This window comes from Cupriavidus sp. 05N38, from assembly GCF_056397345.1.
Window position 1 is genome coordinate 1 of record NZ_JBFTNF010000004.1, and the last position, 57,671, is coordinate 57,671.

Annotated in this window: 44 protein-coding genes and 2 pseudogenes (1 of these 46 running past the window's edge); 32 read left to right on the forward strand and 14 right to left on the reverse strand. The window is 67.4% G+C overall.

Going from position 1 to position 57,671, the window contains the following annotated elements; genetic code table 11:
• The first annotated feature begins 196 nt into the window (after window positions 1-196).
• From cpaB to AC1DK4_RS04860, 11 genes are all read left to right on the forward strand, one after another.
• A complete protein-coding gene (cpaB, locus tag AC1DK4_RS04810) occupies window positions 197-1,048 on the forward strand; it encodes a Flp pilus assembly protein CpaB (protein WP_477131418.1) in 852 nt (283 codons plus the stop codon).
• A 66-nt stretch (window positions 1,049-1,114) separates the two neighbouring features.
• Entirely contained in the window at window positions 1,115-3,010 is a 1,896-nt protein-coding gene (locus tag AC1DK4_RS04815) for a type II and III secretion system protein family protein (RefSeq protein ID WP_477131419.1), read from the forward strand.
• Window positions 3,011-3,024: 14 nt separating this feature from the next.
• A complete protein-coding gene (locus AC1DK4_RS04820; RefSeq protein ID WP_441612582.1) occupies window positions 3,025-3,354 on the forward strand; it encodes a hypothetical protein in 330 nt (109 codons plus the stop codon).
• Between the two features lie 76 nt (window positions 3,355-3,430).
• Window positions 3,431-4,642, forward strand: coding sequence for a CpaE/TadZ family protein (locus tag AC1DK4_RS04825; protein WP_441612583.1), 1,212 nt, complete (start codon window positions 3,431-3,433; stop codon window positions 4,640-4,642).
• A 64-nt stretch (window positions 4,643-4,706) separates the two neighbouring features.
• Window positions 4,707-6,062, forward strand: a complete 1,356-nt coding sequence (locus tag AC1DK4_RS04830) for a TadA family conjugal transfer-associated ATPase (RefSeq protein ID WP_441612584.1) — start codon at window positions 4,707-4,709, stop codon at window positions 6,060-6,062.
• A gap of 30 nt (window positions 6,063-6,092) precedes the next feature.
• Window positions 6,093-7,067 carry a type II secretion system F family protein gene (locus tag AC1DK4_RS04835; protein ID WP_477131420.1) on the forward strand — a complete coding sequence of 325 codons (975 nt, stop codon included), beginning with the start codon at window positions 6,093-6,095 and terminating at the stop codon, window positions 7,065-7,067.
• A gap of 32 nt (window positions 7,068-7,099) precedes the next feature.
• Complete coding sequence (locus tag AC1DK4_RS04840; protein WP_441612586.1) at window positions 7,100-8,056, forward strand: type II secretion system F family protein; 957 nt, start codon at window positions 7,100-7,102, stop codon at window positions 8,054-8,056.
• A gap of 91 nt (window positions 8,057-8,147) precedes the next feature.
• Complete coding sequence (locus tag AC1DK4_RS04845) at window positions 8,148-8,627, forward strand: TadE/TadG family type IV pilus assembly protein (protein ID WP_441612587.1); 480 nt, start codon at window positions 8,148-8,150, stop codon at window positions 8,625-8,627.
• The gene (locus tag AC1DK4_RS04850; RefSeq protein WP_441612588.1) at window positions 8,627-9,265 is read left to right on the forward strand and encodes a TadE family protein; all 639 of its coding nucleotides are present in this window, start codon (window positions 8,627-8,629) and stop codon (window positions 9,263-9,265) included. Before AC1DK4_RS04845 ends, AC1DK4_RS04850 begins: the two co-directional genes overlap by 1 nt.
• A 33-nt stretch (window positions 9,266-9,298) precedes the next feature.
• Window positions 9,299-10,762, forward strand: a complete 1,464-nt coding sequence (locus AC1DK4_RS04855) for a vWA domain-containing protein (RefSeq protein WP_441612589.1) — start codon at window positions 9,299-9,301, stop codon at window positions 10,760-10,762.
• Between the two features lie 99 nt (window positions 10,763-10,861).
• Window positions 10,862-11,650 carry a metallophosphoesterase gene (locus tag AC1DK4_RS04860; RefSeq protein ID WP_441612590.1) on the forward strand — a complete coding sequence of 263 codons (789 nt, stop codon included), beginning with the start codon at window positions 10,862-10,864 and terminating at the stop codon, window positions 11,648-11,650.
• Between the two features lie 126 nt (window positions 11,651-11,776).
• On the opposite strand, the gene groL is transcribed toward AC1DK4_RS04860, so the two are convergent.
• Window positions 11,777-13,420, reverse strand: coding sequence for a chaperonin GroEL (groL, locus tag AC1DK4_RS04865; RefSeq protein WP_441612591.1), 1,644 nt, complete (start codon window positions 13,418-13,420; stop codon window positions 11,777-11,779).
• A 39-nt stretch (window positions 13,421-13,459) separates the two neighbouring features.
• Window positions 13,460-13,750: a co-chaperone GroES gene (gene groES, locus AC1DK4_RS04870; protein WP_477131421.1), complete on the reverse strand. Its 291-nt coding sequence runs from the start codon at window positions 13,748-13,750 to the stop codon at window positions 13,460-13,462.
• A 765-nt stretch (window positions 13,751-14,515) separates the two neighbouring features.
• On the opposite strand from groES, the pseudogene AC1DK4_RS04875 reads away from it, so the two are divergent.
• The 3 genes and pseudogenes from AC1DK4_RS04875 to AC1DK4_RS04885 form a co-directional block, all read left to right on the forward strand.
• A pseudogene (locus tag AC1DK4_RS04875) lies at window positions 14,516-14,807 on the forward strand (GntR family transcriptional regulator); the annotation flags it as partial.
• 87 nt (window positions 14,808-14,894) lie between these two features.
• Window positions 14,895-15,077: pseudogene (locus AC1DK4_RS04880) on the forward strand (hypothetical protein); the annotation flags it as partial.
• The gene (locus tag AC1DK4_RS04885; protein ID WP_441612592.1) at window positions 15,074-15,994 is read left to right on the forward strand and encodes a bestrophin family protein; all 921 of its coding nucleotides are present in this window, start codon (window positions 15,074-15,076) and stop codon (window positions 15,992-15,994) included. The pseudogene AC1DK4_RS04880 and the gene AC1DK4_RS04885, both read left to right, overlap by 4 nt.
• 28 nt (window positions 15,995-16,022) lie before the next feature.
• Here AC1DK4_RS04885 and AC1DK4_RS04890 read toward each other — a convergent pair whose 3' ends face one another.
• Together AC1DK4_RS04890 and AC1DK4_RS04895 are read right to left on the reverse strand one after the other, a co-directional pair.
• A complete protein-coding gene (locus tag AC1DK4_RS04890) occupies window positions 16,023-17,081 on the reverse strand; it encodes a Dyp-type peroxidase (protein ID WP_441612593.1) in 1,059 nt (352 codons plus the stop codon).
• A gap of 197 nt (window positions 17,082-17,278) precedes the next feature.
• Window positions 17,279-18,085 carry a family 1 encapsulin nanocompartment shell protein gene (locus tag AC1DK4_RS04895; RefSeq protein WP_441612594.1) on the reverse strand — a complete coding sequence of 269 codons (807 nt, stop codon included), beginning with the start codon at window positions 18,083-18,085 and terminating at the stop codon, window positions 17,279-17,281.
• 715 nt (window positions 18,086-18,800) lie between these two features.
• Here AC1DK4_RS04895 and AC1DK4_RS04900 point away from each other — a divergent pair.
• Both AC1DK4_RS04900 and AC1DK4_RS04905 read left to right on the forward strand, forming a co-directional pair.
• Window positions 18,801-21,593 (forward strand): ATP-dependent Clp protease ATP-binding subunit, encoded by a 2,793-nt coding sequence (locus AC1DK4_RS04900; RefSeq protein ID WP_441612595.1) that lies wholly within the window; start codon window positions 18,801-18,803, stop codon window positions 21,591-21,593.
• 69 nt (window positions 21,594-21,662) lie between these two features.
• The gene (locus tag AC1DK4_RS04905; protein ID WP_477131422.1) at window positions 21,663-23,939 is read left to right on the forward strand and encodes an FdhF/YdeP family oxidoreductase; all 2,277 of its coding nucleotides are present in this window, start codon (window positions 21,663-21,665) and stop codon (window positions 23,937-23,939) included.
• Window positions 23,940-24,076: 137 nt separating this feature from the next.
• On the opposite strand, the gene AC1DK4_RS04910 is transcribed toward AC1DK4_RS04905, so the two are convergent.
• Window positions 24,077-24,658 (reverse strand): LOG family protein, encoded by a 582-nt coding sequence (locus AC1DK4_RS04910; RefSeq protein ID WP_441612597.1) that lies wholly within the window; start codon window positions 24,656-24,658, stop codon window positions 24,077-24,079.
• Window positions 24,659-25,070: 412 nt separating this feature from the next.
• Here AC1DK4_RS04910 and pdxR point away from each other — a divergent pair, with 412 nt between their 5' ends.
• The 5 genes from pdxR to AC1DK4_RS04935 all read left to right on the forward strand — a co-directional run bounded on the left by pdxR (window position 25,071) and on the right by AC1DK4_RS04935 (window position 30,947).
• Window positions 25,071-26,516, forward strand: coding sequence for a MocR-like pyridoxine biosynthesis transcription factor PdxR (gene pdxR, locus AC1DK4_RS04915; RefSeq protein WP_441612598.1), 1,446 nt, complete (start codon window positions 25,071-25,073; stop codon window positions 26,514-26,516).
• Window positions 26,517-26,638: 122 nt separating this feature from the next.
• Window positions 26,639-27,094 (forward strand): carboxymuconolactone decarboxylase family protein, encoded by a 456-nt coding sequence (locus AC1DK4_RS04920; RefSeq protein WP_441612599.1) that lies wholly within the window; start codon window positions 26,639-26,641, stop codon window positions 27,092-27,094.
• A 427-nt stretch (window positions 27,095-27,521) separates the two neighbouring features.
• Window positions 27,522-28,526 carry a zinc-dependent alcohol dehydrogenase family protein gene (locus tag AC1DK4_RS04925; protein WP_441612600.1) on the forward strand — a complete coding sequence of 335 codons (1,005 nt, stop codon included), beginning with the start codon at window positions 27,522-27,524 and terminating at the stop codon, window positions 28,524-28,526.
• 1,059 nt (window positions 28,527-29,585) lie between these two features.
• A complete protein-coding gene (locus AC1DK4_RS04930; protein WP_441612734.1) occupies window positions 29,586-29,909 on the forward strand; it encodes a hypothetical protein in 324 nt (107 codons plus the stop codon).
• An 87-nt stretch (window positions 29,910-29,996) separates the two neighbouring features.
• Window positions 29,997-30,947, forward strand: coding sequence for a GGDEF domain-containing protein (locus AC1DK4_RS04935; protein ID WP_441612601.1), 951 nt, complete (start codon window positions 29,997-29,999; stop codon window positions 30,945-30,947).
• A 47-nt stretch (window positions 30,948-30,994) separates the two neighbouring features.
• Here AC1DK4_RS04935 and AC1DK4_RS04940 read toward each other — a convergent pair whose 3' ends face one another.
• From AC1DK4_RS04940 to AC1DK4_RS04950, 3 genes are all read right to left on the reverse strand, one after another.
• Window positions 30,995-31,849, reverse strand: a complete 855-nt coding sequence (locus tag AC1DK4_RS04940; protein WP_477131423.1) for a LysR family transcriptional regulator — start codon at window positions 31,847-31,849, stop codon at window positions 30,995-30,997.
• Window positions 31,850-31,884: 35 nt separating this feature from the next.
• Window positions 31,885-32,493, reverse strand: a complete 609-nt coding sequence (locus AC1DK4_RS04945; protein ID WP_441612603.1) for a 2OG-Fe(II) oxygenase — start codon at window positions 32,491-32,493, stop codon at window positions 31,885-31,887.
• Window positions 32,494-32,615: 122 nt separating this feature from the next.
• Window positions 32,616-32,900, reverse strand: coding sequence for an ArsR/SmtB family transcription factor (locus tag AC1DK4_RS04950; protein WP_441612605.1), 285 nt, complete (start codon window positions 32,898-32,900; stop codon window positions 32,616-32,618).
• 615 nt (window positions 32,901-33,515) lie between these two features.
• Here AC1DK4_RS04950 and AC1DK4_RS04955 point away from each other — a divergent pair.
• Genes AC1DK4_RS04955 through AC1DK4_RS04965 form a run of 3 tightly spaced genes read left to right on the forward strand, consistent with a single transcriptional unit; the run spans window position 33,516 to window position 39,538 of the window.
• Window positions 33,516-35,063: an efflux transporter outer membrane subunit gene (locus AC1DK4_RS04955; protein ID WP_441612606.1), complete on the forward strand. Its 1,548-nt coding sequence runs from the start codon at window positions 33,516-33,518 to the stop codon at window positions 35,061-35,063.
• A gap of 33 nt (window positions 35,064-35,096) precedes the next feature.
• Window positions 35,097-36,344, forward strand: a complete 1,248-nt coding sequence (locus tag AC1DK4_RS04960) for an efflux RND transporter periplasmic adaptor subunit (RefSeq protein ID WP_477131424.1) — start codon at window positions 35,097-35,099, stop codon at window positions 36,342-36,344.
• Entirely contained in the window at window positions 36,341-39,538 is a 3,198-nt protein-coding gene (locus AC1DK4_RS04965; protein ID WP_441643349.1) for an efflux RND transporter permease subunit, read from the forward strand. Before AC1DK4_RS04960 ends, AC1DK4_RS04965 begins: the two co-directional genes overlap by 4 nt.
• Window positions 39,539-39,628: 90 nt before the next feature.
• On the opposite strand, the gene AC1DK4_RS04970 is transcribed toward AC1DK4_RS04965, so the two are convergent.
• Entirely contained in the window at window positions 39,629-40,045 is a 417-nt protein-coding gene (locus AC1DK4_RS04970) for a cupredoxin domain-containing protein (protein ID WP_441612609.1), read from the reverse strand.
• 45 nt (window positions 40,046-40,090) lie between these two features.
• Window positions 40,091-40,975: a metallophosphoesterase family protein gene (locus AC1DK4_RS04975; RefSeq protein WP_441612610.1), complete on the reverse strand. Its 885-nt coding sequence runs from the start codon at window positions 40,973-40,975 to the stop codon at window positions 40,091-40,093.
• Between the two features lie 204 nt (window positions 40,976-41,179).
• Between AC1DK4_RS04975 and AC1DK4_RS04980 the strand changes: the two genes are divergently transcribed.
• Both AC1DK4_RS04980 and AC1DK4_RS04985 read left to right on the forward strand, forming a co-directional pair.
• Window positions 41,180-41,821 (forward strand): RNA polymerase sigma factor, encoded by a 642-nt coding sequence (locus AC1DK4_RS04980; protein ID WP_441612611.1) that lies wholly within the window; start codon window positions 41,180-41,182, stop codon window positions 41,819-41,821.
• Window positions 41,808-42,662 (forward strand): anti-sigma factor family protein, encoded by an 855-nt coding sequence (locus AC1DK4_RS04985; protein WP_477131425.1) that lies wholly within the window; start codon window positions 41,808-41,810, stop codon window positions 42,660-42,662. Before AC1DK4_RS04980 ends, AC1DK4_RS04985 begins: the two co-directional genes overlap by 14 nt.
• A gap of 24 nt (window positions 42,663-42,686) precedes the next feature.
• Here AC1DK4_RS04985 and AC1DK4_RS04990 read toward each other — a convergent pair whose 3' ends face one another.
• Window positions 42,687-44,945 (reverse strand): xanthine dehydrogenase family protein molybdopterin-binding subunit, encoded by a 2,259-nt coding sequence (locus AC1DK4_RS04990; RefSeq protein ID WP_441612613.1) that lies wholly within the window; start codon window positions 44,943-44,945, stop codon window positions 42,687-42,689.
• 13 nt (window positions 44,946-44,958) lie between these two features.
• Window positions 44,959-45,417: a (2Fe-2S)-binding protein gene (locus AC1DK4_RS04995; RefSeq protein ID WP_441612614.1), complete on the reverse strand. Its 459-nt coding sequence runs from the start codon at window positions 45,415-45,417 to the stop codon at window positions 44,959-44,961.
• A gap of 334 nt (window positions 45,418-45,751) precedes the next feature.
• Here AC1DK4_RS04995 and AC1DK4_RS05000 point away from each other — a divergent pair, with 334 nt between their 5' ends.
• On the forward strand, window positions 45,752-46,825 hold the full coding sequence (locus AC1DK4_RS05000; RefSeq protein WP_441612730.1) for an acyltransferase family protein: 1,074 nt from the start codon (window positions 45,752-45,754) through the stop codon (window positions 46,823-46,825).
• 94 nt (window positions 46,826-46,919) lie between these two features.
• On the opposite strand, the gene AC1DK4_RS05005 is transcribed toward AC1DK4_RS05000, so the two are convergent.
• Window positions 46,920-47,114 (reverse strand): hypothetical protein, encoded by a 195-nt coding sequence (locus tag AC1DK4_RS05005; RefSeq protein WP_441612615.1) that lies wholly within the window; start codon window positions 47,112-47,114, stop codon window positions 46,920-46,922.
• A 241-nt stretch (window positions 47,115-47,355) separates the two neighbouring features.
• On the reverse strand, window positions 47,356-47,673 hold the full coding sequence (locus AC1DK4_RS05010) for a hypothetical protein (protein ID WP_441612616.1): 318 nt from the start codon (window positions 47,671-47,673) through the stop codon (window positions 47,356-47,358).
• A 561-nt stretch (window positions 47,674-48,234) separates the two neighbouring features.
• Here AC1DK4_RS05010 and AC1DK4_RS05015 point away from each other — a divergent pair.
• The 5 genes from AC1DK4_RS05015 to AC1DK4_RS05035 all read left to right on the forward strand — a co-directional run.
• Window positions 48,235-51,627, forward strand: a complete 3,393-nt coding sequence (locus AC1DK4_RS05015; protein ID WP_441612617.1) for a diguanylate cyclase — start codon at window positions 48,235-48,237, stop codon at window positions 51,625-51,627.
• Between the two features lie 549 nt (window positions 51,628-52,176).
• Window positions 52,177-53,487: a dicarboxylate/amino acid:cation symporter gene (locus tag AC1DK4_RS05020; protein WP_441612618.1), complete on the forward strand. Its 1,311-nt coding sequence runs from the start codon at window positions 52,177-52,179 to the stop codon at window positions 53,485-53,487.
• A gap of 190 nt (window positions 53,488-53,677) precedes the next feature.
• Window positions 53,678-55,618, forward strand: coding sequence for a sensor histidine kinase (locus AC1DK4_RS05025; protein WP_441612619.1), 1,941 nt, complete (start codon window positions 53,678-53,680; stop codon window positions 55,616-55,618).
• Window positions 55,608-56,930 (forward strand): sigma-54-dependent transcriptional regulator, encoded by a 1,323-nt coding sequence (locus tag AC1DK4_RS05030; RefSeq protein ID WP_477131426.1) that lies wholly within the window; start codon window positions 55,608-55,610, stop codon window positions 56,928-56,930. Before AC1DK4_RS05025 ends, AC1DK4_RS05030 begins: the two co-directional genes overlap by 11 nt.
• A 352-nt stretch (window positions 56,931-57,282) precedes the next feature.
• A protein-coding gene (locus AC1DK4_RS05035; protein ID WP_441612621.1) for an LbetaH domain-containing protein crosses the window boundary here: on the forward strand, window positions 57,283-57,671 show its 5' portion. Its footprint extends 172 nt past the window's final position; only the first 389 of its 561 coding nucleotides appear in the window; the start codon lies at window positions 57,283-57,285; its stop codon lies off the right edge, out of view.

The following is a 57,671-nucleotide window of genomic DNA, read 5'->3' on the forward strand; positions in this document are numbered from 1 at the left end:
CCGCGGGCCACGCCCAGGGCTACCGGCGCAGCCACGCGGACGCACACCGCCTGGGGCATCGCCGCGGCATCACCGCATTCGACTGAACGCCGCCGCGCGCGGCGCCGATGAACCGAGTCTGGCGTGACAGCCAGGGGGGGCGTTCGTGYCTCGCCGGCGCCGCCGTTGCCTGGATCCACACTGGGGGGACCGTCAAATGAGAAACGTACGTGCAATCGTGATGCTGCTGGTGGCGGCACTGGCCGGGCTGGCGGCGGTCGTGCTGGCCTCGCGCTGGATGATCGAGCAGAGCTCGGGCAGCGTCACCAAGGTGTTAGTGGCCGGTACCGACATCAACCTCGGGCAGCGGCTCGCGCCCGAGTTCGTCAAGGTCGTCGACTGGCCGCGCGAGAGCCTGCCGCCCGGCGCGCTGACCGACCAGAAGCTGATCGACGGGCGCGTGACCAAGGCCAGCGTGATGCGCGGCGAGCCCATCYTCGAATCCAAGCTCACGCCGGTCGGCACGCGCGGCGGCCTCTCCGCCGTGATCGCCGAAGGCAAGCGCGCCATCACCGTGCGCGTCAACGACGTGGTGGGCGTGGCCGGCTTCGCGCTGCCGGGCAGCTTCGTCGACATCATCGTCAACACACAGAAAGACCAGGCCAAGAACGAAGGCGCCTCGCAGACCGAGCAGTCGATCTCCAAGATCGTGCTCGAGAAGATCCTCGTGCTCGCCATCGCGCAGGAGGTCAACCGCGACGAGACCAAACCCAAGGTGGTCAACGCCGTGACGCTGGAAGTCTCTCCCGACGAAGCCGAGAAGCTCGACCTCGCACGCAGCGTGGGCACGCTCTCGCTGGTGCTGCGCAACCAGATCGATCCGCGCCCGGTGGAAACCGCCGGCGCCACCAAGCGCAGCCTGCTCAACGAACCGGTGCTCAAGGCCGCGGTGACGGCCGCGCCGGTGGCCAAGGTGGTGCAGGTCGTGCAGCGCATCGCCGAGAAGAAGGTCTCGCGCAACTGCGTGGGCGTGATCAGCGGGATGCAGCAAAACCAAGAATGCTTCTAATGCGCGCACGCTGAGCAAGCCAGATGCCGGCCCCAGCCAATGGGGTCAACAAACCGGGGAAATCAAATGGATCGACACCATACCCAGGAGGGCAGCCCGCGCAGCCGTGCGCCGCGCAACGGCCCCTCACGCCTGAACCTAACCGCGCTCGCCGTGCTGTCCATGACCTGCGTCTGGCTGGCCAGTGAACAGGCACAGGCCGCCGATGCCGCAGGCACCGCCGGCAACACTGGCAATGCTGGCAACGCAGCGAATGCGGCCAATGCGGCGAACGCAGCCGCCCAGGCCGCGCCACAGGCAATGAAGCTGGCCGCCAACGGCCCGATCCAGCTCACGATCGGCGCGGCCAGCGTGCCACCGCCGCCCGCCGACGCCAGCATCAGCCGCGGCCCGAACTGCTCTGGCGCCACGCGCGATCCGCAACAGGTGACGGTGCCGGTCGGCAAGTCGCGCATGCTGCAGTTGCCCGAGGCCGTGCGCACGCGCACGCTGGGCAACCCAGGCGTGGTCCAGGCCATGCTGGTGTCGCCGCAGACGCTCTACCTGCTCGGCCTGGATATCGGCACGACCAACATGATCGTGCAGGGCAAGAGTGGCAACTGCACCGTGATCGACGTCACGGTGGGCGCCGACCCCGGCGGCCTGCAGACCAGCCTGCACGAGCTCGTGCCCGAGGCCCGCAAGGTGCGCGTATCGTCGGCGGCCGACAGCCTGGTGCTGACCGGCAACGTGCCGGACTCCACCGTGGCGCAGATGGTGATCGACATCGCCAACGCGTTCGTGATCCGCCAGACGCGCAGCCCGATGTCGGCGCCCCCGCAAGGCTTCGGCGCGCCCGGCCAGCCCATGCTCGCCATGAACGGCATGCCCATGGGCGGCATGGGGATGGGCATGGTCGGCGCTGGCGGCGCCGGCGGGCAGCCGCTGCGCAGCCAGCGCATCATCAACATGATGAGCGTCGACGCGCCCCAGCAGGTGATGCTGGAAGTGAAGGTCGCCGAAGTCTCCAAGACGCTGATCGACCAGCTCGGCGCCGCGGCCAACCTCAACGGCGCCTTCGGCAGCTGGACCTTCGGCCTGCTGGCCAACTTCCTCTCGGGCGGCGCGGGCGTGCTCTCCGGTGTCAAGAACAATAACCTGCCCTTCAACTTCCAGGTCGATGCACAAAAAGGCGACAGCCTGGTCAAGGTGCTGGCCGAGCCCAACCTGATGGCCATCAGCGGGCAGGAAGCCAGCTTCCTCGCCGGCGGCAAGGTGTTTATCCYGGTACCGCAGGCTTCGAGCGCGGGCGGCACCACCATCACGCTGCAGGAAGAAACCTTCGGCGTGGGACTGCGCTTCACGCCGACGGTACTCGCCAACGGCCGCATCAACCTGAAGGTGGCGCCCGAGGTGTCCGAGCTGTCGCCGACCGGCGTCGCGCTGACCGCGCCCAACCTGAGCGGCACCACCATCCTGCCTTTGATCACGACCCGGCGCGCATCCACCACGCTGCAGGTCATGGACGGGCAGAGCTTCGCCATCGGCGGCCTGATCAAGAGCAACGTGACGGGTAGCCTGAAAGCACTGCCGGGCGCGGGCGAGCTGCCCATCCTTGGCAACCTGTTCCGCAGCACCAACTTCCAGCAGGACAAGAGCGAGCTGCTGTTCGTGGTGACGCCGCGCCTGGTCAAGCCGTTGCCGGCCAACTACCCGATGCCGACCGACTCCTTCGGCAAGCCGACGCCGGGCGAGGTCTTCATCAACGGCAACATGGAAGGTCATCCCGACGTGAACCTGCTGCCGGCCGCGCCAGCCAACCCGCAGCCCGCGCCGGTCGGCGCTCCGGCCGCACCGATGGCCCCGGCCCCGGCCGCGCCCACCACGAGACAGGAGCCGATGGCCGGTCCGCGCGACAGCGCCGCCGCCCTGCCCGCACCCACCATCGCCGGTACGGCGACTAGCGCGGACTCCGCGCAATGAACAGGGGACACATCATGGACTTCCGCCATAGCCTTGCCCGCGTCGCGCGGTTCGCCCTCGCCAGCGCCGCCGCGTGCGCGGCAGCTGGCCTGGCCGGCTGCATGACCACCACGCCGGTGTACGACGCCCACTTCGGCGAAGCGGTGCGCATCGTGCGCGCCATGCAGACGCTCAACCCGGATGCATCGCTGAACACCGACCCGGTCACCGGCGTCGACGCCCGCAGCGCCACCTACGCGATGGACCGCTACAACCAGTCGTACCGCAACCCGCCCACCGACGCGAACGCGTACGCGATCGGGGTCGGCTCGGGCTCGTCGTCGGCGATGTCCTCGGCGCCATGACCGGAAGGCGGTGCGCGGCGGCTCCGGAAGCGCCGCCGCGCACCGGCAGCTTCAACTGAAACTGGGAGAAATGGAGATGGCAAAGCTTATTCTGGTCTCGGGCGACGAGACGCGTGCGCGGCAGATGTCCTCGATGGCCGGACAGGCCGCCACGCAACGCCAGCTGCAACTGGTCTGCGCCGACCCGGAGAAGGCGCTCGGCATGGCCGGGCTGATCCATCCCTCCGACTTCCTGGTGCTGCAGGCCGACGACTTCAGCCCCGACATCCTCGAGCGGCTGCGCCAGCGCTTCCCCGAGCCGGGCGACGTGCCCTGCATCCTGGTCGCGCCGTCGCCGTCGGCCGAGCTGCTGATGCGGGCCATGCGCATGGGCATCCGCAGCGTGCTGCACTGGCCGCTGGACCCGCGCGAGTTCAACGACGAGCTCGAGCGGCTCGCGGTCAAGCCGCTCACCGGCAGCAGCCTTGAGGCGCGCACCTTCACCTTCGCCGCCTGCAAGGGCGGCAGCGGCACCACGTTCGTCGCCGCCAACTTTGGCTACGCGCTGGCCGCGCGGCGCCACAAGCGCGTGCTGCTGGTGGACCTGGTCCAGCAGTTCGGCGACGCTGCCTTCCTGGTCACCGACAAGGCGCCGCCGGCCACGCTGGCCGATATCTGCCAGCAGGTGGACCGGCTGGACCTGGCCTTGCTCGACGCCTGCATCACGCACGCGCATCCGAACTTCGATGTGATCGCCGGGGCCGGCGACCCGGTCAAGGCGGGCGACATCAAGTCCGCCCATCTCGAGAACATCCTGGACCTGGTGCGTCCGGCCTACGACGTGATCATCTTCGACATCGGGCAGGACATCAACCCTTCGTCGATCATGGTGCTGGATCACAGCGACACGATCTACCCCGTGATGCAGCTCAGCCTGCCCTACCTGCGCGCCGGGCGCAGCCTGATGGACATCTTCCGCTCGCTGGGCTATCCGGCCGAGCGCATGCACCTGGTGGTCAACGCCTTCGACAAGCATTCGCCGGTGAGCGTACGCACGCTCGAGGAAACCCTGGGCGCCAAGGTAGCGCATGTGCTGCCGGCGGATGCCCGAGCCGCGCGCGACGCGAGCAACCAGGGCCTGCCCGTGCTGCAACTGGGCGAGCACAGCGCGATCTCGCGCGCGCTGGTGCAGATGGTCGAGACCGTCTACCCGAATGCGCCGAGGCAGCACGAGGGCCTGCTGCGCAAGCTGCTCGGCCATGGCAAGGACCGCGGCGCGCAGGGCGTGCCGGTGGAACGGCACGCCTGAGCGCCGGCAAAGGGACTAGTCCGCGAATCGGATACCGGCGCGCGACGCGCCACGGAGAATCGACATGTCACTGCGTGAACAACTCTATGAAAAGGCCGGCGAGACCGTGGCCGAGCGCGTCGGCCCGGCCACCACCACCGCCAACGCCGCCTACCAGCAGCTCAAGATGGAGATCCACGAAGCCATCATCGAACGCGTGGAACTGGAAAAGCTGCAACGGCTCTCGCCCGAGCAGGTCCGCCGCGAACTGGCGTTGCTGGTGGAGCGCATCATCGACGAGCGCAACATACCGATCAACGAGACCGAGCGCAAGCGGCTGGTGTCGGACGTGCGCGACGAGATGCTGGGCTTCGGCCCGCTCGAGCCGCTGCTCACCGACCCCACCGTCTCCGACATCCTGGTCAACACGTTCAAGCAGGTCTATGTGGAGCGCCGCGGCAAGCTGGAGCTGACCGACGTGACCTTCCGCGACGATGCCCACCTGATGAAGGTCATCGACAAGATGGTGTCGCGCGTGGGCCGGCGCATCGACGAATCGAGCCCGATGGTGGATGCGCGCCTGCCCGACGGCTCGCGCGTCAACGCCATCATCCCGCCGTCCGCGGTGGACGGCCCCCTGCTCTCCATCCGGCGCTTCTCCGTGAACCCGCTGATGGTCAAGGACCTGGTGGAGCTACAGACGCTCACACCGCCGATGGCGCAGCTGATCGAAGCCATGGTCAAGGCCAAGCTCAATATCCTGATCTCGGGCGGCACCGGCAGCGGCAAGACCACCATGCTCAACATCCTGTCGGGCTTTATCCCGGCGAGCGAGCGCATCGTCACGATCGAGGACGCGGCCGAACTCCAGATGCGGCAGAACCATGTGCTGCGCCTCGAAACGCGCCCGCCCAACATCGAAGGCCGGGGCGAGATCACGCAGCGCGCGCTGGTAAAGAACGCGCTGCGGATGCGCCCGGACCGCATCATCCTGGGCGAAGTCCGCGGCGCCGAGGCGCTCGACATGCTGCACGCGATGAACACCGGCCACGAAGGCTCGCTCGCCACCATCCACGCCAACAGCCCGCGCGACGCGCTGACCCGGCTCGAGAACATGATCAGCATGGCCGGCCTGTCGCTGCCGCCGCGCACCATGCGCCAGCAGATCGTGTCGGCACTGACCGTGATCCTGCAGGTCTCGCGCCTGACCGACGGCCGCCGCAAGCTGATGAGCGTGCAGGAGATCACCGGCATGGAGAGCGATGTCGTCAACATGCAGGAGATCTTCACCTTCAAGCGTTCCGGCGTCGACGCCGAGGGCCGCGTGAAGGGCCACTTCTGCGCCACCGGCGTGCGCCCGCACTTCTGCGAGCGGCTGCAGGCGTTCGGCGTGACCGTGCCGGAACGGCTGTTCGAGCCATCCATGCGCTTCGAGGTATGAACCGCGCACGCCCTGCGCAGGAGACCAGCCATGAACCCGACTCTCGCGGCCTTCGCCMTCTCGCTGTTCATCGCCATCGTGCTGTTGCTGGTGCTGGGCTACCAGTGGTGGCAGCACAAGCACAGCGCCGGCGCGCGGCGCCTGGGGCGCCGCCTGCAGGCGGTGGCCCACGCGACCTGGGACGAGCACACCGCGTCCATCATGAAGGAGCGTGCCCTCTCCGGCTCGGCCAGGTTCGCCAGCCTGCTGCGCAAGCTGCCGCGCATCCACGCGCTGGACAAACTGCTGATGCAGTCGGGCCTGTACTGGAACGTGTCGACGTTCCTGGGCTTCACGTTCCTTCCGGCGGCCGCGATCTTCGCCTTCGGCATGCTGCTGGGGCTGCCCCCCATCGCGGTGGCGGCCGCCGCGCTGTGCGCGCTCGCGACGCCGCTCTGGTTTGTGCTCCGGCGCCGCAGCCGCCGCCTCCAGCTGATCGAAGCGCAGCTTCCGGAAGGCGCCGACCTGATCAGCCGCGCGCTGCGCGCCGGGCACTCTTTCTCGAGCGCGCTGGACATGGCTGGCAACGAACTGCCGGAGCCGCTCGGCGCCGAGTTCCGCATGACGTTCGACGAACTCAACTTCGGCGCGTCGATGCATGACGCGCTCACCAACATGGCCGACCGCGCGCCACTGCCCGACCTGCGCTACCTCGTCATCGCGGTGCTGATCCAGCGCGAGTCCGGCGGCAACCTGGCGGAGATCCTCGGCAACGTCAGCCGCATCATCCGCGAGCGCATGAAGCTGCTCGGGCACGTGCGGGTGCTGTCTGCCGAAGGACGCTTCTCCGGGATCATCCTCTCGGTGCTGCCGTTCGCCGTGGCCGGCGCCATGTACGTGCTCAATCCCACCTTCCTCGACCCGCTCGCGAGCGATCCGGTCGGGCCCTGGATCGTGGGATACGCGGTGCTGCTGATGCTGCTGGGCCTGCTGTGGATGCGCAAGATCGTCCGCATCCACATGTAGGACGCCGCCACGGCCAAGATGAAGGGGGAATCATGAGAATCGAGCAAATACTGATCCTGGTCTTCGCGTTCCTGGTGGCCTTCGGCGTGACGCTGGGCGCCATGATGACATTCCAGGCCGATGCGCTGCGCCGGCGCATCACCCAGGTCACCAAGTCGGCCGTGCCCGAGGACGAGGTGCCGTCGGTGCTGCAGGACGACTGGATGCGCAAGCTGGAGCGCCTGTCCCAGCCGCTGGCCAGGCTCGCGCTGCCCAAGGAGGGCTGGGAAGGCTCGGCCATCCGCACGCGCTTCATGAACGCCGGCTGGCGCAGCCCTTCCGCCGTGGCGGTCTACTTCGCCGCCAAGACCGCGCTGGCCATGCTGTTTCCGCTGGCGGTGCTGCTGGCCACGCAGGGGGTGATCAGCGAGGACAACCCGCGCCTGCTGCCGGCCGCGCTGCTGGCCGCCGCCATTGCCGGCTTCTACCTGCCCGACCTGGTGCTGCGCCGGCGCATCCGCGTGCGCAAGGAGGCGATCTTCGAAGCCTTCCCCGACGCGCTCGACCTGATCACCGTCTGCGTCGAAGCGGGCCTCGCGCTCGACGCCGCCCTGCTCAAGGTGGTGGACGAGCTGCGCAAGGACAAGAGCGCGCTCGGCGAGGAGCTGGAACTGCTGGTGCTGGAGCTGCGTGCCGGGCTCTCGCGCGAGAAGGCGCTGCGCAACCTGGCGCTGCGCACCGGCGTGGAAGACATCGACATGCTGGTCAGCATGCTGATCCAGGCCGACCGCTTCGGCACCAGCGTGGCCGACTCGCTGCGCGTGCACGCCGACACCCTGCGCACCAAGCGCCGCCAGCGCGCCGAGGAATGCGCGGCCAAGATCGCCGTGAAGCTGCTGTTCCCGCTGACGCTGTTCATCCTGCCGTCGCTGTTCGTGGTGCTGCTCGGCTCGCCGGCAATCCAGTTCTACCGCACGCTGATCCCGTACATGATGGGCAACGGGCAATAGGCCGGCCACCCCGCGCCCGTCGCCGGCCGCGCCAGCGGCGCGGCGGCGATGGCAGGCAAGGCGGGCACAACCAAACGCAGGAGGTCCTACCATGCAACCCTCGGCAATCCTCGGGCGGCTGCGCCAGCGCGGTGCCAGCGCCGTCGAGTTCGCGCTGGTGGCGCCCGTGTTCTTCCTGCTCTTCTTCTCCATCGTCGACTTCAGCATGATGATGTTCGCCAACCTCACCATGCAGAATGCCGTGCGCGAAGGCGCGCGCTTCGCCGTCACCGGGCAGAGTACCCTCGACCCGGCCAACACCACCCAGCAGCGCTACCAGGCCGTGCTGGCCAAGATCCACGACACCTCGCTGGGCATCTACGACATGTCCGGCGCCACCGTGACCACCTGGGTCAACGGCAGCACGCAGGCCAACGGCGGCACGATGTTCGGCGGCGCCGGCGACCTCGTGGTGATCCAGGTCAATTGCTCCTGGCCGCTGCTCACGCCGATGGTGGCCGCGTTCTTCTCTTCCACGGGCGGCAAGTACACGTTCAGCGTGGCCGCCACCATGCGCAACGAGGCCTTCTGATGAAACGCATCCGCCCCCTGCCGCGCAGGCGTGCCGCACGCGGCATCGCCAGCCTCGAGTTCGCCATCCTGCTGCCGATCTTCATCTTCCTCACCCTGCCGGTGATCGACTTCGCGCGGGCCATCCAGGCCAACCTGATCCTGGTCAACCTGACGCGCGAAGGCGCCAGCCTCGCCTCGCGCAGCTCTGCCTACACGCCGCAGGACATCATGACCGCGCTGGCGCAGACCACGCCGCCGCTGAAAATGAGCCAGCGCGGCATGATCTACATCACCAAGGTCATGGGCGACAACGAGTGCAACAAGAACGGCAAGAACTGCGCCGTGCGCAACATCGTGCTCGAGCAATACCGCTGGGCCGGGGGCTGGTCGCTCGGCGGCTCGGTCCCGGGCAGCAAGGTCTGGAACTGCGGCAGCGGCAGCGGCCAGTGGCAGAGCGACGGCAGCTGCGGCAGCATGCCCGCCGGCGGCAGCACGTCGCCCACCGCCAATGCCATGACGGGCCTGCTCAGCGACGGCCAGATCGTCTACGTGGTCGAGTCTTACTACAACTTCGACATGTTGTTCAAAGGGCTGACCATGGGGCTGCTCAAGATGCCGGACATCGGCCCCAACCTGTATTCGGTCACATCGTTCTGACTGCCGCCACAAGAACAAGACAAAGGAGCCGCCATGAAAACCCCGCGAACGACACTGCGAAGCACGCGCGCGCCGGGTGCCGGCAGGCAGCGCGGCCAGATCACCCTGGTCGCCGCCGTGACGATGATCGGCCTGCTCGGCGCGGCCGGGCTCGCGATCGACGCGGGCATGGCCTACGTGACCAAGGCCAAGCTCAATGCCGCGGTGGACTCGGCCGCGGTCGCCGCGGCGCGCGCCGTCACCAACGGCACCACGCAACCCGACCAGGCGGCCGCCGCACGGCAGGCGGCGCAGGACTTCTTCAACACCAATTTCCCGAGCGGCTACCTGCAGGCCGTGCCGACGCTGGCCACGCCGGCCGTGCTGTTCGACACCCCGACCGCGGGCGCGGTCACCATCAATGTCTCGGCATCGGCCACCATGCCGCTCACACTGATGAAGGTGCTCGGCATGAACAACGTCGCGGTCGCCGCGACGGCCCAGTCGATCCGCAAGGACCTCGACCTGATCTTCGTGATCGATGCGTCCGGTTCGATGTCGCCCGTCTGGAGCACGGTCAAGTCCAACGCCAACACCTTTCTCGACCAGTTCAGCCCCTCGTCGGACCGCGTCGGGCTCGTGCATTTCGCCTCGGGCGCTGTCTCCGACATCCCGATCAGCAAGACCACGCGCGGCTTCGACCGCAAGACGATGCAGAGCACCATCAGCGGCCTGAGCAATGGCGGCAACACGAACTATGCCGAGGCCCTGTACCAGGCCCGCTCCCAGCTTGACAGCATCACCACCAACCGCTCCAGCCTGCGCGTGGTGGTGTTCTTCTCGGACGGGCAGCCCAACACGCTGGCGGCCACCTACCAGATGGGCAGCACCACGAGTACGCGGGTCACCACGTGCGGGCGCCGCAGTTGCTCTAGCACCACCACCACCGGCGCCACCACGCCGACCGGCAACAGCTGCGCGGGCGGCATCACGGCATCGTCGCCCGGCTCCACGCCCAATGGCTTCTATATCACCACGGTACAGAACACCAAGATGAGCGGCGCATGCGCCAACGTGAGCAACAGCAACAGCACCGGCGACGACAACAACGGCAACAGCGACGGCACCGTCGTCACGACGACGGTGCAGCCGATGGGCATGCCGCAGTACTACAACGCGCACAATGCCTCCGACCAGGAGTTCCCGATCTACCCGACCACCGTGCCGTACACCGTCACGTCGGCATACTCGTCCCAGAACGTCTACAACGCCGCCACCAACGTCGCTGTGGAGATGGCCAGCTACCTGCGCAACAACAATGTGTACGTGTTCACGCTGGGACTCGACGGCAACGGCGGCTTCGACGCGAACCTGCTCAAGAACATGGCGAATACCATCGACGCGCCGCTGTACAACAAGAACCAGACCTCCGGCGTCTACTGCTACGCCAAGACCATCGACAACCTGAAGCCTTGCTTCTCCAAGCTCGCCTCCGAGATCCTGCGCATCTCCAAATAGGTGCATGGCCCGGCCGCGCTTGACCGCGGCCGGGGTTTTCTGAAGAATCCATGCGAACGGGCACGCCGCGCCCGGGCGTGCGCGCGGCATGGAGAGAGCATGAAGATCCGCATCCTCAGCGACCTGCACATCGAACACGACATCCCCGCATCCGTGCCCGACTGCGCCGCCGACCTGGTGGTACTGGCGGGCGACATTGCCAACGGCCGCACCGGCGTGGACTGGGCCGCCAGCACGTTTGCCCAGCCGGTGGTCTACGTGCCCGGCAACCACGAGTACTACGAGAGTGCGTTCGACACGGCCGAGGCCGCCATGGCCGACGCGGCGCGCGACGCGGCCCATGTCCATCTGCTCAACGGGGCCGTTGCCTACTTCGACGGCCCCGCCGGCGAGCGCGCGCGCGTGATCGGCACCACCTGGTGGACCGACTACACACTGTTCGGCACCGGCCGGCGCGACGAGGCCATGCGGGCGTGCGCCAGCCGGATGGTGGATCACCGCCTGATCGAGATCGACGGCGGCGACGGCCAGCGCCGCCGCTTCACCACCGACGATGCGCTCGCGCTGCACGAGACCGCCAGCGCCTGGCTGGCGGCGCAGCTCGCCGCGCCGTTCGATGGCAAGACCGTGGTGGTGACGCACCACGCCCCCGATCTCGGCAGCCTGGATCCACGCTACTCGCACGACGTGGTCTCCGCGGGTTTCATCTCGCGCCGGCCCGACCTGGTTGCGCAGGCCGACCTGTGGATCCATGGCCATACGCATACGGGCTTCGACTACCGTCTCGACGGCGCGCGCGTGGTGTGCAATCCGCGCGGCTACGTGCGACGCCATACCGGCGAGCTGGAGAACCCGGCATTCGACTGGTGCTTCACCGTGGAGATCTGAAGCCGCCCAGTCCGCGCGAAGCGGCGGCCCCAAGACAAAAACCCCCGCCGGCTCGCGCCAGCGGGGGTTTTTGCTACTACGGATGCTACGGGTAAAGCAGGCTGCCCTGGAGGCAGGCCGGCAGATTTACATCATGCCGTCCATGCCGCCCATGCCACCCATGCCGCCCGGCATTGCCGGAGCCGAATCGTCCTTCGGCAGTTCTGCAACTGCGCAGTCGGTGGTCAGCATCAGCGACGCGACCGAAGCTGCGTTCTGCAGCGCGGTGCGGGTCACCTTGGTCGGGTCCAGCACGCCCATTTCCACCAGGTCACCGTACTCGCCGGTGGCGGCGTTGTAGCCGTAGTTGCCCTTGCCGTCGATGACCTTGGCCACCACGACCGAGGCTTCTTCGCCAGCGTTCAGGACGATCTGGCGCAGCGGCTCTTCCATGGCGCGCAGCACGATCTTGATGCCGGCGTTCTGGTCGGCGTTGTCGCCGGTCAGGTTCGCGATGGCAGCGCGAGCGCGCAGCAGGGCCACACCGCCGCCGGGGACAATACCTTCTTCCACGGCTGCGCGGGTTGCGTGGAGTGCATCTTCCACACGTGCCTTCTTTTCCTTCATTTCGACTTCGGTGGCTGCGCCAACCTTGATCACTGCAACGCCGCCGGCCAGCTTGGCCACGCGCTCTTGCAGCTTTTCACGGTCGTAGTCCGAGGTCGCTTCTTCGATCTGGGCACGGATCTGCTTCACGCGGGCTTCGATCGAAGCTGCATCGCCGGCGCCATCGATGATGATGGTGTTTTCCTTGCCGATTTCGATGCGCTTGGCTTGACCCAGTTCTTGCAGGGTTGCCTTTTCCAACGTCAGGCCGATTTCCTCGGCGATCACTGCACCGCCGGTCAGGATGGCGATGTCTTCCAGCATGGCCTTGCGGCGGTCGCCGAAGCCCGGAGCCTTGACGGCGGCGGTCTTCAGGATGCCACGGATGTTGTTCACCACCAGGGTCGCCAGGGCTTCGCCTTCGACGTCTTCAGCGATGATCAGCAGCGGGCGGCCCGACTTGGCCACTTGCTCCAGCACCGGCAGCAGGTCGCGGATGTTCGAGATCTTCTTGTCGAACAGCAGCACGAACGGGTTGTCGAGGGCGACAACTTGCTTTTCCGGGTTGTTGATGAAGTACGGCGACAGGTAGCCGCGGTCGAACTGCATGCCTTCCACGACTTCCAGCTCGTCGGCCAGCGACTTGCCGTCTTCCACGGTGATCACGCCTTCCTTGCCGACCTTGTCCATCGCTTCAGCGATCAGGTTGCCGATCACTTCGTCGCTGTTGGCGGAGATCGAGCCGACCTGGGCGATTTCCTTGCTGGTGGTGGTGGTCTTGGTCAGCTTCTTCAGCTCTTCGACCGCGTTCACCACAGCCTTGTCGATGCCGCGCTTCAGGTCCATCGGGTTCATGCCGGCGGCAACGTACTTCATGCCTTCGCGCACGATCGACTGGGCCAGCACGGTTGCGGTGGTGGTACCGTCACCGGCGTTGTCGCTGGTCTTGGAAGCCACTTCCTTGACCATCTGCGCGCCCATGTTCTGCAGCTTGTCCTTCAGTTCGATTTCCTTGGCCACGGACACGCCGTCCTTGGTCACGGTCGGGCCGCCGAAGCTACGCTCCAGCACCACGTTGCGGCCCTTCGGGCCCAGGGTCACCTTCACTGCGTTGGCGAGAATGTTCACGCCTTCGACCATCTTGGCACGGGCGGCGTCGCCGAACACTACGTCTTTAGCTGCCATGTTCTGAATCTCCTAAATCTGTACGGGGGGTGGCGTGGATTACTTGTTCACCACGGCCATGATGTCTTCTTCGCGCATGACCAGCAGTTCCTGGCCATCCACCTTCACGGCCTGGCCGGCATACTTGCCGAACAGCACGCGGTCACCCACCTTGACGTCGAGAGCGATCGAAGCGCCCTTGTCATCCTTCTTGCCGGGGCCCACGGCGAGCACTTCACCTTGATCAGGCTTTTCGGCAGCATTGTCGRGAATCACGATGCCGGAAGCGGTCTTGGTTTCATTGTCCAGACGCTTGACGATCACGCGGTCGTGCAAAGGACGCAGATTCATACGGACTCCTTGGTACAAAAAGTGATTTTACGTTCACAAGAACTGGCCGCTTTAGCTGGCTGCCAGCAGAATCGGAAGGCTGAGAGAGGGCTGTTAGCACTCTAACCCAACGAGTGCTAATTATAGGGACGGGGGTTTACGTTTTCAAGTCAGCGACTTGATACGTGTTTACCCTTGATGCTGTCGATGCGCGAGCGAATCAGGCAGCGACCAGTGCTCCGGGCGGGCCGCCTCGGCAGGTCACGGCCGACGGACTTACGCGAGTCCGCTCACCTTTTCCCCGGTTCCCGGGCAATCGCAGCCGCACCCTCACCGCGCGGGCGCGGCCGGCGCGCCCTCCCAGCGCAACCCCGCGATGCGCCGGTTTCGGCACATGCCAGCGACTTCAAGTACAGCTTTCCAGATATTGGCACAGGATTGAATCTGTACTCTTTTTCGGCACGCTCATGTGTGCCTCCTGGCAATACAGCTTCGCCCCTACTCTTCCTTTCAACAAAATGACGCGCAGCCAGTTCCAGTCCCCAAGGCCCGGCGACGCGCATTGATCGGAGCTACCGTCGTGAAAGACGAACCAGGGAAGATACGCGAAGTCTGCCTCCACCTTGTCGCCGGCTTGCGCCGCGGACGACCCGACATAGTTGCGCTGCCCGGCAACAGCGCCACCAGACCCGATTCATGCAGTCCGGCCGTGCCGCCGCAAGCGCACGATCGAGGCTTCCGCTACCGCGATGCACCTGGCGCCGATCCGGCCGGGAGGAGCGTCCGATGAAGCTCTACGAGAGGTTCGCCGACGATATCGAGCGGCTGATCCGGCAAGGTGTCTACCGGCACGGCGGACGATTGCCTTCCGTGCGGCAGGCTAGCCGGCAACACCGGATCAGCATTACCACGGTGCTTCACGCCTACCTGCTGCTGGAAAGCCGCGGCCTGCTGGTGAGCCGGCCGCAGTCCGGCTATTTCGTCGACCTGCAACGCGCAAGCGACGGGTGACGAATGCAGGCGTTGCGAGCATTCGAAGCCGATCGCCATGTCCTCCCCGGTGGACGTCAGCCGGCTTTGATGCTCCGGAACGTGACAAACGCGGGCGCGACCGAGGCGATCAATATCTGCCTTCAAAGGTTGGCGGCGGCCCGGATCGGCCTCGTCGCTGACGATCCGGGAAGCCTGTTCCAGCCCGTCCAGCCAGCGCTTCGCGCCGGTTGGCACCATCGTTGTGTTACCGATCATCCTGGTCTATAACGCACTTCAGTACCGGGTCTTCCGGGGCAAGGTGCGGGAAGGCGACGCCAGCCCCGGCCACGCCAATGTCGGGGAAACGACGCCATGATCGTGAGGCCGAGGCAAAACTGGTTCCTGATGCTGTTCGCCTGGAACGGTTCGGTATTGCAGACCATCCTTCCCCAACTGGTTTTCATCGGGGCTGTCAGCAGCCTGGCGGTGTTCACGCATGGCCGGATATTCGGCGAGAAGATTCCGCTCAATACGGCACCGTTCACGCTGTTCGGCCTGGCACTGGCCATCTTCCTCGCGTTTCGCAACAACGCCAGCTACGCCCGCTTCAACGAGGCTCGCCATCTATGGGGCAGTCTGCTGATTGCATCGCGGGCGCTCACATCGCAGATGCTCTGCTACCTCCCGGAGAACCTGCCTGCCGCGGATCGTACCCGGATCACCAATATGCTGATTGCATTCGCCTATGCGCTCAAGCATCGCTTGCGCATGACTGACCCGACAGAGGACCTGCGCCGCTACCTCGGCCCCGACCAGATGGCGGCGTTGCAGGGGAAATGCTACAAGCCGATGGCTTTGCTGAACGACATTCGCCGCGGCCTCGCCGGCTGCCAGGGACAAGTCGCCGCAACCGACAGCACACGCTGGATACTCGACCAGCAGATCAACGAGCTGGGCGGCGTGCTCGGGGGCTGCGAGCGGATCATCTCCACGCAGATCCCGTTTGCCTATAACGTGCTGCTGCATCGAACCGTCTATGCCTATTGCGTGATGCTTCCCTTCGGCCTGGTCGACTCGACCGAGCTTTTCACGCCATTGCTATGCGTCTTTATCTCCTACACGCTGATCGCACTGGAAGCGATCGCAAGCGAAGTCGCCGAACCATTCGGACTTGCACCGAACGCGCTGGCGCTCGATGCGATGACGCGCAATATCGAGCGATCTGTTCTCGAGCTTTGCGATCGCGAGCTGCCGCCGGAAACGCTGCCGGTGCGGCCGTATCAGTTCACGTAGGCGATCTTCCCGGGCATGTCGAACCAGGTCAATCGGCTTCCGAGGCTGCCTTTAGCGAACCGATCTTCAGCGAGCCGTCATGGCCTTGCGCCTCGGACGACAAAATCGAATCGTGACCTCCACCGTCGGCTTGAATGGAATCCGGGTGACGCTCGGCAAGGTCCTCCAGCAGCGTTGCCGATGGAATGAAGAACAAGCCGCCGGTGACTGCCCTGCTGAAGTCAAGCAACCTGTCATAGTTGCCCGGCGGCCGCCCCACGAACATGTTCTCGAGCATCTGTTCCAGCGGCCTGGGCGAACGGGCGTATCCGATGAAGAACGTACCGAATTCGCCTTTGCCCGGCTGCCCGAAAGGCATGTTGTCGCGCAAGATCTTCACCTCCTCTCCGTTCTCCTCGAGGGTGGTGAGCGAACTATGCGACGACGACGGCTTGACCGCCTCATCGAGTTCGATGTCGGACAGCTTCGTGCGGCCGATGATTCGCTCTTGCGTCTCGACGGGCAGCTTGTTCCAGCCAGCCATGTCGTGCAGATACTTCTGCACCATCACATAGCTGCCCCCGGCGAACGAAGGGTCCTCGTCACCGATGATCGTGAAACGAATGGATTCGGCTCCGGTCGGGTTCTCGGTGCCGTCGACAAAACCGACCATGCTTCGCATGTCGAAGTAGCGAAAGCCATGCACCTCGTCAACCACCGACACGGCCGCGCCAAGCCGGCTCATCAGCTGCGTTGCGAGTTCGAAGCACAGATCCATGTGCTCGGCGCGAATATGCAGGAGCAGGTCACCCGGCGTCGCCATGGCGCGGCGATCGCCGGCGCCGAATTCCCGGAAGGCGTGCAAGCCGGCCGGGCGGGGGGCGCCGAACAGCTTGTCCCAGGCATCCGAACCAAATCCGCAGACACACGAGAGGTTTCCGCCGGGGACCCGCTTTCCCACGGCACGAACGAGCGCGCCGATATCCGCGCACAACGCGCGCACGGCATCTGCGCTGTCATCGCCTGCTGACAGGACCGCGACGATAAAGATCGCGCTACGGGTGATCGGACTACACACGGCTTGCTGTTCGGGGATGATGTCAGGCATTTTTTCGAGTGTTTTCCATGTCGAATTCCAGCGATAACGGAACGATAGGCGCCGCTCAATTATCGCTCATCGTTACCTATACTTTGGGTTCAGGTGGCATCGTGAATTTCAGAAAGGCGGTCCGAACATTGCCTTGGAACGGCAGCCGCCCTTTGCATAAGTTGGCTGGCGGACGATCCGGGCGCATGGCCGGCCATCTACCGCCCGGCACGTTCAAGCATCACGGCCGCCTCTGCAGTCAACATGAGAAACGTGAGGGTTTCCTGCAGATACAATCGAATGGTAGCCTCGGAATGGTCAAGGTAGCCGATGGAAACGTCCTGGCCAATGTGCAGTTCGAAATCGCCGCCCCGCCCGGTGAGCACCATGCCGCCTTCCATTGCCGGCGCCCAGATGATCTCGCCGTCTACAAGCTGGCGAAGGTCCCGCAGGACGGGATAGCCATTGTCGGTGGCCCCGCCGACGTCCGTGAATGGCTTGTCACCCAGAAGCAATCTGTAGGGGCCATCGACACCGGCACGGCGCAACTGGTCCAGCGCTTGCGCCACCGCGGCCGGATACCCGCCGACATCGGGCGGAAGGGCCTGTGCGACATTGCTGGCACCCTGGGAAATCCCCTGGATCCCGGCCGCCGCATAGCCTTCGAAGACAATGCGATCCTCCGCATGCGCGAGTTTGCGAGCCGCATCCTTCAGTGGCTGCAGGTCGGGATTGCTCGACCCTCGTTCGACACTATCCATCTCCAGGCGGGACAGATCAAACGGGACCCGTAGCTCCACCAGGGCCCGCACATCGCGTTGGACGGCTTCGATACCATCGCCTGGCGACTCGATTTGCCGTACCTGGCCGGTACCGACCGCGGAAAACCCGAGACCCTTCGGTCCGACCAGATCCACAACGCGCCGAGCCGCGAAGTAGCGCTTGAGGGTGCGAGATGCTTCCTGCTCGATCTGCTCCCACGCTCCCTCAGAGATTGGCGCGAGCTCCCGACGAAGATTATTCATTTGAAGGCTTCCTTTGGCTGGCCGCTACGCGTCGAATCGTCATGCCGTCTTCGTCGCGTGTCTTGTGTTCCCTTCTTTCCGCCGCTGCCTCGGGTGTGCCGCCCGAGCGTGGCGTCGCCTTGTTGCCCGATCATTCTCGATGAACGTCCCGGGCTCGGCAAGAGCACAGCAAGGCTTCTCCCGCATCGGCTTGCGCGAACCGCTCCCGCTGTGCTCTAAACGATGCTCGCCGCGCGCACGGGATTCGGGGCAACTGCCGCCGCACCAGAGTCCGCCGCTGGCAGCCCGCGGGCAGGCAAAGGCCGATGACGCTCGCCTTCGCAAGGTCGGGCGCTTCCCCGCAGATCGTGTTTCACCCGCTTTCCGTTCAGCGGAAAAGCCGGGAAAGAGGGACCGCGCAGCCGACTTGCGCAGATCGTTTTCAACTGTATCTTTTCGCCAGCCTGGCCATCAACTATGTTAGCCAAAGGCTGAACTCTGTCGTGCCGGCTTTCCGGAGAGCGCCTGGTTCTCGACGCACGAGACTGCCGCGACGAAGTCGGAAACGCGCCGCGGCATCAGAGGCAGAAACATCAGTCGACGGCCGGACGCTTCCGGTGTCCCCGGCGTCCCCGGCCTCGCATGTCCGGCAACGCCCGGCTGCCATGCCGCATCCGAATCGAACAGTCTGAACGCTTCGACCAACAGGGATCTTCACAACAGGGATCTTCACGCCATGCCAGTCCTCTGCGACATCTGTAATGCACGCCCCGCGGTTGCCCGTGTCACCGTGACGGAGAACGGCGAGCGCCGCACGCTCTCGATCTGCGACTATCACTACCGCCAGATGCTGCGGCATCAGGACATGATGAATCCGTTCGACTCCCTCCTGAACGGTGGAGGCGGGATGTCACACCTGTTCGGTGGCCTGGGCGGCGAGACCGACGATGCAGGCTCCTTCTCCACCGAGGTGCCGCGCGAGTCCGTCGATGCCACGGACGCCTTCAGCGAGCAGACGATCGAGCTGTTGCAGCGCGCGGCGGAGAAGGCGCACGAGTTACGCCGCGCCGAGCTCGACACGGAGCATCTCCTCTATGTGCTTGCCGAGAACGACATTGCCGGCGCACTGCTCAAGGAGCTCAAGATCTCGTCCGAAGACATCAAGACCTATATTGACGAGCACGCGCGCACGGGGGAAGCGGACCCCGATGCGCCACTCGACCGGATGACGATCTCGCCGCGCCTGAAGAAGGCCTTTCAGTTTGCCTTCCAGGCGTCGCGCGAACTGGGTCACTCGTACGTCGGGCCCGAGCATCTGCTGATTGGCCTTGCCGCCGTGCCCGAGAGCATCGCGGGAGCCCTCCTCAAGAAATATGGCGTGACACCGGAAGCCTTGCGCCAGAAGGTCGTCAAGGTGGTGGGAAAAGGCGCGGAGGACGGTCGCATCGAAGGCGGCACGGGCACGCCCAACCTCGACAAGTTCGGGCGCGACCTCACCGCGATGGCGCGCCAGGGCAAGCTCGATCCGGTGCTGGGCCGCGCACAGGAGATCGAGAGCACGATCGAGGTGCTTGCCCGGCGCAAGAAGAACAATCCCGTGCTGATCGGCGAGCCGGGCGTTGGCAAGACAGCGATCGTCGAAGGACTCGCGCAGCGGATCGTCAACGGCGACGTGCCGGAAGTCCTGCGTGACAAGCGGCTCGTCGAACTGAACATCAATGCGATGGTTGCGGGCGCGAAGTACCGCGGCGAATTCGAGGAGCGCGCAAAGAACCTGATCGACGAGGTCACGGCCAGCCGGGACTCGCTGATCCTGTTCGTGGACGAGTTGCACACGATCGTCGGGGCTGGCCAGGGCGGGGGCGAGGGAGGCCTCGACATCGCCAATGTGCTCAAGCCTGCGCTGGCGCGCGGCGAGCTCAGCCTGATCGGTGCAACGACACTGAGCGAGTACCAGAAGTACATCGAAAAGGATGCGGCACTCGAGCGCCGCTTTCAACCCGTGCTCGTGCCGGAGCCGAGCGTCGAGCAGACCATCGTGATCCTGCGTGGCCTGCGTGACAAGCTGGAGGCACATCACCAGGTGACCTTCTCCGACGATGCCTTTGTCGCGGCGGCCGAGTTCGCGGATCGCTACATCACGTCACGCTTCCTGCCCGACAAGGCGATCGACCTGATCGACCAGGCCGCGGCACGCGTGCGGATCGGCGCGACCTCCCGTCCGGCCGCGATCCTGGAACTGGAAGCGGAAGCCGCGCAGCTCAAGCGCGAGCAGGACTATGCCGCCTCGCGCAAGCGTTTCGACGAGGCGAAGCGCTTCGAGGAACGCATCGGCGAGAAGCAGAAGCAGCTCGACGAGGCGATGGAGGCGTGGCAGCGAAAGACGGGCTCGGAGACGCTCGAGGTAACGGTGGCGACGGTGGCTGAGGTCGTATCTCGCCTTACCGGCATTCCGGTCGCGGAACTCACGCAGGAAGAGCGGCAGAAGCTGCTTGGCATGGAGGCAAAGCTGCGTGAGCGCGTGGTTGGCCAGGAGGATGCCGTGGTCGCGGTGAGCGACGCGGTACGCCTGTCGCGCGCGGGCCTCGGCCAGACGCACAGACCGATCGCGACCCTGCTGTTCCTGGGGCCCACCGGCGTCGGCAAGACGGAGCTCGCCAAGGCCCTGGCCGAAACCGTGTTTGGCGATGAGCAGGCGATCATCCGCATCGACATGTCCGAATACATGGAGCGTCACGCGGTGGCGCGCCTGATCGGGGCGCCGCCGGGCTACGTGGGCTACGAGGAGGGCGGCCAGCTGACCGAACGCGTGCGGCGACGTCCCTACAGCGTGATCCTGCTCGACGAGATCGAGAAGGCGCACCCCGACGTCTACAACGTCCTGTTGCAGGTGTTCGACGATGGTCGCCTCACCGATGGCAAAGGCCGCGTGGTCGACTTCAGCAACACGATCCTGATCGCCACCAGCAACCTCGGCTCCGCCATCATCATGGATAACCTGGCGCAGCCCGAGGCCAAGCGAAAATCCGACAAGGAAGTCCGCGCGGCACTGATGGGCGTGCTGAAGGGGCACTTCCGTCCGGAGTTCCTGAACCGCATCGACGAGATCATCGTCTTCCATGCGCTTGGCAAGGAGAACATCCGCGCGATCGTGCAGATCCAGCTCGATCGCATCGTGCGCACGGCGGCGGCACAGGACATCACGCTCAGCTTCGGCGACGCGCTCGTCGAGCACCTGGTCGAAGTCGGCTACCAGCCCGAGTTCGGCGCGCGCGAACTGAAACGCCAGATTCGCCAGGTCATCGAAACGCGTCTCGCCAAGGAGATCCTCGGTGACGCGCTGAAGCCGGGCGACAAGGCGAGGATCGACTACGACACGGACAGCGCGGCGGTACGGTTCGACAAGCTCCCGGCCAAGCCTAAGGCAAAGGACAGCGCAAAGGATGCCCCGCCCCCCGATGGCACGCCGTCCCTGGAGCAGGCGCCAGAGCGCCGTGCCGGCTCAAAGCCGAGGAAGTCCGCCGCATAGGAGCCAGCGAGAAGCGTCAGCTTGACCCGAGTGCATGGTGCCGCCGTTTTCATCCATGGAGTTCATCAAATGACCAATCGACGCGAAGTGCCCGGTATCAGGGAATACGAAGGCCCTGCCGGCGGCTGGGGAGCGCTGCGGGCGACGGCCCAGGCCATCCGGCTGCAGATGGAAACCATCAAGGCCCCGATCACGCTGCTCCGGACCAATCAGCCGGACGGCTTCGATTGCCCGGGCTGCGCCTGGCCCGACAAGGAACACCGTTCCAATTTCCAGTTCTGCGAGAACGGCGCGAAGGCCGTCACCTGGGAGGCGACGACCAAGCGCGTGCGCCCGGAGTTCTTCGAGAACAACACCGTGGCATCGCTGCTGCAGCGCTCGGATTTCGAGCTGGAGGACATGGGCCGCCTGACGCATCCGCTTGTCTACGACCGCGCCACGGACAAATTCCGGGCAGTCGAGTGGGATGAGGCGTTCGGCCGGATCGGGCAGATCCTGCGCGGGTTGTCGCCAGACCAGGTGGAGTTCTATACGTCCGGCAGGGCCTCGAACGAGGCCGCCTTCCTGTACCAGCTCTTTGTGYGGGAATATGGCACGAACAATTTCCCTGACTGCTCGAACATGTGCCACGAGCCGACCAGCATCGGGCTGCCGCAATCGATCGGCATCGGCAAAGGCACGGTGTCGCTCGAAGACTTCGACACGTGCGACCTCATCATCTCGATCGGGCACAATCCCGGCACGAATCATCCGCGGATGATGGGCACGCTGCACGAAGCGTCACGTCGCAACGTACCGATCATCGTCTTCAATCCGCTACGCGAACGCGCCCTCGAGCGCTTCGCCGATCCGCAGAACTGGCTTGAGATGGCCACCTACGGCTCGACCCGGATCGCCTCGACCTATTTCCAGGTCAACGCCGGCGGCGACGCGGCCGCACTCAAGGGCATCATGAAGTCGCTGCTGGCGCTGGATGCGGAACAGGGTAACGTCCTTGACCGCGAATTCATCGCCACGCACACGGTCGGCTTCGACGCCTTCGCGGCCGATCTGCAAGCCACGACATGGGAGGACATCGAAAAAGCGAGCGGACTATTGCAAGCCGATCTCGAACAGGTGGCCATCGCCTATGCGAAGTCGAATGCCGCGATTGTCACGTACGGCATGGGCGTCACCCAGCATAACAAGGGCACGGCCAATGTTCGCCTGATCGCCGACCTGCTGCTGCTGCGCGGCAACTTCGGCAAGCCCGGCGCCGGCATATGCCCGCTGCGCGGCCACTCCAACGTCCAGGGAAACCGCACGGTCGGCATCACGGAGAAGCCGTCGGCGGACTTTCTCGAGCGGCTCGAAGGCATCTTCGGCTTCCAGCTTCCCCGCGAACACGGGCACGATGCCGTCAACGCCATCGAGGCGATGATCAGGGGTTCCTCGAAGGCCCTGATCTGCCTGGGCGGGAACTTCGCCGTCGCGCTGCCGGATCCCGAGCAATCCCTGYCCGCGATGGCCAAGCTCGACCTGAGCGTGCACGTCGGCACCAAGCTCAATCGCACGCACCTCCTGGTGGCGAAGGAAACCTATATCTTCCCTTGCCTCGGGCGTACCGAACTCGATGTGCAGCAGAGCGGCCCGCAATCGGTCACGGTCGAAGACTCGATGTCGATGGTCCATGCGTCGGCCGGCAAGCTCACCCCGGCTTCCGAGCACTTGCGCTCCGAGCCGGCAATCGTTGCCAGCATCGCGCACGCAACCCTGCCGGACAGCAAGGTCCCCTGGCTGGAGCTGATCGCCGACTATGACAAGATCCGTGACCTGATCGACAGGAGCATCCCCGGGTTCGAAGCCTTCAATGAGCGCATCCGGATGCCGGGCGGATTCCGCCTGCCATTGCCGCCGACCGAGCGCAAGTGGCATACGCCTTCAGGAAAGGCCGAGTTCTCCGTGTACGCCGGCGTGCACGAGGACGCCGAGGTCCTGGGAGGTGAAAACGTCCTGCGCCTGATCACGATCCGCAGCCACGACCAGTACAACACAACCATCTACGCCCTGGATGATCGTTATCGTGGTGTGTTCGGCCGCCGCGACGTCCTGTTCATGAACGAGGCCGACCTGGCCTCGCATGGGATCGAACACGGGGACCTGGTAGACATCGAGACCATCGTCTCGGACCGACGGCTCCGGCTCGAGAACATCACGGCGATTGCCTACGGCATCGCGCGCGGATCCGTGGCCGCTTACTATCCGGAGGCGAACGTCCTGGTACCGCTCGACTACATCGACAAGGAAAGCGGCACGCCCTCGTACAAATCCATTCCCGTCCGAGTGACGCGTTCAGCCGCCAATTGATCGTGGATGCGCCGGGTGCACCGTACCAGGATTCGATGCGCCCGGCAGCCCTGGTGGATCGGGGCATCCACAGGACGGGAAGGAAGGAGCATCGCCATGGAAACGCGAGACGTCGTCATTGCAGACACCGTCCGGCGCTATAGCCATTTAGGTCCATCGACACGTGCATAGCCGCGCAGCTTGCCGATCAAGGCGCTCGCGTCCGCATCCACCGATATCGAATGCCGATGCGCCGCCGGCAGGAATTTGGTGTCGACCATATGGTCGATAAACCCCAGAAACGGCGCGAAAAAGCCGGCGGAGTCCAACAGGCCGACAGGTTTGTCGATCTCCGCGAGCTGGTTCATGCTCCACACCTCCATCAGTTCCTCGATCGTCCCGATGCCTCCCGGCAGGGCGATGAATGCATCGGCAAGCACGACCATGCGTTCCTTTCGGCTACGCAGGGTCGGCGTGATTTCATGCCTGGTCAGGCCGGGATGCGAATGGCCGCGCTGGTGCAGGCTTTCGGTTATCACGCCATGGACCTTGCCACCGGAAGCCAGGGCGGCATCCGCGACGATACCCATCAGGCCCCTTGCCGAGCCGCCATAGACGACTGTTATGCCCGCCGTTCCCAGTGCCCGTCCGAGCGCTCGCGCTCCGTCGGCGAACTCGTCCGATGCGCCGTAGTTCGATCCGCAAAAGACGGCGATGGTCTTGATTGAACGTATCGTCATATCACCTGGATTTCCTTGGGGGCGGATAAAGGGCCGCGTATGGATTAAAGCTAAAACGGAGGGAAATATGCTGGTTGTACCTGCCGATCCGATGCCTGGGAGGAGCCTTCAATTTACCAAGCTCATGACCCGCACCCAAGGGCCATGAACGGAAATTGCGACTGATCCATGATTGTTGTTGGCAGGCTGGCGGTGGCACAGGCAGATGACGTGCCTCCTTCCGGCAGAAGCCGGGTAAGGCATGAACCGCTGAATGGGGGCGCGCGTGAGGACGGGAGGTCAAATGGGTTCGCCTTCTTGGGATCGCCTTTCTGGGATCGCCGCACGCATGTCGCGCGCATTTGCCTCGAGCTTTCCTCGCCGCTCATCATGGTATAGTCATTTTCAAACAGCCGCAAAAATGGACTGGTCCATGACCGTCGCGAAAACCAGTAGTATTCCGCCGTTGGATCCAACTGCGGCCGCACCCTTCTACCGACAGATCTACGACCGGTTTCGCGGCGCGATCAATAGTGGCGTGTTGAAGCCGGGTGACCGGGTACCCTCGGCACGCGCGCTGACCAAGGAGCTGGGTTTAGCGAGAGGCACCATCGAGGCGGCCTATTCATTGCTGGCAGCCGAGGGGTACATTCAGGCGCGCGGCCAGGCGGGGACCATCGTGACGCCGGGCCTCGAGCCGCGAACGCCAGTTGCGAGCACCCTGCCCCGGCCCGGCAGCGCCATTGCTGCGGCCAGCTTTCGTCCGGATTCGATCTTGCCGTTCCAAATGGGCTTGCCTGCCCTGGATGCGTTTCCCCGCAAGATCTGGGCGCGCCTGGGCGCGCGGTGTGTACGTGCCATGCAACCATCCGACATGGCCCATCCCTCCGTATATGGCTTGCAGGAGCTGCGCGCCGGGATTGCCGCATACCTGCAGGTTTCGCGCGGAATTGACTGCTCCCCGTCTCAGATATTCGTGACATCGGGATATCGCAACACCATCGAGCTGATTGCCCATGCATTACTGAAGGCGGGAGATCACGTATGGCTCGAAAATCCCGGATACCCGCCGACGCGGGAGCTATTGGGGCATATGCATATTGCGGCGGTCCCGGTGCCGGTAGACCGGGAGGGCGTGGTCATTGCCGATGGCATCGCGTTGGCGCCCCGGGCGCGCGCGGCTGTGGTCACACCTGCTCATCAGAGTCCGCTGTGCGTGTCTCTGTCGCTACCCCGGCGCCTGGCGCTGCTGGACTGGGCGACGCAAAACAATGCATGGATCATTGAAGACGATTACGACGGCGAGTACCGGTATGTCAGCCGTCCGCTGTCTGCGCTGAAGAGCCTGGACCGTGACGGGCGAGTGCTCTATGCCGGCACCTTCAGCAAGGTGCTTTTCCCGAGCATCCGGCTTGCCTATCTCGTCGTGCCGGAAGCGCAGGTCGAGCGGTTCGAGCAAATCACCCAGGCCTTTGCAGGGGGCAGTCCCGGGCTGACGCAAGCGATTGTCACGGCCTTCATGGCGGAGGGGCACTTCGCGCGCCATATCCAGCGGATGCGCAAGCTCTATGCCGAGCGTCGGGAAGCGACGGCAGCAGGCCTGGAAAGCGTGCTGGGGAAAACCATGCGAATCGATTCACAGCCTGGAGGAATGCACCTGATCTTGCGGCTGCAAGGCCAGCAGTCGGATCGCCGGCTTGCAGCGCGCATGCGGGCAGCGGGCCTGTACGGGGAAGCATTGACGAACTGGACGAGGGACGGTGCGCGGGACGGTGCGAGGGACAGTGACGGAGCCTCGGCCTTGCTTCTCAATTTCACGAACATCGACTCCCAGGGCACCGCCGAGAATCTCGGAAGGCGTATCTTGCAGCTGCTATGACGCTGGCAGTCGCCGTCCCCGGCGGCAATCATGGTCCAGTGCGCAAGCCGGATCATGGATCTTCTGGCGTAGGCCAGGATGCAACACGATAGAGTCCTTCAACAGCCAAACAAGGATTCGTCATGATTCATCGTATCGACTACACCAAGGCCTCGCCCGAAGCTTACAAGGCGTTCGGAGGGGTGTACCTCACGCTTCAGAAAAGCAGCCTGCCGAAGGAACTGGTCGATCTTGTGTATCTGCGGGTTTCGCAAATGAATGGCTGTGCATTCTGCATCGACATGCATTCCCGCGATCTGCTCAAGTCTGGCCTGGCGGCAGACAAGCTCGTACTGGTACCGGTGTGGCGCGACGCGGGCGAGGTATTCAGTGCCCGCGAACGCACCGCGCTCGCCTGGGCCGAGACCGTGACGCGTGTGGCCGAAACCGGCGTTCCCGATGCCGACTACGAAGCCGCTGCTGCCGGGTTCAGCGAGAAGGAACTGGCCGACCTCACCTATGCGATCGGTTTGATGAACGCGTTCAATCGATTCGGAATCGCGTTCCGCTCGCCCCCGGCCGCTGCTGCCAAAGTCTGACAAGCCCGACAAGTCCCATCAGCCCCATCAACCCCATCAGCCCCATCAGCCCCATCAGCGAGCGCTGAGCGCATGGCAATGCCTGGCGCTCGGCGCTCGCCTCCCGAATCGACGCATGGCGGCCTGCCCCTTGCGCGACTGCAGTGCCCGCGCGCATCCATGATGCGCTTACGCTTGCCGGCGATCCGGGTGCCGGATCCGCCGCCGCGGGCGCCGGGCAACAGCGCACCCGCAGCGCCCCTCTGATACGTGCACGGAAGCGCGGTCCTGAAGGCACATCAGCGCGGCCCGGTCATGTCGTCATGCACAAATGAATGAATATCATGCGAACAAGTTGATTTATCTTCGTTTTCGCATGAACAACAATGGTGATACCAACCCAGCCCGACTCAATCCGACTCAACCCAATTCCTACCGGGAGTTCACCATGCCGCAAGCCTCCATGCAGGCCCTGATCGTCGAAACCGCAGGCGCGCCCTTCAAGTCCGTCCAGCTTCCCGTGCCGCAGGCTGGTCCCGGCCAGGTTCTGGTGCGCATCCTGGCCAGCGGGGTCAACCCGCTCGACACCAAGATCCGCGCCGGCAATGCGGCGCATGCGCGTCAGCCGCTGCCCGCCGTGCTCGGCATCGACCTGGCCGGCGTGGTGGAGGCCGTGGGCCCGGGCGTGTCCTGCTTCGCGCCCGGCGACGAGGTCTACGGCATGACCGGCGGCGTGGGCGGCGTGCAAGGTTCGCTGGCCGAGTATGCCGCGGTCGACGCCGACCTGCTCGCACCCAAGCCCGCCGGTTTCTCGATGCGCGAAGCCGCCGCGCTGCCGCTGATCTTCATCACCGCGTGGGAGGGCCTGGTCGACCGGGCCAACGTGCAGCCCGGACAGAAGGTGCTGGTGCACGGCGGCGCCGGCGGCGTCGGCCATGTCGCGGTGCAGATCGCCCGCGCGCTCGGTGCGCAGGTCTACGCCACCGGCTCGGCCGGGCACAAGGCAACGATCGAGGGCTATGGCGCCACCGCAATCGACTTCGCCACGACCACGGTCGAGCAGTACGTCGAGCAGCACACCGGCGGCGCAGGCTTCGACGTGGTGTACGACACGGTTGGCGGCGAGGTGCTGGACAACGCCTTCCTCGCCGCACGCACCTATGGCGGCCATGTGGTGAGCTGCCTGGGCTGGGGGACGCACAAGCTGGCGCCGCTGTCGTTCCGCGCCGCGACTTACTCGGGTGTGTTCACCCTGATCCCGCTCCTGACCGGCAAGGGCCGCGCACACCATGGCGAGATCCTGCGGGAGGCCACCCTTCTCGCCGATGCCGGCAAGCTCACCGTGCAACTGGATCCGCGCCGCTTCCACCTGGACAATGCCATCGAGGCACACCACGCCATCGAGACGCGTGCGGCCAAGGGAAAGCTCGTGGTGGAAATCGCGCGGGGCTAAACCATTCCGGCCCGGCCGCGCAACACGTCGCGGCCGGGCCGTGGCCTGGAGGGAACGGCAATTGGCAGAACAGGGGCGAATATGCCATCCATTTCCTGGATAAAGGTATTTCGCCTTCGGATTATCCGCCGCCAACATGCCACTTCGCGCCTTGAATTCCGATAAGAATTATTAAGAATAATCACATCCTCACCGTCAAGCAGCCGACCATCTTCCAGGCGCCCCCGAACGCCGTCCCGCCGTCGATTTCCGCCACTACGCGCGGAAATCTGGTGAAATCCCGCCGAATCATCCGCCCCCGCTCCATCCGGCGCCCGCCGGGAATCCTTGCCGAAGCACGTCGAAGTGAATAGGAATTAAATAAGAGTTATCCGATTCATTGGGACCGCAAGAGGATGAATGCATTGCATCCCTCGCATCAAGGCATCGATAAGAATCCGAATCGGAAGGCCGCTTTACTCTTTGCGTCCATCGCCGTTTAATTGAGGACAGCTTCCAGATACCCGGATGTCACCGCCATTCGCTAACCCGAATGCCATCCGGCCGGCTTTCTCACCATGCATTCCCGATGTGACTCCCGCCGGCAGGACAGCATGACGAATAGCTGCGCGCAGCCGCCCCCGGGCTGCCAGCGAGACGGATCCTCGTCCGGCGGACACCACACTGATCGGAGGAAATTCATGGCACGCCCTGACCTCGTCTGCGACGACGCCACCCTTGCGCGCAAGCTGCTCATCAGGGCGCAGCCGGCTCCTGGCCCGCGCGCCACCCTTGGCGAAGACCGCTGCGACGCTCTGCAGGAGATCGCGAATATCGGCATGGGCACGGCGGGGGCGATGCTTGCGCGCCTGCTGGGCTGCGTCGTGACGCTGTCGATCCCGCGCATCTGCCTGGTCGATCCGCAGCAGCTCAGGGACGAAATCGCGCGGTTGCTGGGCGAGATGCCCGACGTGGCCGCCTTCCGCCAGAGCTTCCGCTCGGATATCGCCGGCGAGACCATGGTGTTCTTCGACCACGACGGCGCGCGCGCTGTGCGAAGCCGTCTACGCAGGCAAGGACATGGCTGCCGAAGGCGGCGCGGAAATGGCGTCGCGAGGCCTGCTGCTCGAAATCGCGAATGTGTTCGCTGGCGCCTGCGTATCCGGCCTGCTCGCGCAGCTCGGCCGCAGGCCGACCTTCTCCGTGCCGCGCGAGATCGATGCGGAGCAGATCTTCGGCGCCGCGCACAAGCCCGGCAATCCGGCCTTGGGCCAGGCGCTGCTGCTCGAGCTCAGCATCCGCATCGGGGACGGCGGCTTCAAGGCGACCCTGGTCGCCATGCTGGCGCAGGGCGCGATCGAGCGGCTGTGCACGGCCCTCGACGAGGTGCTGGCCCGTCTCTAGCTCTCTAGCAGTCCCCGCGGGACCCGGAACCCGGCTCCGCGGTCTTCGCCTTGCAGTTTTTGCCTTGCAGTGTCTGGAGCCCCTGACATGTCCCTCGACTCCGCCGCGCATGCGCGGCTTCACGAACTGGCGCTGGCGCGCATGGGCTGCGGCGTCTTCGTGCTGGACCGGGAATACCGCATCGTGCTCTGGAACCTCTTCATGGCGGACCGCAGCGGCGTCAGCGCCGCGGCCGCCTTGCACCGGCCGCTGCTCGAACTGTTTCCCGAATTGCCCGCAGGCTGGCTCACGCATACGCTCGATTCGGTGTTCCTGCTGAAGATCAGCGCCTTCACCTCGTGGGAGCACCGCCCTTACCTGTTCCGCTTCCCGCATGACCTGCCGGTCACCTGCGATCTCGACTGGATGCGGCAGGATTGCGAGTTCCTGCCGCTCATGGAAGACGACGAGGTCATTGCCGTGTGCGTGACGATCGTCGACGTGACGGAGCTGGCCATTGCGCAACGCGCGCGCGACGAGGCGGTCGGCGCGTTGCATGAGGCCGCGATACGCGACGCGCTGACCGGACTCTACAACCGCCGCCATCTGGAAGACCGCCTGCGGGAAGCGTTCCGGCGCTGGCGCAGGTCCGGCTCGCCGCTCTGCATCCTGATCTTCGACCTGGACCACTTCAAGCAAGTCAACGACAAGCACGGCCACCCGGCCGGCGACGCCGTCCTCAAGGCGGTCGCCGCGAGGGTCGGCGCCTGCCTGCGCGAGCATGACGTGCTCGGCCGCTATGGCGGAGAGGAGTTCGCGGTGCTGCTGCCGGACACGGCATTCGCCGACGCGATCGGGGTGGCCGAGCGGATCCGCCGCGCCATCCGCTCGGAAGCCGTCCGCCATGGCGGCCGGGCCATCCCCATCAGCGCGAGCATCGGGGTCGCGCAGGCTGTCGATGCCGGCATGGCATCAGACGGCGCGGACCAGCTCGTGCGCCTGGCCGACGAAGCGCTGTACCGCGCCAAGGCGGCCGGCCGCGACCGGGTTGCGTTCTAGCATCCGTGCAGCGTCCATCCGGCATTCGTCCGGCATTCGTCTGGCGTCTAGCCGGCGCCGAGGCGTGCGAAGACCACATCGAGGAAAGCGCGCAGCCGGCCCAGCCGGCGCAGGTCGYGGTGGTAGCCCACCCATACGTCGCGGCCGGGCGGCGGCTCGCCGAGGTCGATGGCCTGCAGCCCGCCCACGCGCTCGGCCAGCAGGCACGGCAGCACCGCCAGCCCGGCGCCGGCCGCGCACAGGCGCGCCTGTGCCTCGCGGCTGTTGCTGCCGAAGGCCACCTGCGCGCCGGGCAGCAAGCGGCGCATCCAGGCCACGTCCGGCAGGTCGGAGAAGCCGGTGTCGAGCGTCAGCAGCGCATGGCCCTCCCCGCCGCCCGCGCGCGGCGGCGCCACGCCGGGCGCGCCATAGAGCGCATAGTCCATGTGCATCAGCTTGCGCTGCACCACATCGGCTTCGTCGAAGGCGCGGATGCGAAACACCAGGTCGGCTTCGCGCCGTGCCAGGCTGAACAGGCGCGCGTCGGTCACCAGCTCCACCGCCACGCGCGGATGCGAGCGGATAAAGTCCGCGATCACCGGCGTGAGCATATGCACGCCGAACCAGTCCGACGACGAGATGCGCAACATGCCGTCCAGCTCCCGGCCGTGGCCGGACAGCTGGCGCTCGAAGGCAAGCGCCTCTTCTTCCATGCGCTCCGCGTGCGCAAACACGGCGCTGCCTTCGGCGGTCAGCACGAAGCCGTCGCTGGTGCGCTGGAACAGCGATTGCCCCAGGGCTTCCTCCAGCGCCTTGAGCCGGCGTCCCATGGTCGGCTGGGTCTGCCCGATCGCGCGCGCGGCGCCGCCGAGGCTGCCCGCGCGGGCGATCGCGAGGAAGATCTTGATATCGCTCCACTCCATGTGCCGGGCCGCCTGGTCAGCTTGCCTGCGCGCGCTCACGCCGCATCGGTGCGAAACCAGCCGGTGAGCGCCCAGCGCGTCTTGTTGCAGGGCAACACCTCATGCGGGACCAGGTCGCTGCGAAATACCACCAGCCGCGCGAAGCGCGGCAGCACGCGGTGCAGCTCGATCTTGTCGTCCTCCGGCGAATAGAGCGCCAGCTCGCCGCCATCGTATTCACTCCATTCGGCATTGAGATAGAGCACCAGCGAGATCTGGCGGTCGCGCATCGCGCGATGCTGGTCGAGGTGCTTCTTGTAGGCCGTGCCGACGGGATAGTGCGAGAAGTGGAATTCCTCGCGCTTGAGACCGAGGAAGTAACGCCCGTTCAGGGTCTGGCGGAAATCGGCGGCCCAGGCCTGGAACGCCTGCCTGGCGGGGCAGGCGGGGGCGTCGTCGAGCCACAGGATCGAATCACCGCGGATATCCGCTTCGCGCGCGATGCCCTCGGCGCGGCCTACGCGGGCCGGATGGAAGCGCCCGGCCTCCCACGCCGCGCTGCTCTCGCGGTGCAGGCGCAATGCCAGGTCGGCGCCGATCAGATCGTCGGAGACCGCCCAGCCATGTTCTTCGAGGGCGGCAAACAGGTTTTCCAGGACGGACATGGATAGGGAAGCTCAGGATCGGTGGGGCCGGACGGCACACCGTGCCATCGCCGCGCGCACGGATTTCTCTCCGCGCGGGCTCGCAAGCGCGGAATTATACGGGGCAGCGCCGCCCGCCCGGGCTACAGTCCGCTGGCGTCCAGATACTCCAGCGCCATGCGCACGGCACGGCGCGCCTTGAGCGCGTAGATGACCTGCCGGTCGCGGATGATCAGGGCCAGCACGTCGGCCTGCGTCAGTTCGCGGAAATGATGGCTGGCCCGCGCCAGGTTGAGCCCGGCTATGCCGGCGAGGTCGAAGGCGGGCATGCCCTCCTCGCCCGCTTCCAGCAGCGCACGGCAGATCGCGGCGCGCGCCGGCTCCGCCAGCAGTGCATAGGTCAGTGTGCTTTCTTGATCTGTCTCCATGGCCACGCCTTCCCGCTCGTCGTCCAGATGGTCTTGTGTGCGCCGGCCGGCCGCCCGGTTTGCCGCAGCCCTCCCGCTGCGCCGCCCGACACCTACTTTCTACGCGGCACTCCAGGCAAATGCAACCTGCGGGCGCGCGCCGCCGCACGATTACACCAGATTACAACAGCGTGCCGCATCCGCCCTGCGCGCCGGCGGCGCCGCTGCGCGCACGAGAAACGTCCGCCGGGCTTCCTCCGCCGGCACGGCGGCGGCGCGGCCTTGCGCACCGCACAATGCCGAGGCCGGCTTGCCGGCAAGATCCGGTAACAGCTTGGCCGCCGCCCCCCGCGCGGCCCGACGCGATGTATTCCAGGCCGCACCTGGCAGCGCGCGCCAGGCGGACCAGCGTAAGCCAGTGAAATATTCGGTAATGCGCCGCGCATTACACCGCTTTCAGGCCCGCACTATCCTTGCCATAGGACAGCCTCGCGGCAATGCGCGGCGGCGCGCCTCCATGCATGCCTGGAACGCTTCCCCGCCCCCGCCGGCACATCGCCAGGCAAGGCTAGACAGTGCAGGAAACCGGCATCACCACGAAGGCCCGTCCATGACGCCCGAACGTCGCTCCCCCGCATGATCACCGCGCGCCCGCTTCCAACGCGCGTGCTCGGCATCGCCATGGCCTGCGCCTGGCTGGCCGGCTGCGCCGTCGGCCCGGACTACCAGCGTCCGCCGCCCGATACGCCCGCGGCCTTTCGCGAGGCCACGCCGCCCGACCACCAATGGAAGATCGCCGAGCCGCGCCCGGTGGACCTGAGCCAGGACTGGTGGAGCGGCTTCGACGACGCCCGCCTGAATGAACTGGTCGTGCAGGCCAACGCAGCCAACCAGAGCCTGCGCCAGGCCGAGGCGCAATACCGGCAGGCGCGCGCGCTGGCGCAGGGCGCGCGCGCCGGCTTGTTTCCCACCCTGGGCGCCGCCGTGTCGGCAGGCCGCGCGCGCACCAACACGCTGGGCATCCAGACCGTGTCCAACACGCACTCGGCCAGCCTCGATGCCAGCTGGGAGGTCGACCTGTGGGGCCAGGTGCGGCGCACCATCGAAGCCGCCCGCGACAACGCGCAGGCCAGCGCCGCCGACCTTGCCGCGGCCCGCCTGACCATCCAGGGCGAACTGGTGCAGGACTATATCCAGTTGCGCGTGACCGACGTGCTCGAGGCGCTCTACGCCCGCACGCTGGCCGCGTACGAGGCATCGCTCAAGCTCACCCAGAGCCAGTTCCGCGCCGGCGTGGCGACCTCGGGCGACGTGGCGCTGGCCCAGGTCACGCTGGAATCGGCGCGCGCGCAGGCGATCGACCTGGAGGTGCAGCGCAACCAGCTCGAGCATGCCATCGCGGTGCTGCTCGGCCTCGCCCCGGCGCAGTTCGCGTTGCCGCCCGCGGCATTCGCCATGCGCCCGCTCGTGGTGCCGCCGGGCCTGCCCTCGGCGCTGCTGGAGCGCCGCCCCGACATCGCCGCCGCCGAACGCCGCATGGCCGCGGCCAACGCCAACATCGGCGTGGCGCGCGCGGCGTATTTCCCTTCGCTGGTGCTGTCCGCCGTGGGCGGCGCCAGCAGCGGCAGCCTGGCCAACTGGTTCGGCCCGCCGGGGCGCGTGTGGTCGCTCGGCGCGGCGCTGGCGGGCACCATCTTCGACGGTGGCCTGCGCAACGCGCAGAATGACCAGGCGGTGGCGGCCTACGACGGCGCGGCGGCAGCGTACCGGCAGACCGTGCTCAACGGCTTGCAGGAAGTGGAGGACAACCTCTCGGCCTTGCGCGTGCTCGACCAGGAAGTGGTGGTGCAGGACCGCGCGGTGGACGCCGCCCGCGTGGCCGAGCGCGTGAGCCTGGCGCAATACCGCGCCGGCACGGCATCTTATCTGGCGGTGGTAACGGCACAGGCCCTTTCGCTGTCCAATGAACGTACCGCCATCCAGTTGCGTGGCCGCGAGTTCGCCGCCAGCGTGGGCCTGATCAAGGCAATCGGCGGCGGCTGGAGCAGCGCGGCGCTGGCCATGGCCGATCCGTCCGCCATGCCCCCCGCCACCCCGTCCGGCCCGGCCAGTCCCGGCGCGGCCGGCAACGCGCCGGCCACCCTCGCCCCCGCCGGCAGCGCAGGCGCCCCGGCCCAACCCTGAACCGCACAGGCACACCACTTCCCAAGGCATTCCATGGCGACCCAGCCCTCCCGCCGCAACCCCTTCCTGATCGGCCTCGCCATACTCGTGCTGGCCGCGCTGGCCTGGTTCGCCATCGGGCCGCTCAAGCGCATGATGGCGCCGCGGCAGGCGGCCGCGCCCGCGCCCGCGGTGTCGGTCTCCAGCGCGCTGGTCAGGCGCGAGGACGTGCCGATCGGCCTGGGCGGGGTCGGCACCGTGCAGGCCATGGCCACGGTCACGGTCAAGCCGCGCGTGGACGGCCAGCTCGACCGCGTGGGCTTTGTCGAAGGCCAGGACGTCAAGGCCGGCCAGCTGCTGGCGCAGATCGACCCGCGCACCTTCCAGGCCCAGCTGCAGCAGGCCCAGGCGCAGAAGATGCGCGACGAGGCGCAGCTCGCCAACGCCAGGCTCGACCTCAAGCGCTACGAGGGACTGATCCAGGAGAACGCCACCACCGAGCAGACGCTGGACACCCAGCGCGCGCAGGTGGCGCAGCTGGCCGCCGCGATAAAGAACGACGAAGCGCTGGTCAACGCCGCGCGCGTGCAGCTGGACTACACCACCATCAACGCGCCACTGTCCGGGCGCGTGGGCGCGCGCCTGGTCGACCCGGGCAATATCGTCCACGCGGCTGACGCCAGCGGCATCGTGGTGATCCGCCAGATCGACCCCATCGRCGTGGTCTTCACGCTACCCGAGAGTGAATTCCAGCGCATCAACCAGGCTATCCAGGGCAGCCGCACGCCACTCGCAGTGGAGGCCAGCGAGCGCGGCAGCGGCCAGCTGCTGGGCCGCGGCAGCCTGATCCTGCTCAACAACACCATCGACACCACCTCGGGCACGATCCAGCTCAAGGCCCGCTTTCCCAATCCCGCGCACACGCTGTGGCCAGGCCAGTACGTCAACGCACGGCTGGTGCTCGGCGAGCGCGAACAGGCACTGACCATTCCCGCCTCCGCCGTGCAGCGCGGCCAGTCGAGCACCTACGTCTACGTGGTGCGGGCGGACCATACCGTGGCTTCCAGGCCGATCGAGGTGGCCGAGATCCAGGACGCCCGCGCCATCGTGACCAAGGGCCTGGCCGCCGACGAGCGCGTGGTGGTGGACGGACAGTACAAGCTCAAGCCGGGCGCGCGGGTGAATGAAACCGCCTCGCCCGCTACCCCTGCGACCCCCGCGGCCACCGTGGCCAGCGCCGGCGCCGGCGCCGCGCCGCCTGCGCCCGCCACCCCGGGCGGCGCCGGGAACGCACGGCCATGAGCATTTCCGCCACCTTCATCAAACGCCCCATCGGCACCTCGCTGCTGGCGCTGGCGCTGCTGCTGGTGGGCGTGGCGGCCTGGCCGCTGCTGCCGATCGCGCCGCTGCCGCAGGTGGACTTCCCCACCATCCAGGTATCGGCCACGTTGCCCGGGGCCAGCCCGGAAACCATGGCATCGAACGTGGCGCAGCCGCTCGAGCGCCAGTTCTCGCTGATCGCCGGGCTCACGCAGATGACCTCGACCAGCGCGCAGGGCAACGCACAGATCACGCTGCAGTTCGACCTCAACCGCAGCATCGACGCCGCCGCGGTGGACGTGCAGGCCGCCATCAACGCCGCCAGCGGCCAGCTGCCGGGCAACCTGCCCACGCCCCCGACCTTCCGCAAGATCAACCCGGCCGACTCGCCGATCCTGGTGCTGGCGGTGCAGTCCGACACGCTGCCGCTGACCGAGGTCAACGACTTCGCCGACAACGTGCTGGCGCAGCAGATATCGCAGATCTCCGGCGTGGGCCTGGTCAATATCGGCGGCCAGCAGAAACCTTCGGTGCGTATCCAGGTGGACCCGCAGAAGCTGTCCTCGATGGGCATGAGCCTGGAAGACGTGCGCGGCGTGATCGCCGCCACCACCGTCAACCAGCCCACCGGCAGCACCGACGGACGCACCAAGGCCTTCAACGTCTACACCAACGACCAGCTCACCAAGGCCGCCGCGTGGAACGACATGGTGCTGGCCTACCGCAACGGCGCGCCCGTGCGCGTGCGCGACGTGGGCGTGGCAGTGGACGGCCCGGAAAACGCCAAGCTGGCGGGCTGGGGCTTTGCCGGCGCCGCCGCGCCGGCCGGCAACACCTTCCACAACGGGCGCGCCATCATCCTCGCCATCACCAAGCAGCCCGGCGCCAACGTGATCGAGACCGTGGACCGCATCCGCGCCGCGCTGCCGCGCCTGCAGGCCGCCATCCCGCCCACGGTCAACGTCAACACGCTGGCCGACCGCACCCAGACCATCCGCGCCTCGGTGAAGGACGTGGAATTCACGCTGGTGCTGACCATCGCGCTGGTGGTGATGATCATCTTCGTCTTCCTGCGCAACGTGGCGGCCACGGTGATCCCCAGCGTCACCGTGCCGCTGGCCCTGATGGGCACCGCCGGCGGCATGTACCTGCTCGGCTACAGCCGCGACAACCTCTCGCTGATGGCGCTCACCATCGCCGTGGGCTTCGTGGTGGACGACGCCATCGTGATGCTGGAGAACATCTACCGGCACGTGGAAGAAGGCATGGCGCCGATGGAGGCCGCGCTCAAGGGCGCCAGCGAAATCAGCTTCACCATCGTGTCGATCTCGGTCTCGCTGGTAGCGGTGTTCATTCCGCTGCTGCTGATGGGTGGCATCGTGGGCCGGCTGTTCCGCGAGTTCGCGGTCACCGTGACGCTCACCATCGTGGTGTCGGTGATCGTTTCGCTCACGCTCACGCCGATGCTGTGCTCGCGCTACCTGACACCGCCACGCGGGCACGAGCACGGCCGCCTGTACCAGCTGTTCGAGCGCGGCTTCGACCGCATGCTCGGGGCCTACAAGCGCGGGCTGGACGTGGTGATGCGCCACCAGTTCGTCACCCTGTGCGTATTCATCCTCACGGTGGCCACCACGGTAGCGCTGTTCATCTACATCCCCAAGGGCTTCTTCCCGCAGCAGGACACCGGCTTCATGTTCGGCATCGCGGAGTCCGCGCAGGATGCGTCGTTCAAGTCGATGAACGCGCGCATGGTGCAGCTCGCCGATATCGTGCGCGCCGATCCGGACGTGGCCGCGGTGGGCATGACCGGCGGCCAGAACACCATCAACACCGGCAACTTCTTCATCAGCCTGCGCCCCAAGGATGAAGGCCGCACCGTCTCGGCCGACGAGGTCATCGCACGCCTGCGGCCCAAGCTGGCCCAGGTGCAGGGCGCCAACCTGTTCCTGCAGGCCGGCCAGGACATCAACGTGGGCGGGCGGCTGTCGCGCACGCAGTACCAGTACACGCTGGTGGACGCCAACCTGGACGAGCTCAACCAGTGGGCGCCGCGCATCCTGGAGCGCCTGCGCGGCCTGCCCGAGCTGACCGACGTGGCCTCCGACCAGCAGAACGCCGCCGCCGCCGCGCGCCTGACCATCGACCGGGCACGGGCATCGAGCTTCGGCATCACGCCGGCCCTGATCGACGCCACGCTGTACGACGCCATCGGCCAGCGCCAGGTGGCCCAGTACTTCACGCAGATCAACAGCTACCACGTGATCCTGGAAGCCACGCCGGCGCTGCAGGAAGACCCCAGCCTGTTCTCCAGGCTCTACGTCACCTCGCCGCTGACCGGCGAGCAGGTGCCGCTGTCCACCTTCGTCAAGATCGACACCAACAGCACCGCCTACCTCTCGATCAGCCACCAGGGGCAGTTCCCCGCCGTCACCATTTCCTTCAACCTGGCCAGGGACGTGGCGCTGGGCGACGCGGTCAAGGCCATCAACACCGCCCTGGCCGGCATGGGCCGCCCGCAGACGCTGGGCGGCTCGTTCCAGGGCACAGCGCAGGCCTTCGGCGCATCGCTGGCGTCGCAGCCCTACCTCATCGCCGCCGCGCTGATCGCGGTGTATATCGTGCTGGGACTGCTGTACGAGAGCTATATCCACCCGCTCACCATCCTGTCCACGCTGCCGTCGGCCGGCGTGGGCGCGCTGCTGATCCTGCTGGCGGGCGGCTACGATCTCAGCGTGATCGCGCTGATCGGCATCATCCTGCTGATCGGCATCGTCAAGAAGAACGGCATCATGATGGTGGACTTCGCGCTCACCGCCGAGCGCGACCACGGCATGCCGCCCGAGCAAGCCATCTACCAGGCCTGCCTGCTGCGCTTCCGCCCGATCATGATGACGACCATGTGCGCATTGCTGTCAGGCTTGCCGCTGATGCTGGGGCATGGCGCGGGCTCGGAGCTGCGGCGGCCGCTGGGCTATGCGATGGTGGGCGGGCTGGTGCTGTCCCAGGCCCTGACGCTGTTCACCACGCCGGTGGTGTACCTGTACCTGGACCGGGCGCACTACTGGTACATGGAACGCAAGGCGCGCAAGGCCAGGCGCAAGGCCGGCCCCGTGCCGCCTGCCGAGCCCGGGAGTGGCAACGAGCGAGTGCTGGCAGGCGGCGAGGGCGACTGAGCGCAGGACGGGGCGGGCCTTCGCCTTGCCGGGAAGTCCGGCGCGGCGGCCTCGCGCGCGATTGCCGCACCTGCCCGTGGAGAACCGGGCTCAGGTGACCTCGATCACGCCGTTCATGGTCTCGTGCCCCGAGCCGCAGAAGATGTCGCACAGGAAGCCGAACGTGCCCGCCTTGGCCGGCGTGGCAGAGACCCGCACCACCTTGCCCGGCGGCAGGTCGGCGCGCACGCCCAGGTCCGGCACGCTGAAGCCCATCACCACATCCTGCGCGGTCAGTTCGAACACCACCGGCTCGCCCGCGCGCAGCGCGATGCGGTCCGGCGTGAAGATAAACTTGCGCGCGTGCACCTTGATCACGCGCGGCGCGGCGGCCGTGCTGCGCAGCAGCGGGGCGCTGCCCGCCAGCACAAGCAGACAGCACAGCGCGCGCCGGCGGCTCAGCCCCTCCCCGGCCTGCTCCCTCGCTCGCTCCCCTGCGCGTTCCCGTTCCTTCGCCGATACCTGCATGACCAGTCTCCTTGCATGAATGCGCCGTACGCACGTCGGGACGGCTCAGGCCGCCACGGGTTTCTCCTCGATGCCGAACTCGCCGCCGGCACGCGCGGCCTGGACCTCGCGCCAGCCCAGGCCCTTGTATGGCTGGGCCGGGTCCCAGGGCACCGGCAGGCGCTGCGCCTGCGAGCCCGCCGGGGGCAGCGGGAACATCAGCGAGCGCGCCGCGTGATGGGCGATATGGCCCGTCATGTGGTGATGCTCCTGGTGAATATGGCCGTAGAACACCGTCACGTTGGGATAGGGCATCAGGCGCTCGATCACCTGCGCCCCGTCGCGCGTGGCCCAGTCCCACTGGGGATAGAGATCGAACAGCGGGCGGTGGGTGAACACCACGATGCGCGCGTCGCGCGGCTGGCGCCCGAGATCGGCGGCCAGCCAGTCGAGCTGCGCGGCGCCGACGCGGCCGGCCGGGTCGGAGACGTTGTCGAGCACGATGAAATGCATGCCCTTGTGGTCGAACACATAGTGCGTGGGGCCGAACAGTTCCTGGTAGGCGGCGCCTTCGTCCAGGCTGGCATCGTGCTCGCCCGGCATCAGATGCACCACCGGCACCTTGAGCCCGGCGACGATGGCCTTGAACTCGCGCATGCGCCGGCGCCGCTCGGCGGGATCGTCGGTGGTGTGGGTCAGGTCGCCGGTGAACATCAGGAAATCCGGTGGCTGCGGCAGCGCGTTGACCGCCGCCACCGCCTTGGGCAGCGTGCCGCGCGCGTCGGGGTTGGGCGGGCCCTGGAAGCCCCAGTGCGCGTCCGACAACTGCACGAAGTAAAACGTCTCGTCGCGGCCGGCGGCCCAGCCGGGCAAGGCCTGCGCGAATACCGCGCCGCCGGCGCAGGCGGCAAGGCCAAGAAAATCGCGCCGCTTCCATGATCGTTGCTGCATTTCGGCACCCTCCATGATTGATTGCGGGGCTTGTGGGGATGCCTGTCATACCGTCGCCTCCGCGCCTTTATTCCCGCCGCGGGCCGATTTTATTTTTTGCCCCGGGCGCGAAAAGCGGGAATAAACTCGACGCATCTTCGGTATACGGATTTGGCGCGACGGGACAGGACGATGCCCCGCCGCGCGCCCGGCCAAAGGAGTGACGTGAACGCTGCCGACCGACGCCGCCGATTCGACGAACTCGTGCTGCCGCATCTCGACGCCGCCTACAACCTGGCGCGCTGGCTGTCGGGCAGCAGCACCGAGGCAGACGACGTGGTGCAGGAAGCCTGCCTGCGCGCGTTCTGCTTTTTCGACAGTTTCCGCGGCGACCAGCCGCGCGCCTGGCTGCTGGCGATCGTGCGCAACACCTGGTTCACGGCGTGGCGCAAGCGGCTGCAGCCCGGCCAGGGCGACAGCGCCGGCTACGACGATGCGCACTTCGACGGCGATGCCCTGCCCGGCTGGCAGGACGGCCACGGCGACAGCCCCGAGCAATGGCTGCTGCGCGCCGAGGATGTGCGCCTGCTGCACCTCGCGCTGGAACAGCTGCCGCTGGCCTTCCGCGAGGTACTGGTGCTGCGCGAACTGGAGGACCTGCCCTACCGCGATATCGCCGCCATTGCCGAGATCCCGCTGGGCACGGTGATGTCGCGCCTGGCGCGCGCGCGCAAGCTGCTGGCGGCCGCGGTGCTGGCGCTGCGCGCCCGGCAGGCGCACGGCGCGCAGGCGGAGCGCGCCACCGCAACGGGCACGAACGTGGCGCCGCCGCTGGGTGCCGGGGAGACAGGCCATGGACTGCAATGACACGAGGATGCTGCTGCAAGCCTGCGCCGACGCAGAGCTCGGCGTCAGCGATACGCTCGCCGTGGAACGCCACCTGGCGCAATGCGACGCCTGCAGCGCGCAGCTGGCGCACTTGCGCGAACTGCGCACCGCGCTGCGCGCGCAAGCGCCCTATCACCGCGCCAGCCCCGCGCTGCGCCACCGGCTGCAGGCGGCACTGGACGAAGCCGCGGAAAACGACAGTGCCGCGGCGCTGCCACGGGACCGGCACGCCCCCGCCGGCTGGTGGCAGGCGCTGCGCCGCTACTTTGCATGGGGCCCGGCCGCCAATGCCGCCATGGCGGCGGTGACCGTGGCAGCGCTCGGCATCGGCATGGCGCAGTTCGCGCTGCGTGACGCCGGCGAGCCGACCGTGGAGCGCGAGATGGTCACCAGTCATGTGCGCGCGCTGATCTCCGGCCACGCCATCGACGTGGCTTCTTCGGACCGCCACACGGTCAAGCCCTGGTTCAACGGCAAGCTGGACTACGCGCCGCCGGTCCGGGACCTGGCCGCGCAGGGTTTCCCGCTGACGGGCGGCCGCCTGGACTATGTGCACGGACGCGCGGTGGCGGTGCTGGTGTACCGCCGCAACCAGCATCCGATCGATGTCTTCGTCGTGCCGCTGGCAGACGGGGAAAAAGAGGGCAAGGCGGGCAGCGCGAGCGTCGCCGCGCCCGCGATCRAGGCGCACCAGGGCTACCAGCTTGCGCGCTGGGACAGCGATGGCATGCGCTATGCCGCCATCACCGATGCCTCCGCCGAAGACCTGCTGCGTTTCACGCAGGCATGGCGCGCGGGCGGCGGCGACGGCGCGCACTGAGCGCGCCGCGCGCCTGCCCGCTGCTCAGGCCAGCACGAAGGGCAGTTGCCGCTGGCGCTTGCCGGTGAGCGTGAACAGCGCGTTGGCCACCGCCGGGGCGATCGGCGGCACACCCGGTTCGCCCAGGCCGGTGGGGTTGTCCTCCGACGGCACGAAGAACACGTCCACCACCGGCGCATCGGTGATGCGCGGCGGCGGATAGTCGGGGAAGTTGCTGTTCTTTACCGCGCCATTCTCGATCTCGATGGCGAAGCCCGGCCGCATCATCGCCAGCCCGAACACGCAGGCGCCCTGGATCTGCGCCTCGGCGGACATCGGGTTGACCACGCGGTTGGCATGCACGCCAGCCGTCACGCGGTGCACGCGCGGCTGGTTCTTCACCAGCGACACTTCCACCACGTAGGCCACCACGGTGTTGAACGACTCGTGCAAGGCCACGCCCCAGGCCTGTCCCTTGGGCAACTTGCGCTTGCCGTAACCGGACTTCTGCACCGCCAGCTGCAGCGCCGCGCGATGGCGCGCGTGCTTGCCCGCGTCCAGCCGCGACAGCCGGTACGCCACCGGATCCTGGCGCGCGTTGACTGCGATCTCGTCGACCAGCGTCTCCTTGACGAAGGCCGTATGCGTATTGCCGACCGAGCGCCACCACAGTACCGGCACGTCCACCTGCGGATGGTGCACCGAGAGCTGCAGCGGGAAACCGTAGTCGTTCTCGACGATGCCTTCGGTCATGGTCGCGTCCACGCCACCCTTGATCATGAAGGCCTCGAACGGCGTGCCCTTGAGGATGGACTGGCCCACCACGGTGTGCTGCCAGCCCAGCACCTGCCCCTTCGCATCGATGCCGATACGGGCCCGGTGCACGTGCAGCGGCCGGTAGTAGCCGCCGCGGATATCGTCCTCGCGGCTCCACATCACCTTGAGCGGCTCGTCATGGCCGTTCTTGACCCAGGTCTGCAGCACGTTGGCGGCTTCGACCAGGTAATCGGAAGTGGGCACCGCGCGCCGGCCGAAGCCGCCGCCGGCCATCATGGTATTGAGCGTGACCTTGTCCAGCTTCAGGCCCAGCACGCGCGCGATGGCGGCCTGGTCCACGGTCTGGAACTGCGAGCCGACCCAGACCTTGACCGACTGCACCGTCTTGCCCGTCACCTCGGCCTGCATGGTGCAGTTCAGCGGCTCCATCGGCGCGTGCGCCAGGTAGGGGAACTCATAGTCCGCCTCGATGGTGCGCGCCGCGCCCGACATGGCACCCAGGTCGGCCTGCACCGCCACCGTGCCCGGCTGCGCGGCCAGCGCCTTGTACTGCGCGAACAGGGCCTTGGTGGAGACGGTGGAGCCCGCGTCTTCCCACACAATCTCGAGCGCGTCGCGAGCCTGCTTGGCCGGCCAGTAGCCATCCGCGACCACCGCCACGCCGGTGCCGCCGCGGTCCACCGGCACCAGCATGATGTCGGCCACGCCCTTGATTGCGCGCGCCTTGTCGGCATTGAAGGACTTCACCTTGCCGCCGAAGCGCGGCGGGCGCGCCACCACGGCGACCACCATGTCCTTGAGGCGGGTGTCGATGCCGAAGGCGGTGGTTGCCTCCAGCTTGCCGCGCGCGTCCAGGCGCGGCGTGGGCTTGCCGATGATCTTGAACTGCGAGGGGTCCTTGAGCTTCACCTGCTGCGGCACCGGCAGCGCCATGGCGGCCTGCGCCAGCTCCCCATAGGTGGCGCGGTGGCTGCCGGAAGTCACCACGCCCTGCGCCACCTGGCAGCTGGCGGGATCGACCTGCCACTGCTTCGCCGCGGCCGCCACCAGCATGGCGCGGGCACGCGCGCCGAGTTCGCGGTATTGCTGGAAGGAATGATTGAGCGCCGTGGAGCCGCCGGTCATCTGCATGCCGAAGCCGGGGTCCTTGTAGGCATCGCCGGCGGGCGCGAGCGTGGCGCGTACATTGCGCCAGTCCACGTCGAGCTCCTCGGCGAGTGCCATGGGCAGCGCGGTGTGCACGCCCTGGCCGAACTCGAGCCGGTTCACCGCCACCGTGACCGTGTTGTCCGGCGCGATCAGCACGAAGGCCTGCGGCGGCGAGGGCGGCGCCTTGGGCGCGCCGCCTTCCTGCGCCTGCGCATTCGGCACGGGCAGCAAGCCGAGCGCCAGGCCGCCACCGGCAAAGCCGGCGAGCTTGAGGAAATCGCGGCGGTCGAATGTGGCTGCGGCATCCGCGCGCGCGGGTGCCGACGGGTCCTGCCGGCGGCTGCCGCCGGCAAGTGCTTCCAGGTTCTGTATTCGCATGATGTGGCTCTCCTTATGCCAGCGCGCGCGCCGCATCCTTGATGGCGGCGCGGATTCGCTGGTAGGTGCCGCAGCGGCACAGGTTGCCCGCCATGGCCTGGTCGATGTCGGCGTCGGTCGGGTGCTTCTTGTTGCGCAGCAGCCCCGTCGCGCTCATGACCTGCCCGTTCTGGCAGTAGCCGCACTGCGCCACGTCATGCTTGATCCAGGCATCCAGCACCGCACGGCCGACCTTGTCGCCCGTGACGCCTTCGATGGTAGTGATGCGTACGCCCTGCGCGGCGGACACCGGGGTCACGCAACTGCGCGTGGGCTGGCCGTTCACATGCACGGTGCACGCACCGCAGGCGGCCATGCCGCAGCCGAACTTGGTGCCGGTCATGCCGAGGTTGTCGCGCAGTGCCCACAGCAGCGGCGTGGACGGATCGACGTCGACTTGCAACGGCTTGCCGTTGATATCTAGGGTGGTCATGAGGGGAAGCTCCTTGGGTCTGTTTGCCCTGGCCTGGTGCGCGCCGGGCGCGGCCGGTCCGCGGCGCCTGCCGCCGGGGCAGGCGCGTAAAGCCTTCTGAGCATAGTGCAAAACGGGGGCGCACGTGCAGTACGGCGCACCGGGCCGGCAGCCGCCGGCCTGGCGATGCGCGCGCGGCGAACTTCGCGCGGTGCCCGGCGTCTCTTTCTTATCCCCCGCCAGATCCGCCCGATCCCGATCCGTGCCCGAGCCGCCCGCCCTTCCGTCGCTTCCTGCCGCTTCCGCCGGACGGCGCGCGCGGGCGCCGCGCGCCGTCGCCGCTGCCCCCGCCAGGCTGGACAGCATCCAGGCCCTGCGCGGACTGGCCGCGGCCTATGTGCTGGTGTATCACTCGGGCCTGCGCCTGGGCGGCGAGCATGCGCCGCTGCTAGGCTGGCTGACCGAGAATGTGATCAAGCGCGGCCACGTCGGGGTGGATGTGTTCTTCGTCATCAGCGGCTTCATCATCGCCTGGGTGGCGGTGCTGGCGCGCACGCAGCCGGAACCGACGCTGTCGTTCGCGATCCGCCGCGTGTGCCGCCTGGCACCGCCGTACTGGTTCATGTCGGTATTGCACGCGCTGACGCTCAACCCGGTCAGCCCGGGCCTGTTCGCCGCCTCGCTGGCCTTCATCCCGAGCGCGCCGCAGGACGCGCCCTACTTCGGCTACCCCGCGCTCTACGTGGGCTGGTCGCTCAATTACGAGATGGCGTTCTATGCGGTGTGCGCGCTGGGCCTGATGCTGGCCGGGCGGCGCGCCTTGCTGGTGATGGCAGCCGTGTTCGCCGTCACCACGCTGGCGCTGCCGTGGTGGCGCTTCGGCGCGGTCGATCTCGATCCGGCCCATGCCTATCCGTTCGCCTCGGCATGGCTGTCGATGATCGCCAACCCGCTGGTGCTGGAGTTCGCGCTGGGCTGCGCGCTCGCGTGGCTCTACGCGCGCACGCGCCATCGCCTCACGCGCGGCGTGGCCACGGTGTTGCTGGCGCTCGGGGTGGCCGGATTCTCGGCCTCGCTGGTGCTGGTGGAGCCGGAATTCAGCCTGGGCGGGCGCGCCCTGCCGGCCGGCGCCCTCCTGTTCGGCGCGGTGGCGGCCGAGCATGCCGGCGTGCTGCGCGTGCCGCGCATGCTGGTATGGCTGGGCGAGCTGTCGTACGCGCTCTACCTGACGCACCCGACCGTGATCGAGGCCGTCAAGCGGCTGATGCCAGAGCTGGCACCCGGGCAGATGGGCTGGCAGCTTGCGCGCTTCGCCATCGACGCGGCGCTCGCGCTCGGCCTTGCCATGCTGCTGCACCGCTGGGTGGAGCAGCCAGCGATGGCGGCGGGCCGCCGCCTGGCGCGGCGCTTCGCTGGGGCGGTCGGCTAACCGCTGCAAATAGAGACGCATCGCCTGCGCTTGTTGCTTGTTGCTTGTTCATCGATGCTTGTTCCATGGTGGCCAGCGCACTGCGCGGCAGCCCTCAGAAATCTTCCACCGGTGGTTCGCTGGCGTCGGGATTGCCGGGGCGCCTGGCCGATGGCGGTTCGCCGTTCTCGTCGCGCAGGTCGCGCCCTGGCTTGTCATCCTGGTCGCGCTGCTCGTGCTCGCGGCCCGGATGCGGGTCTGGGCGGTGCGGCTTGCGGGGGTCCGGCTGGTGTTCTCTGGCCTGGGTCATGGCGTGTCTCGGTTGGCGCCCGGATGGCGAGCGCAATGGTGAGCGGGGAATGTGAGCGGGGAATGGAGAGAGCGATGGCGAGCGCAAGTCCCGGCTCCGGGCCATGCAGGATCTTGTCGGGCATCGGCGGGGAGCCACGCTTGCGCGCGCCGCGGGCGTTGCGGATGGCCGGCGGCGGCGGTCAGCACGCAGAGGGAGTCGCGGTACTTGACCGGCTGCCGGCCCGGGCCCGGCGCAAGCCCTATTGCTTCGGTGCCGGACTGGGCGAGTCGCCCTTCGGACCCGAAGGCGCATCGGCGCTTGGCGCGCGATTGGCATCCTGCTGGCGCGGCTTGTCGGCGCGGTGGGTGCTCTTGCCCTTGGACTTGGCGTCGGACTTCGACATGCCGCTGCTGTTGTCCATCTGAGCGCCGGCCATGTTGCGGTCAGACTGGTTCTGCCCTTCGGTGGGCGGCGCGCTCGGGTTGGGCTGGTTGATCGGGGCTTGCTGGGCCATTGCCGGCAGGCCAAAGGCGGCGGCGCTCAGCACGATGGCGCCTTGAATCAGGACTCGTTTCATGGTGGTCTCCTTGCGGTGGTAGCGATGGTCATGGCGATGGTCATGGCGATGGTCATGGCGATGCATCGTTCATGGACGGACTGACACCCGGCATGGCAGCCACGCAGGCCGCGCTTGCCCGCGCCAGAGCAGTCCAGCCTGGCCGGGGGAATGCCCGGCATTGCAGGCCAACGCCTTTACGATATGTGCTGGCATCCCCCACCTCAGCGGGGAATTGCCTGAAACGCCTGTAGGATTCGGACGACACGAGCCGAAGCCGGCAGCCACGCGCTGGGGCATGCCCCGCTGGCGCGCAAGCCGCCACGGAGGCCGGTTGCGGGGCGGCGAAGGGGGCCGGCGCGCCGATGGAACCCCCATGGGCGCATCGGTCGCCTACATGAAATCAGCCGGGCGCGCTAGCCCGAACAACGGCGACACAGGCATTTTTCTCGGCTCGTGCCGCCGTCGGATGACCGCTATATTGACCGATTAGGCTGGGCCGCGCGTGCAACTTGCGCGAATAGCCGCCATTGCCCCGCCATAGCCCCGCCATAGCCCCTAGATCAGACCGCAGCCGCAGACATGACGCCAGAATCGGAAGTCCGCCCATTGCCCACCTCCTGGCCGCGCTGGCAGCGCGTGGCGCTGGCCGCCCTCGGCTTCTTCCTGCTTGCCCTGGCCGGCATCGCCGTGTCGCGCTATCCCGGCAACGTATCCATGCTCTGGCTGGCGAACGCGTTCGGGCTTGGCGTGGTGCTGCACCACCACCGCCGCGACGCGCCATGGTTGCTTGCCGGCATGCTGGTGGCGGGCGTGGCGGCAAATGCGACCATGGGCGACCAGCCGGCGATCGCGCTGGCGCTCGCGCTGGGCAATGTGGCCGAGATCGTTTTCTCCGCCTGGCTGGTGCGCACCATGACCGCGGGCGCGGCGCAGAGCCGGCCGGGTCCGCTGGCGCGCTTCGCGCTGACGCTGGGCGCGGCCAGCACCCTGGGGCCGGCGGTGGGCGCTACCATCGGCGCGGCCACCATCGCCACCGCGTACAACAGCGGTTTCGCCGCCGTCTGGTGGACCTGGTGGACCGCCGACTCGATGGGCGTGGTGATGCTGCTGCCGCTGATGGTCTCGGTCACGCGCGAGCGCGTGGCGGACACCTTCGGCCGCGCCGGCCTGCGACGCTTTGCCGCATTGCTGGTGCTCAGCCTGACGGTAGGCATGCTGGCGCTGTACAAGAGCAACGAGCCGTTCGTGGTGATGGCGCTGCCGCTGGTGCTGGCCGCGCTGCTGACCAACCCGTTCGCCACCGCGCTGCTCACGCTGCTGGCGATCACCGCCACCGTCGTGCTGGGCCTGGTCGCGGCCTCGCTTGGCCGGGTCGCGGGCGAGCCATTCCTGCTGCAATCGGTGCAACTGTCGACCGCGCTGATCATGCTGTTCCCGATCAGCATCGCCTTCCTGCTGGAGCAGAACCGGCGGGACCGCAGCGAACTGCGCGGCAGCGAGCGGCGCTTTCGCCAGGCCATGGAGCATTCGGCCATCGGCATGGCGCTGGTGGGCCTGGACGGTCGCTGGCTGCAGGTCAACCGCGCCATCTGCGACCTGTTCGGCTATGAGAGCAATGAGCTGTTCGACCTGCCCTTCCCGCTGATCACGCACCCCGACGACCTCGCCCCGGACCTGCACCAGGTAGAGCGCCTGCTGGCCGGCCAGATCGAGTCATACCGCATCGAAAAGCGGTTCCGCCACAAGGACGGCAGCTACCGCTGGACGCTGCTGGCGGTATCGCTGGTACGCGACGAGCATACCGGCGCGCCGCAGCACTTCATCTCGCAGGTCGAAGACATCGACGATCGCAAGACCGCGCAGGAAAAACTCGAAGCGCTGACGCGCCGCACGCAACTGGCGGTGGAAGCCGGCCGCGTGGGCATCTGGGAGTGGAACATCGCCAGCGGCGCGATCGCCTGGGATGCGCGCATGCACGCATTGCACGGCAGCGATCCCGCCGGCGGCGCGCCCGATCTCCAGCACTGGATCGGCATGGTGCATGCCGAAGACGTCGACAAGGCGCGCAGCGAGATGCGCGAGGCGGTGCGCGGCACGCGCGCCTTCGATACCGAATACCGCATCCAGCGCACCGACGGCGAAGTGCGCCATATCCGCGCCATGGCAATGGTGCTGCGCCAGGACGACGGCACCGCGCTGTCCATGATCGGCACCAACTGGGATATCACCGAGCAGCGCCACCTGACCGAGGCGCTGTTCGAGGAAAAGGAACGCCTGCACATCACGCTGCGCTCGATCGGCGACGCGGTGATCTGCACCGATGCCGCCATGGCCGTGACGTTCATGAACCCGATCGCCGAGCAGCTCACCGGCTGGACCATGCAGGCCGCCGCCGGGCAGCCGCTCGAGTTCATTTTCCGTATCGTCGACGAGCACAGCAACCTGCCCATCCCGAGCCCGGTGGAGCAGTGCCTGCAGACCCTGCGCCCGGTCTACCTGCAGGACGGCGCCGTGCTGCAGAGCCTGACCGGCGACCGCCACGACGTGCAGGATTCCGCCGCGCCGGTGCGTACCGCCACGGGCGAGGTAATCGGCGCGGTGCTGGTGTTCCAGGACATCACCAGCGCGCGCGCGCTGCAGCGCGAGCTGGCGCACTCGGCTTCGCACGATGCGCTGACCGGCCTGCCCAATCGCATCTGGTTCGAGAAATGCCTGCGCGAGGCGTGCGAGGCCGCGCGCATGCAGCACCAGCACCACGCGCTGTGCTTCATCGACCTGGACCGCTTCAAGATCGTCAACGACACCGCGGGGCATGCCGCCGGCGACGTGCTGCTGCGCGAGCTGGGGCACGTGATCCGCCACCATGTGCGCCCCGACGACGTGCTGGCGCGCCTGGGCGGCGACGAGTTCGCGCTGCTGCTCAAGGACTGCTCGGTCGACCAGGCCGAGCGTGTCTGCCAGAAGATCATCGATGCCATCCGCGGCCAGCGCTTCCCGTGGGAAGGGCGCGTCTACGATGTCGGCGCCAGCATCGGCATCACCGCCATCGACAACGAGACCCCGCCGGTGGGCGAGCTGATGAGCCGCGCCGACGTGGCCTGCTATGCCGCCAAGGCGGCCGGGCGCAGCCGCGTCTCGGTGTACCGCCGCGACGAAAGCGATGCGCAGCGCCACCACCAGGAGCTGCAGGTGGCCGCGGGCATCCACTCGGCGCTGGATGCCAACCGCTTCCGCCTGTTCGCGCAGGAAATCCGCGCGCTGCAGCAGGACGACGAGGCCGCGGATGCCGACCGCCATATCGAGATCCTGGTGCGCATGGTGGACGAGCAAGGCAAGCTGGTGATGCCGGGCGCCTTCATCCCCGCCGCCGAGCGCTATGACCTGATGGGTCACGTGGACCGCTGGGTGATCCACCACGTGCTGCGCGAGTTCGGCGCGCGCCTGGCCGCCGTGCCGGCGCTCACGGTGGCCATCAACCTGTCGGCCAACTCGCTCGGCGAGCCCTTCCTGCTGCCCTTCCTGCATGCCGAGCTGCACGAATCGGTGCTGCCGGCCAGCCGCATCCAGCTGGAAATCACCGAGACCGCGCTGATCAACAACATGGCCGCGGCCAACCGGCTGGTGGCGGAGATGCGCAGCGCCGGCTGCACCGTGGCGCTGGACGACTTCGGCGCGGGCCTGTCGTCGTTCTCGTACCTGAAGCAGTTCCCGGTGGACTATCTCAAGATCGACGGCAGCTTTATCCGCCACCTCGCCGGCAGCGCGGTCGACCGCGAGATCGTCAGCTCGATCAACGACATCGGGCACCGGCTGGGCATGCTCACGGTAGCCGAATCCGTGGAGGACGAGCAGACCCTGCAGACCTTGCGCGCGATCGGCGTGGACTACGCCCAGGGCTACGTGATCGGGCGGCCGATGCCGCTGGAAGACTTCCTGGAGCGCTGCCGCACGCTGCCGGTCGATAACGCCTGACTGGCGGCTGACTGGCGGCTAATTCATGGCTGACCATGCTGACCATGCTGACCAGGCAGACGAAGGGCTGACCAAGGGCTGACGGCCCTCCCCTCGCCGGGCAGCATGCTGCCCGCGTCACACCCGGCCCCGCCGCCCCTGGCGGGTGCCTTCCGCACCGCCCGGCGCGTTCGGAGATCCGAACGCGCGCGCCGCCCGAACGCACGGAAACCCGAACCGTGCGCCGGGATCACTTTGATTTCCCCTTGTTTTTCAGCAACTTAGCCGCAGCCCCCAGGCCCGCCGGCCTGGCACGGCTCGTGCGATGTATGCGCCCGCCCAAGCGGCAGATACAGGTTGACGGGCGGCTGCCCCGCCGCCGGCCCGCACCGACAAAACAATGGAGGAAACAATGACAGAGCCCGCCTTGCAGACCCCGCATCGCTGACGTCCCCGGCGCAAGGCCGCGAGACGCTCCCCGCGGGACGGCGCTCCACGCCTGAAGCTGCCAGCCCCGCCCCCGCAAAAACAGCCGCCCGGCCACCCGCCGGGCGCATGGCCCGACTTCTGATGAAACTGAACCGACTGCCCACCCTGATTTTCCTTGCGATGCTGCTCGGCGTGCTGGCCGGCACGGCAGCCCACCACATGGCGCCGGACCCCGCCGCCGCCAAGTCCATCGCGGACTACCTGTCCATCCTCACCGACGTGTTCCTGCGCATGATCAAGATGATCATCGGGCCGCTGGTGTTCGCCACGCTGGTCAGCGGCATCGCTGGCATGGGCGACGGCCGCGCCGTGGGCCGCATCGGCCTGAAGGCCATGGCATGGTTCATCGCCGCGTCGATCACCTCGCTGCTGCTGGGACTGCTGATGGCCAACCTGCTGACGCCGGGCCAGGGCATGAACCTGGCGCTGCCGCCGGCCGACGCCGCCTCCAACCTGAAGACCGGGGCGCTGAACCTGCGCGACTTCATCGCGCACATGTTCCCCAAGAGCTTCGTCGAGGCCATGGCCACCAACGAGATCCTGCAGATCGTGGTGTTCTCGCTGTTCTTCGGCTTTGCCCTGGGCACCGTCAAGGACGGCGTGGGCAAACCCGTGCTGGCGGCCATCGACGGCCTCGGCCACGTCATGCTGAAGGTCACCAACTACGTGATGGCGTTCGCGCCGGTGGGCGTGTTCGGCGCCATCGCCGCGGTGATCACGGCCGAGGGCCTGGGCGTGCTGGTGGTGTACGCCAAGCTGCTGGGCAGCGTCTACCTGTCGCTGGCGCTGCTGTGGATGGCGCTGATCGCCGGGGGCTACTTCTTCCTGGGCCGCGACGTGTTCCGCCTGCTCAAGATGGTGCGCGCGCCGCTGATGATCGGCTTCGCCACCGCCAGCAGCGAATCGGCCTACCCCAAGGTGATCGAGCAGCTCGGCCGCTTCGGCGTGAAGGAGCGCATCACCGGCTTCGTGCTGCCGCTGGGCTACTCGTTCAACCTGGATGGCTCCATCATGTACACCTCGTTCGCCGCGTTGTTCGTGGCGCAGGTGTATGGCATCCACCTCTCGCTCACGCAGCAGATCACCATGCTGCTGGTGCTGCTGGTCACCAGCAAGGGCATCGCCGGCGTGCCGCGCGCCTCGCTGGTGGTGGTGGCCGCGGTACTGCCGATGTTCGGCCTGCCCGAGGCGGGCATCCTGCTGGTGCTGGGCATCGACCATGTGCTCGACATGGGCCGCACCGTCACCAATGTACTTGGCAACGCCATTGCCACCACCGTCGTCGCCAAAAGCGAAGGCGCCATCGGCGCGCCGGTGCCCGAAGAAGCGGATGACCCCGCTGCCGACGGCAACCTTGGCCTGACACCCGTTCAGGTCCTGGCCGGCAAGTAACACTGCCAGCGCGCCAAGGCCCGGCTGCCGATCAGGTAGCCGGGCCTTTTTCTTTTGCGGTGCACAATACGCGATGTGGTAAAAGACGGGGTTATTCGCGCTGCCGCCGCCGTRCCATGCCCGTGTATTTCCTTGCCACGGCGAAGCGCGCTGCAGCCATCCGCAGCCCAAAAGCCTTTCTCGCAAGCCCATGACTGGCCCGTTCCGTTCACACGCCACCCCGCCAGGCGCCCTGCCCGACGCCCCCTCTCGCCACGGCCGTACCGGCCGCCTGCGCCAGTGGGTACCCCTGTTCGCCATGCTGGCGCTGGCGGTGCTGGTCGGGCTGGCTGGCGCGCTGGGCTACCGCTACAGCTACGACGCCGCCCTGGCACGCCAGGGCGAGCGCGGCCAGGTGCAGCTGCGGCTGTACGACCAGGCGCTGTCGAGCGAGCTGGGGCGCTACGACTACGTGCCCAGCCTGCTGTCGCTGGACGACAAGATCGCCGCGCTGCTGGCCAGGCCGGACGACCCGGCGCGGGTCGAGGCGGCCAACCAGTACCTGGCGGCGCTCAACGCCCGCGCCGGCACGCGCGCGGTATACGTGCTCGATGCGCACGGCCGCGTGCGCGCCACCAGCAACTACCAGCGGCCCGACAGCTACATGGGCGAGGATCTCAGCTTCCGCACCTATTTCAACGATGCCGCCGATGGCCAGCTGGGCCGTTTCTACGGCGTCGGCACCACGCGCAGCGAGCCCGGCTACTATCTCTCCGCCCCGCTCGGCGACCGCCACAAGCCCAGCGGCGTGGCGGTGGTCAAGGTGGGCCTGGAGCCGCTGGAGAACCGCTGGCAGGGCGCCGACACGCAGATGCTGCTGACCGACGAGAACGGCGTGGTGATCCTGGCCTCGGACCCGTCGCTGAAGCTGGCCGCGCTCAGGCCGCTGGCGCCGGGGCAGCGCGAGCGGCTGCAGCACAGCCTGCAGTACAACCGCGCCCCCCTGCCGCAGCTAGAGCTGGCGCCGGTGCGCAAGCTGTCCGACAGCGACGCCCTGGTGCGCCTGCGGCGCGGTCCGCCCATGCTGGCGCAGACCGCCGAGCTGGTCGGCACCGACTGGCAGCTCACGCTGCTCACCAATACTTCGCAGGCGCGCCTGGCCGCGCTCAACAGCGCCGCGCTGGCGGGCGTGCTGACGGCCTTCGTGCTGCTGCTGGCGGCGGCCTGGAACGTGCGCCGGCGCATCGTCGGCGAGCGCCTGGCCGCGCGCGTGGCGCTGGAAGCCGCGAACGGCGAACTCGAACGCAAGGTGGCCGAGCGCACCGCCGACCTGTGGACCGCCAACCAGCAGCTGCAGGCCGAGGTCGCCGAGCGCATCCGCGCCGAAGCGACCTTGCGCCAGGCCCAGGACGGCCTGCTCCAGGCCGGCAAGCTGGCCGCCGTCGGCCAGATGTCCACCGGTATCGCGCATGAGCTGAACCAGCCGCTGGCGGCACTGCGCACGCTCTCGGGCAACACGCAGAAATTTCTCGAACGCGGCGACAACGCCACGGCGCAGGCCAACCTCGGCACCATCATCGGCCTGGTCGAGCGCATGGGCCGCATCACCGGCGCGCTCAAGTCGTTCGCGCGCAAGCCCGGCAACGGCAGCTGCACCGCGCGGCTGGACGAAGCGCTGGACAACGCGCTGTTCCTGCTCGACACGCGCCTGCAGGCGGTGCGCCCGGAACTGAGCCGCCAGCTCGAGCCCGGCCTGGTGCTGGCGTGCGACCCCAACCGCCTGGAGCAGGTGCTGGTCAACCTGCTCGGCAATGCGCTCGACGCCGTGGCCGGCATGCCCGCGCCGCGGCTGGAAGTGCGCGGCCACCTGGCGGGCGACAAGCTCCGCCTGACCATCCGCGACAACGGCGCGGGCTTGTCCGAGGAGGCGTTCGCCCGCCTGTTCGAGCCCTTCTTCACCACCAAGCCCGCCGGCCAGGGCCTGGGGCTCGGCCTGGCGCTGTCGGCCGGCATCCTGGATGAATCGGGCGGCAGCCTCGAGGCCAGCAATCACCCGGACGGCGGCGCCTGCTTCACGCTGGTGCTGCCGCTGGCGCGGCCCGGCGCGCGCCAGGAAAACCAGGCAAGCAGGGAAACCGGCCATGACAAGTAATCCGCTCACCGTACTGATCGTCGAAGACGATCCCGACGTACGCCTGGGCTGCGAGCAGGCCCTGCGGCTCGAAGGCATTGCCACGCGCGCGGTCGGCAGCGCCGAGGCAGCGCTGCGCGAASCCGGCGAGAACTTCGCCGGCGTGGTGGTCAGCGATATCCGCCTGCCCGGCATGGACGGCATGGCGCTGCTGCGCGAACTCAAGGCACGCGACGGCGCGCTGCCRGTGATCATGGTGACCGGCCACGGCGATGTCAGCCTGGCGGTGCAGGCCATGAAGTCCGGTGCCTACGACTTCCTGGAGAAGCCCTTCTCGCCCGAGCAGCTGGTGGAGGTGGCGCGGCGCGCGCTGGAGCAGCGCCGCCTGGTGCTGGAAGTGGCCGAACTGCGCCGCAAGCTGGCCGGGCGCGACACGCTGCAGGCGCGCCTGATCGGGCAGTCGCCGGCCATCGAACGGCTGCGCAAGCTGATTGCGGACCTGGCCGACACCGCCGCCAACGTGCTCATCCACGGCGAGACCGGCACCGGCAAGGAACTGGTGGCACGCTGCCTGCACGAAGCCAGCGCGCGCCATGCACGGCATTTCGTGCCGATCAACTGCGGCGGCCTGCCCGAGCAGCTGTTCGAGAGCGAGATCTTCGGCCACGAAGCCGGCTCCTTCACCGGCGCGGCGCGGCGGCGCATCGGCAAGGTCGAGCACGCCGAGGGCGGCACGCTGTTCCTCGACGAGATCGAAAGCATGCCGATGCAGATGCAGATCAAGCTGCTGCGGGTGTTGCAGGAACGCGTGGTGGAGCGGCTCGGCTCCAATACGCCGGTACCGGTCAACACCCGCGTGGTGGCGGCCACCAAGGCGGACCTCAAGGCGCTGTCGGAGGCCGGCCAGTTCCGCGCCGACCTCTATTACCGTCTCAACGTGGTGACGCTGGAGCTGCCGCCGCTGCGCGAGCGGCGCGAAGACGTGCCGCCGCTGTTCGAGCATTTCGTGGCCCAGGCCGCCCTGCGCTTCGAGCGCGAGGCGGTAGCCGCCAGCCGGGCCGAGATGGCCGCGCTGATGGCCTACCCGTGGCCCGGCAATGTGCGCGAGCTGCGCAACCTGGCCGAGCGCCACGTGCTGGGGCTGGGCTGCAACCCGGGCCAGGGCACCGCCGAGCCGGCCGCGCTGCCACTGGCGCAGGCCGTGGAGCAGTTCGAACGGGCCATGGTGGCCGAGGCCATGCGCCGCCATGAAGGCAACCTGAGCCGCGCCGCCGAGGCACTGGGCATCGCCAAGACCACCTTGTTCGACAAGGTGAAGAAGTACAGGCTCTGAGCCACGGCGCGCCGCCCCGCGCGCCTTGCGGTCCTGGCCTCGGCCCGGCCCATCCCGTCCGGCCCCGCCCGCTCCCCGCGGGCTCCTGCGCACGCTCTGCACGGTCACGCCGCGCTATGTGAGGTGCCGCACCGAAGCGCGCCGTACGCCGCGCCACCATGGCTTCACCCCTTCCCGCGCGCCTTGCGTCCAACCGGCGCCAGGCGCGGCCGGTGCGGGACAAAGCCCGGGCCGTCGGCCGGGGCCGGCGACCGCGGTACTGGCCCGTACCGCGGTCGCCAACCATTGACAGCGTAGCAGCGCCGACACCGGACAAGCTGAGCGGGCCTCGATCACACCGAGCGGACCGACGATGATCCTACAAGGCAACGACCCGACCACGGGCGCCTCGTTCTCGCTGGGCAACCGCCTGCAGCGGCAGCTCTGGCGGTGGGTCTGGCTGTGCCTGTTCCGGCCCAGCCCGCGCCCGCTGCACGTGTGGCGCGCGGCGCTGCTGCGGCTGTTCGGCGCGCGCCTCGGGCCGCATGTCCACATCTACCCCTCGGTCAGGATCTGGGCGCCGTGGGACCTGAGCGTGGGCGGCCACGTGGGCGTGGCCGACGGGGTCACGCTGTACAACATGGCGCCGATCGAAATCGGCGACTACTGCGTGGTTTCCCAGGGCGCGCACCTGTGCACCGGCAGCCACGACTACAACAGCGCCAATTTCCAGCTGGTCGCGCATCCCATCGTGCTGGCGCC

Excerpts from the sequence above, each read along its gene's own strand:
- AC1DK4_RS04990 (WP_441612613.1), bottom strand. The coding sequence starts at position 44,945 with ATGCGAATACAGAACCTGGAAGCACTTGCCGGCGGCAGCCGCCGGCAG.
- AC1DK4_RS04820 (WP_441612582.1), top strand. The coding sequence starts at position 3,025 with ATGGACTTCCGCCATAGCCTTGCCCGCGTCGCGCGGTTCGCCCTCGCC.
- AC1DK4_RS05015 (WP_441612617.1), top strand. The coding sequence starts at position 48,235 with ATGACGCCAGAATCGGAAGTCCGCCCATTGCCCACCTCCTGGCCGCGC.
- AC1DK4_RS04845 (WP_441612587.1), top strand. The coding sequence starts at position 8,148 with ATGCAACCCTCGGCAATCCTCGGGCGGCTGCGCCAGCGCGGTGCCAGC.
- AC1DK4_RS05025 (WP_441612619.1), top strand. The coding sequence starts at position 53,678 with ATGACTGGCCCGTTCCGTTCACACGCCACCCCGCCAGGCGCCCTGCCC.
- AC1DK4_RS04860 (WP_441612590.1), top strand. The coding sequence starts at position 10,862 with ATGAAGATCCGCATCCTCAGCGACCTGCACATCGAACACGACATCCCC.
- AC1DK4_RS05005 (WP_441612615.1), bottom strand. The coding sequence starts at position 47,114 with ATGACCCAGGCCAGAGAACACCAGCCGGACCCCCGCAAGCCGCACCGC.
- AC1DK4_RS04920 (WP_441612599.1), top strand. The coding sequence starts at position 26,639 with ATGATTCATCGTATCGACTACACCAAGGCCTCGCCCGAAGCTTACAAG.
- AC1DK4_RS04970 (WP_441612609.1), bottom strand. The coding sequence starts at position 40,045 with ATGCAGGTATCGGCGAAGGAACGGGAACGCGCAGGGGAGCGAGCGAGG.
- AC1DK4_RS04910 (WP_441612597.1), bottom strand. The coding sequence starts at position 24,658 with ATGACGATACGTTCAATCAAGACCATCGCCGTCTTTTGCGGATCGAAC.
- AC1DK4_RS05020 (WP_441612618.1), top strand. The coding sequence starts at position 52,177 with ATGAAACTGAACCGACTGCCCACCCTGATTTTCCTTGCGATGCTGCTC.
- AC1DK4_RS05010 (WP_441612616.1), bottom strand. The coding sequence starts at position 47,673 with ATGAAACGAGTCCTGATTCAAGGCGCCATCGTGCTGAGCGCCGCCGCC.
- AC1DK4_RS04885 (WP_441612592.1), top strand. The coding sequence starts at position 15,074 with ATGATCGTGAGGCCGAGGCAAAACTGGTTCCTGATGCTGTTCGCCTGG.
- AC1DK4_RS04825 (WP_441612583.1), top strand. The coding sequence starts at position 3,431 with ATGGCAAAGCTTATTCTGGTCTCGGGCGACGAGACGCGTGCGCGGCAG.
- AC1DK4_RS04955 (WP_441612606.1), top strand. The coding sequence starts at position 33,516 with ATGATCACCGCGCGCCCGCTTCCAACGCGCGTGCTCGGCATCGCCATG.
- AC1DK4_RS04855 (WP_441612589.1), top strand. The coding sequence starts at position 9,299 with ATGAAAACCCCGCGAACGACACTGCGAAGCACGCGCGCGCCGGGTGCC.
- AC1DK4_RS04900 (WP_441612595.1), top strand. The coding sequence starts at position 18,801 with ATGCCAGTCCTCTGCGACATCTGTAATGCACGCCCCGCGGTTGCCCGT.
- AC1DK4_RS04895 (WP_441612594.1), bottom strand. The coding sequence starts at position 18,085 with ATGAATAATCTTCGTCGGGAGCTCGCGCCAATCTCTGAGGGAGCGTGG.
- groL (WP_441612591.1), bottom strand. The coding sequence starts at position 13,420 with ATGGCAGCTAAAGACGTAGTGTTCGGCGACGCCGCCCGTGCCAAGATG.
- AC1DK4_RS04890 (WP_441612593.1), bottom strand. The coding sequence starts at position 17,081 with ATGCCTGACATCATCCCCGAACAGCAAGCCGTGTGTAGTCCGATCACC.
- AC1DK4_RS04925 (WP_441612600.1), top strand. The coding sequence starts at position 27,522 with ATGCCGCAAGCCTCCATGCAGGCCCTGATCGTCGAAACCGCAGGCGCG.
- AC1DK4_RS04830 (WP_441612584.1), top strand. The coding sequence starts at position 4,707 with ATGTCACTGCGTGAACAACTCTATGAAAAGGCCGGCGAGACCGTGGCC.
- pdxR (WP_441612598.1), top strand. The coding sequence starts at position 25,071 with ATGACCGTCGCGAAAACCAGTAGTATTCCGCCGTTGGATCCAACTGCG.
- AC1DK4_RS04935 (WP_441612601.1), top strand. The coding sequence starts at position 29,997 with ATGTCCCTCGACTCCGCCGCGCATGCGCGGCTTCACGAACTGGCGCTG.
- AC1DK4_RS04950 (WP_441612605.1), bottom strand. The coding sequence starts at position 32,900 with ATGGAGACAGATCAAGAAAGCACACTGACCTATGCACTGCTGGCGGAG.
- AC1DK4_RS04850 (WP_441612588.1), top strand. The coding sequence starts at position 8,627 with ATGAAACGCATCCGCCCCCTGCCGCGCAGGCGTGCCGCACGCGGCATC.
- AC1DK4_RS04840 (WP_441612586.1), top strand. The coding sequence starts at position 7,100 with ATGAGAATCGAGCAAATACTGATCCTGGTCTTCGCGTTCCTGGTGGCC.
- AC1DK4_RS04945 (WP_441612603.1), bottom strand. The coding sequence starts at position 32,493 with ATGTCCGTCCTGGAAAACCTGTTTGCCGCCCTCGAAGAACATGGCTGG.
- AC1DK4_RS04930 (WP_441612734.1), top strand. The coding sequence starts at position 29,586 with ATGGCTGCCGAAGGCGGCGCGGAAATGGCGTCGCGAGGCCTGCTGCTC.
- AC1DK4_RS04975 (WP_441612610.1), bottom strand. The coding sequence starts at position 40,975 with ATGCAGCAACGATCATGGAAGCGGCGCGATTTTCTTGGCCTTGCCGCC.
- AC1DK4_RS04995 (WP_441612614.1), bottom strand. The coding sequence starts at position 45,417 with ATGACCACCCTAGATATCAACGGCAAGCCGTTGCAAGTCGACGTCGAT.
- AC1DK4_RS04965 (WP_441643349.1), top strand. The coding sequence starts at position 36,341 with ATGAGCATTTCCGCCACCTTCATCAAACGCCCCATCGGCACCTCGCTG.